This window comes from Saccharopolyspora sp. 6V (assembly GCF_020176785.1).
Taxonomy (GTDB): Bacteria; Actinomycetota; Actinomycetes; order Mycobacteriales; family Pseudonocardiaceae; genus Saccharopolyspora_C; species Saccharopolyspora_C gregorii.
Genome location: NZ_JAIUKB010000044.1, coordinates 1 through 57,671, shown reverse-complemented (window position 1 = coordinate 57,671; position 57,671 = coordinate 1). Strand labels below are relative to the sequence as shown.

At 73.2% G+C, this 57,671-nt stretch carries 46 protein-coding genes and 1 other RNA gene (1 of these 47 running past the window's edge); 25 read left to right on the top strand and 22 right to left on the bottom strand.

The annotated features are described in order from the left end of the window. The 3 genes from uxaC to LCD35_RS10315 form a co-directional block, all read left to right on the top strand. Nucleotides 1-480, top strand: partial view of a glucuronate isomerase gene (uxaC, locus tag LCD35_RS10325; RefSeq protein ID WP_225044096.1) — the final stretch only. 948 nt of this gene lie to the left of the window's left edge; only the last 480 of its 1,428 coding nucleotides appear in the window; the start codon falls outside the window, past its left edge; its stop codon occupies nt 478-480. Between the two features lie 2 nt (nt 481-482). Beyond that, entirely contained in the window at nt 483-1,748 is a 1,266-nt protein-coding gene (locus tag LCD35_RS10320; protein WP_225044095.1) for a mannitol dehydrogenase family protein, read from the top strand. A gap of 179 nt (nt 1,749-1,927) precedes the next feature. Continuing rightward, nucleotides 1,928-3,415, top strand: coding sequence for a sodium:solute symporter family protein (locus tag LCD35_RS10315; protein ID WP_225044094.1), 1,488 nt, complete (start codon nt 1,928-1,930; stop codon nt 3,413-3,415). A gap of 182 nt (nt 3,416-3,597) precedes the next feature. Here the strand turns inward: LCD35_RS10315 and LCD35_RS10310 are convergent, their stop codons facing one another. Together LCD35_RS10310 and LCD35_RS10305 are read right to left on the bottom strand one after the other, a co-directional pair. Continuing rightward, nucleotides 3,598-4,812: an alpha/beta hydrolase gene (locus LCD35_RS10310; protein ID WP_225044093.1), complete on the bottom strand. Its 1,215-nt coding sequence runs from the start codon at nt 4,810-4,812 to the stop codon at nt 3,598-3,600. Between the two features lie 447 nt (nt 4,813-5,259). After that, nucleotides 5,260-6,780 (bottom strand): peptide deformylase, encoded by a 1,521-nt coding sequence (locus LCD35_RS10305; RefSeq protein ID WP_225044098.1) that lies wholly within the window; start codon nt 6,778-6,780, stop codon nt 5,260-5,262. Nucleotides 6,781-7,021: 241 nt separating this feature from the next. On the opposite strand from LCD35_RS10305, the gene LCD35_RS10300 reads away from it, so the two are divergent. Then, nucleotides 7,022-8,278 (top strand): aminotransferase class I/II-fold pyridoxal phosphate-dependent enzyme, encoded by a 1,257-nt coding sequence (locus LCD35_RS10300; RefSeq protein WP_224977517.1) that lies wholly within the window; start codon nt 7,022-7,024, stop codon nt 8,276-8,278. A 122-nt stretch (nt 8,279-8,400) separates the two neighbouring features. Here the strand turns inward: LCD35_RS10300 and LCD35_RS10295 are convergent, their stop codons facing one another. The 4 genes from LCD35_RS10295 to LCD35_RS10280 are packed head-to-tail and all read right to left on the bottom strand — an operon-like array spanning nt 8,401 to nt 16,736. Then, complete coding sequence (locus LCD35_RS10295) at nt 8,401-9,678, bottom strand: DUF2399 domain-containing protein (protein WP_224956149.1); 1,278 nt, start codon at nt 9,676-9,678, stop codon at nt 8,401-8,403. Further along, nucleotides 9,671-13,852, bottom strand: coding sequence for a TIGR02680 family protein (locus LCD35_RS10290; RefSeq protein ID WP_225044092.1), 4,182 nt, complete (start codon nt 13,850-13,852; stop codon nt 9,671-9,673). The genes LCD35_RS10295 and LCD35_RS10290 overlap by 8 nt, the downstream gene beginning before the upstream one ends. Then, nucleotides 13,849-15,105 carry a TIGR02678 family protein gene (locus tag LCD35_RS10285; RefSeq protein WP_225044091.1) on the bottom strand — a complete coding sequence of 419 codons (1,257 nt, stop codon included), beginning with the start codon at nt 15,103-15,105 and terminating at the stop codon, nt 13,849-13,851. The genes LCD35_RS10290 and LCD35_RS10285 overlap by 4 nt, the downstream gene beginning before the upstream one ends. After that, the gene (locus tag LCD35_RS10280) at nt 15,102-16,736 is read right to left on the bottom strand and encodes a TIGR02677 family protein (protein WP_225044090.1); all 1,635 of its coding nucleotides are present in this window, start codon (nt 16,734-16,736) and stop codon (nt 15,102-15,104) included. The genes LCD35_RS10285 and LCD35_RS10280 overlap by 4 nt, the downstream gene beginning before the upstream one ends. Nucleotides 16,737-16,885: 149 nt before the next feature. Between LCD35_RS10280 and LCD35_RS10275 the strand changes: the two genes are divergently transcribed. Beyond that, on the top strand, nt 16,886-17,836 hold the full coding sequence (locus LCD35_RS10275) for a cobalamin biosynthesis protein (RefSeq protein WP_224956153.1): 951 nt from the start codon (nt 16,886-16,888) through the stop codon (nt 17,834-17,836). Here LCD35_RS10275 and LCD35_RS10270 read toward each other — a convergent pair whose 3' ends face one another. From LCD35_RS10270 to LCD35_RS10260, 3 genes are all read right to left on the bottom strand, one after another. Then, nucleotides 17,837-18,667, bottom strand: coding sequence for an SURF1 family protein (locus LCD35_RS10270; protein ID WP_224956154.1), 831 nt, complete (start codon nt 18,665-18,667; stop codon nt 17,837-17,839). A 98-nt stretch (nt 18,668-18,765) separates the two neighbouring features. Continuing rightward, the gene (locus tag LCD35_RS10265) at nt 18,766-19,632 is read right to left on the bottom strand and encodes a fructosamine kinase family protein (protein WP_224956155.1); all 867 of its coding nucleotides are present in this window, start codon (nt 19,630-19,632) and stop codon (nt 18,766-18,768) included. A gap of 113 nt (nt 19,633-19,745) precedes the next feature. Continuing rightward, nucleotides 19,746-20,201, bottom strand: a complete 456-nt coding sequence (locus LCD35_RS10260) for a low molecular weight protein-tyrosine-phosphatase (protein ID WP_225044089.1) — start codon at nt 20,199-20,201, stop codon at nt 19,746-19,748. A 118-nt stretch (nt 20,202-20,319) separates the two neighbouring features. On the opposite strand from LCD35_RS10260, the gene cobC reads away from it, so the two are divergent. The 4 genes from cobC to LCD35_RS10240 are packed head-to-tail and all read left to right on the top strand — an operon-like array spanning nt 20,320 to nt 24,101. After that, the gene (gene cobC, locus LCD35_RS10255) at nt 20,320-21,354 is read left to right on the top strand and encodes an Rv2231c family pyridoxal phosphate-dependent protein CobC (RefSeq protein ID WP_224956157.1); all 1,035 of its coding nucleotides are present in this window, start codon (nt 20,320-20,322) and stop codon (nt 21,352-21,354) included. Nucleotides 21,355-21,385: 31 nt separating this feature from the next. Continuing rightward, on the top strand, nt 21,386-22,246 hold the full coding sequence (locus LCD35_RS10250; protein ID WP_225044088.1) for a Nif3-like dinuclear metal center hexameric protein: 861 nt from the start codon (nt 21,386-21,388) through the stop codon (nt 22,244-22,246). Continuing rightward, nucleotides 22,243-22,971: a zinc ribbon domain-containing protein gene (locus tag LCD35_RS10245; RefSeq protein ID WP_224956159.1), complete on the top strand. Its 729-nt coding sequence runs from the start codon at nt 22,243-22,245 to the stop codon at nt 22,969-22,971. Before LCD35_RS10250 ends, LCD35_RS10245 begins: the two co-directional genes overlap by 4 nt. Then, a complete protein-coding gene (locus tag LCD35_RS10240; protein WP_225044087.1) occupies nt 22,971-24,101 on the top strand; it encodes a bifunctional RNase H/acid phosphatase in 1,131 nt (376 codons plus the stop codon). Before LCD35_RS10245 ends, LCD35_RS10240 begins: the two co-directional genes overlap by 1 nt. A 32-nt stretch (nt 24,102-24,133) precedes the next feature. Here LCD35_RS10240 and LCD35_RS10235 read toward each other — a convergent pair whose 3' ends face one another. Both LCD35_RS10235 and rnpB read right to left on the bottom strand, forming a co-directional pair. Next, nucleotides 24,134-24,670 carry an NAD(P)H-dependent oxidoreductase gene (locus LCD35_RS10235; protein WP_225044086.1) on the bottom strand — a complete coding sequence of 179 codons (537 nt, stop codon included), beginning with the start codon at nt 24,668-24,670 and terminating at the stop codon, nt 24,134-24,136. Nucleotides 24,671-24,869: 199 nt separating this feature from the next. Then, an RNA gene (gene rnpB / locus LCD35_RS10230) (RNase P RNA component class A) lies at nt 24,870-25,262 on the bottom strand. Nucleotides 25,263-25,810: 548 nt separating this feature from the next. Between rnpB and LCD35_RS10225 the strand changes: the two genes are divergently transcribed. The 11 genes from LCD35_RS10225 (at nt 25,811) to LCD35_RS10175 (ending at nt 37,194) form a co-directional block, all read left to right on the top strand. Further along, complete coding sequence (locus LCD35_RS10225) at nt 25,811-26,119, top strand: hypothetical protein (protein WP_224956162.1); 309 nt, start codon at nt 25,811-25,813, stop codon at nt 26,117-26,119. Between the two features lie 6 nt (nt 26,120-26,125). Next, nucleotides 26,126-26,716: a hypothetical protein gene (locus LCD35_RS10220; RefSeq protein ID WP_225044085.1), complete on the top strand. Its 591-nt coding sequence runs from the start codon at nt 26,126-26,128 to the stop codon at nt 26,714-26,716. Beyond that, nucleotides 26,691-29,594, top strand: a complete 2,904-nt coding sequence (locus LCD35_RS10215; protein ID WP_224956164.1) for an ATP-binding protein — start codon at nt 26,691-26,693, stop codon at nt 29,592-29,594. The genes LCD35_RS10220 and LCD35_RS10215 overlap by 26 nt, the downstream gene beginning before the upstream one ends. Continuing rightward, on the top strand, nt 29,591-31,570 hold the full coding sequence (locus LCD35_RS10210) for a hypothetical protein (protein ID WP_224956165.1): 1,980 nt from the start codon (nt 29,591-29,593) through the stop codon (nt 31,568-31,570). Before LCD35_RS10215 ends, LCD35_RS10210 begins: the two co-directional genes overlap by 4 nt. Nucleotides 31,571-31,650: 80 nt before the next feature. Beyond that, nucleotides 31,651-32,232 carry a hypothetical protein gene (locus LCD35_RS10205; RefSeq protein ID WP_224956166.1) on the top strand — a complete coding sequence of 194 codons (582 nt, stop codon included), beginning with the start codon at nt 31,651-31,653 and terminating at the stop codon, nt 32,230-32,232. A 1-nt stretch (nt 32,233) separates the two neighbouring features. Beyond that, nucleotides 32,234-33,319, top strand: coding sequence for a C40 family peptidase (locus LCD35_RS10200; protein ID WP_224966692.1), 1,086 nt, complete (start codon nt 32,234-32,236; stop codon nt 33,317-33,319). 237 nt (nt 33,320-33,556) lie between these two features. Then, nucleotides 33,557-34,030, top strand: coding sequence for a hypothetical protein (locus tag LCD35_RS10195; protein ID WP_224956168.1), 474 nt, complete (start codon nt 33,557-33,559; stop codon nt 34,028-34,030). Nucleotides 34,031-34,173: 143 nt separating this feature from the next. Then, entirely contained in the window at nt 34,174-34,359 is a 186-nt protein-coding gene (locus LCD35_RS10190; protein ID WP_224956169.1) for a hypothetical protein, read from the top strand. A 6-nt stretch (nt 34,360-34,365) separates the two neighbouring features. Continuing rightward, a complete protein-coding gene (locus tag LCD35_RS10185) occupies nt 34,366-35,847 on the top strand; it encodes an RNB domain-containing ribonuclease (RefSeq protein WP_224956170.1) in 1,482 nt (493 codons plus the stop codon). 232 nt (nt 35,848-36,079) lie between these two features. Next, on the top strand, nt 36,080-36,745 hold the full coding sequence (npdG, locus tag LCD35_RS10180; RefSeq protein WP_225044084.1) for an NADPH-dependent F420 reductase: 666 nt from the start codon (nt 36,080-36,082) through the stop codon (nt 36,743-36,745). Nucleotides 36,746-36,789: 44 nt separating this feature from the next. Then, on the top strand, nt 36,790-37,194 hold the full coding sequence (locus LCD35_RS10175; protein ID WP_225044083.1) for a DUF4326 domain-containing protein: 405 nt from the start codon (nt 36,790-36,792) through the stop codon (nt 37,192-37,194). A gap of 60 nt (nt 37,195-37,254) precedes the next feature. Here LCD35_RS10175 and panB read toward each other — a convergent pair whose 3' ends face one another. Beyond that, entirely contained in the window at nt 37,255-38,115 is an 861-nt protein-coding gene (panB, locus tag LCD35_RS10170) for a 3-methyl-2-oxobutanoate hydroxymethyltransferase (RefSeq protein ID WP_224956173.1), read from the bottom strand. Nucleotides 38,116-38,530: 415 nt separating this feature from the next. On the opposite strand from panB, the gene LCD35_RS10165 reads away from it, so the two are divergent. Next, complete coding sequence (locus LCD35_RS10165; RefSeq protein WP_224956174.1) at nt 38,531-39,745, top strand: cytochrome P450; 1,215 nt, start codon at nt 38,531-38,533, stop codon at nt 39,743-39,745. Nucleotides 39,746-40,048: 303 nt separating this feature from the next. On the opposite strand, the gene LCD35_RS10160 is transcribed toward LCD35_RS10165, so the two are convergent. The 9 genes from LCD35_RS10160 to LCD35_RS10120 form a co-directional block, all read right to left on the bottom strand. Next, nucleotides 40,049-41,311, bottom strand: a complete 1,263-nt coding sequence (locus tag LCD35_RS10160; RefSeq protein ID WP_374108064.1) for a cytochrome P450 — start codon at nt 41,309-41,311, stop codon at nt 40,049-40,051. A gap of 217 nt (nt 41,312-41,528) precedes the next feature. Then, nucleotides 41,529-42,785, bottom strand: coding sequence for a cytochrome P450 (locus tag LCD35_RS10155; RefSeq protein WP_224956175.1), 1,257 nt, complete (start codon nt 42,783-42,785; stop codon nt 41,529-41,531). Continuing rightward, the gene (locus tag LCD35_RS10150) at nt 42,782-43,390 is read right to left on the bottom strand and encodes an ATP/GTP-binding protein (protein ID WP_224956176.1); all 609 of its coding nucleotides are present in this window, start codon (nt 43,388-43,390) and stop codon (nt 42,782-42,784) included. Before LCD35_RS10150 ends, LCD35_RS10155 begins: the two co-directional genes overlap by 4 nt. Further along, nucleotides 43,371-43,739 carry a DUF742 domain-containing protein gene (locus LCD35_RS10145; RefSeq protein WP_224956177.1) on the bottom strand — a complete coding sequence of 123 codons (369 nt, stop codon included), beginning with the start codon at nt 43,737-43,739 and terminating at the stop codon, nt 43,371-43,373. Before LCD35_RS10145 ends, LCD35_RS10150 begins: the two co-directional genes overlap by 20 nt. After that, nucleotides 43,736-44,194 (bottom strand): roadblock/LC7 domain-containing protein, encoded by a 459-nt coding sequence (locus LCD35_RS10140; protein WP_373689972.1) that lies wholly within the window; start codon nt 44,192-44,194, stop codon nt 43,736-43,738. The genes LCD35_RS10145 and LCD35_RS10140 overlap by 4 nt, the downstream gene beginning before the upstream one ends. Nucleotides 44,195-44,217: 23 nt before the next feature. Further along, the gene (locus LCD35_RS10135) at nt 44,218-45,672 is read right to left on the bottom strand and encodes a sensor histidine kinase KdpD (protein WP_224967310.1); all 1,455 of its coding nucleotides are present in this window, start codon (nt 45,670-45,672) and stop codon (nt 44,218-44,220) included. 305 nt (nt 45,673-45,977) lie between these two features. Beyond that, nucleotides 45,978-46,802, bottom strand: a complete 825-nt coding sequence (locus LCD35_RS10130; protein WP_225044082.1) for a transporter substrate-binding domain-containing protein — start codon at nt 46,800-46,802, stop codon at nt 45,978-45,980. A gap of 143 nt (nt 46,803-46,945) precedes the next feature. Then, on the bottom strand, nt 46,946-47,134 hold the full coding sequence (locus LCD35_RS10125) for a DUF397 domain-containing protein (protein WP_225044081.1): 189 nt from the start codon (nt 47,132-47,134) through the stop codon (nt 46,946-46,948). Continuing rightward, on the bottom strand, nt 47,124-47,999 hold the full coding sequence (locus tag LCD35_RS10120) for a helix-turn-helix transcriptional regulator (protein ID WP_225044080.1): 876 nt from the start codon (nt 47,997-47,999) through the stop codon (nt 47,124-47,126). The genes LCD35_RS10125 and LCD35_RS10120 overlap by 11 nt, the downstream gene beginning before the upstream one ends. Before the next feature lie 135 nt (nt 48,000-48,134). Between LCD35_RS10120 and LCD35_RS10115 the strand changes: the two genes are divergently transcribed. Beyond that, a complete protein-coding gene (locus tag LCD35_RS10115) occupies nt 48,135-48,545 on the top strand; it encodes a hypothetical protein (protein ID WP_224956182.1) in 411 nt (136 codons plus the stop codon). Here the strand turns inward: LCD35_RS10115 and LCD35_RS10110 are convergent. Next, nucleotides 48,514-50,259, bottom strand: coding sequence for an NAD+ synthase (locus LCD35_RS10110; RefSeq protein WP_224956183.1), 1,746 nt, complete (start codon nt 50,257-50,259; stop codon nt 48,514-48,516). The genes LCD35_RS10115 and LCD35_RS10110 overlap by 32 nt on opposite strands. Nucleotides 50,260-50,342: 83 nt before the next feature. On the opposite strand from LCD35_RS10110, the gene LCD35_RS10105 reads away from it, so the two are divergent. The 3 genes from LCD35_RS10105 to LCD35_RS10095 all read left to right on the top strand — a co-directional run bounded on the left by LCD35_RS10105 (nt 50,343) and on the right by LCD35_RS10095 (nt 57,158). Continuing rightward, the gene (locus LCD35_RS10105; protein ID WP_224956184.1) at nt 50,343-51,917 is read left to right on the top strand and encodes an alpha/beta hydrolase; all 1,575 of its coding nucleotides are present in this window, start codon (nt 50,343-50,345) and stop codon (nt 51,915-51,917) included. A 93-nt stretch (nt 51,918-52,010) separates the two neighbouring features. After that, nucleotides 52,011-53,354: a type I glutamate--ammonia ligase gene (gene glnA, locus LCD35_RS10100; protein ID WP_224956185.1), complete on the top strand. Its 1,344-nt coding sequence runs from the start codon at nt 52,011-52,013 to the stop codon at nt 53,352-53,354. A gap of 90 nt (nt 53,355-53,444) precedes the next feature. Next, nucleotides 53,445-57,158 (top strand): glycosyltransferase, encoded by a 3,714-nt coding sequence (locus LCD35_RS10095; protein ID WP_225044079.1) that lies wholly within the window; start codon nt 53,445-53,447, stop codon nt 57,156-57,158. Nucleotides 57,159-57,671 lie beyond the last annotated feature (513 nt).

Sequence of the window (57,671 nt, the reverse complement as noted above, 5' to 3'; positions counted from 1 at the left end):
CGCAACCACCACCCGGAGACCTTCGCCCGCTACGGCCCCGACACCGGCCACGACATCCCCACCCGCGCGGAGTTCACCGAGTCGCTGCGCCCGATGCTGCGGCGGTTCGGCACCGATCCGCGGTTCCGGACCGTGCTGTGCACGCTCGACGAGACGGTGTTCTCCCGCGAGCTCGCGCCGATCGCCGGGTTCTACCCGTCGGTGTACCTGGGCGCGCCGTGGTGGTTCCTGGACGCGCCGCGCGCGATGCGGCGGTTCCGGGACGCCGTCACCGAGACGGCCGGTTTCCACCGCACCGCCGGATTCATCGACGACACCCGGGGTTTCTGCTCCATCCCCGCCCGGCACGACACCGCGCGCCGGGTGGACGCCGGGCACCTGGCCTCGCTCGTCGCGGAGCACGTGCTCGGCGAGGACGACGCCGCGCAGGTCCTGCGCGACCTCAACGACCGCCAGCCCCGAACCGCCTTCCGGTTGTGATCGTGCTGCTGAACCGGGACGCCGAGCCCGCCCCCGTCCGCGCCGTGCACCTGGGGCTCGGCGGGTTCCACCGCGCGCACCAGGCCGTCTACACCGCCGCCGATCCGGAGTGGGGCATCGCCGCCTACACGTTCCGCAGCACCGAGCTGCCCGCGGCGCTCACGGCGCAGGGCGGGATGTACTCGCTGCTGGTGCGCGGTGCGGACGAACCGGTGCGCACCGTCGGCTCGATCAGCCGCGCGCACGCGGGAGCGGAGGCGGACCAGTGGCTCGCCGACCTCGCCGCGCCCGAGGTGGCGGTGGTGACGCTCACCGTGACGGAGGCGGCCTACCGGGTGCCGCCGCCGGGTCAGGACTCCGCGATCTCCCGGCTGGTAGCGGGATTGCGGGCGCGGTTCCGCGCCTCCGCCGCACCGATCACTTTGGTGCCCTGCGACAACGTGCCGGACAACGGCGCGGTGCTGCGTTCGGTGCTGCGCGAGGCGGCGGCGGATGGCGACGCGGCGTTCGCGGCATGGCTGGAAGCCGGGGTGTCGGTCGTGAGCACCGTGGTGGACCGGATCACGCCCGCCACCACACCCGCCGACGTGCGGGCCGTGCACGAGCTGGGCGGGATCCGCGACGCGGTGCCGGTGGTGACCGAGCCGTACGCGGAATGGCTGCTGGCGGGCGACTTCCCCGGCGGGCGGCCGCGCGGGGGCGGGGGGGGCGCGCGGCCGCTCGACTCCGTCGACGACTACCAGCGGCGGAAGTTGTGGCTGCTCAACGGCGCGCACAGCCTGCTCGCCTACGCCGCGCCGGGCCGCGGCCGGGCCACGGTGCGGGAGGCGATGGACGATCCCGTGCTCGCGGGGCTGATCGAGTCGTGGTGGGACACCGCCGCGCGGCACCTGCCGCTGCCCGCCGCGGAACTCGACGAGTACCGGGCCGCGCTGCGGCGGCGCTTCGCGGCACCGGGCGTCGAGCACCGGTTGCGGCAGATCGCGGTGGACGGTTCGCAGAAGATCCCGGCGCGCGTCCTGCCGGTGCTGCACCGCGAACGCGGCGCCGGTCGGCTGCCGGAGGCCGCGGTGGTGGTGCTCGCCGCGTGGATCGCCCACCTCCGCGGCGGTGCCGTCCGCGATCCGAGGTCCGCGGACCTCGTACCGGCGGCGCGTTCCGGCGCCCGCGCGGTGCTCGCGGCCCTCGACGCGGACCTGGCCTCGGACGACGAGCTGATCGCGGCGATCGACGCCGAGGTCCCGGGCACCGCCGGCGACGAGCCCTAGCGGCGTGCGCGCCGGCGGACCGTTGCCCGCGACCCCGTGGCAAGTAGTGGCAACCGATTGCCGCGGATGTCCCGCCTCCCTAGCTTGAACGCACTCCGCACCGCCCGAGAGCCGCGCCGGCGGCGAACCCCCACAACGACGTGAGAGCGGGATTCCTCCGGCCAGGGAAGGGACACCACATGCACCCGTTGGACTGGGTGATCATCGCAGGGTATCTGCTGATCATGCTGGCGATCGGTGTCTGGGCGCATCGCCAGGTCGCCGACACCGCGGACTTCTTCACGGCGGGCGGCCGGATGCCGTGGTGGCTGGCCGGGATCTCGCACCACATGTCCGGCTACAGCGCCGTCGTGTTCGTCGCCTACGCCGGGGTCGCCTACGACCAGGGCATCGTGTCCTACGTCGTGTTCATGTTCCCGCTGGCCGTCGCGACCGGCATCGGGGCTTTCCTGTTCGCCCCCAAGTGGAACCGGCTGCGCACGCACTACCGCATCGCCTCCCCGCTGGAGTACCTCGCCCGGCGGTTCAACGTGCCCACCCAGCAGGTGCTGGCGTGGAGCGGTTCGCTGCTGAAGGTGTTCGACGTGGCGGCCAAGTGGTCGGCGATCGCGTTGCTGCTCAACAAGTTCGTCGGCATCCCGCTCGGCTGGGGCATCGTGATCACCGCGGCGGTGACGCTGGTGTACTGCACCGCGGGCGGGTTGTGGGCCGACGCGCTCACCGAGCTGGGGCAGTTCGTGATCCAGGGGGTCGCGGCGTTCGCGATGATCGGTGCGGTCGGCATCGCCTTGGCGGACCGGGGGTTCAGCTACGCGAACTTCTGGTCCGCGTTACCGGCGGGCCACACCTCGCCGACCACGAGCAGCTATCCGGCGTACTTCCTGCTGGTGTACGTGCTGGTGAAGACGTTCGAGTACAACGGCGGCATGTGGAACCTGGCGCAGCGCTACATCGCCACCCCCACCTCGGCGGCGGCGCGGCGCACGGCGCTGCTGTCCAGCGCGCTCTACCTGGTGTGGCCCGTCGTGCTGATGCTGCCGATGTTCGCGGCGCCGTTGCTGGTGCGGGTGGAGAACTCCGAGGACGTCTACGCCGAGATGGCCTTGCAGTTCCTGCCCGCCGGGCTGCTGGGGCTGGTGCTGGTCGGCGTCTTCTCGCACACGATGGCGATGGCCGCGTCCGACGCCACCGCGATCTCGGCGGTGATGACCCGCGACGTGCTGCCGCGGGTGTGGCGCCGTGCCGGGGAGTTCACCGACGAGCAGTTCCTGCGGGCGGGCCGGGTGCTCACGGTGGTGTTCGTGTTCCTCAGCGTGGTGCTCGCGCTGAACGCGGAGAACCTCGGCGGCGTGCTGGGCATCATCGTCGCCTGGGTGGGCGCGCTGATCGGGCCGATCTCGATCCCGATGATGCTGGGGATGCTGCGGCCGTTCCGGCACGTCGGGCCCACCGCCGCGCTGAGCTCCTGGGCGGGCGGACTGCTCACCTTCGCGCTCGCGAAGTACGCGTTGGGGCTGTCCGAGGCGATCACGGTGGTCTCGCCGGTGCTCGTGTCGTTGCTGCTGTTCGTGGCGGTCGGCGCCTGGTACCGGGATGCTCCGCCCGCGGCGGAGGAGATCGCCGAGGCGCTCACCCGCGATCCGGAGCCGGAGCCCGCCGCGACGTGAGCCCGCGGCGGCCGCGCGGGGTTCGGCGTTCGCGGCCGCTCGAACGCGGGTCACGGTTGCGATCGGGGCCGGGAGCGCGCGCCCCGGCCCGACACCGGTGCGAGCGCACCGATCGACAGCGACGCACCCACCCGGAGGAGCACCGGGCGACGGAGCCGTCCATCCGCGAGGCGGCCGGTGGCTCAGGCGGCGCCGGGGCCGGTCGCGCGGTGCGGGCGGCGGGTGCGGGCGCTGATCGTCTCGACGTGCCCGTCGGTGCCGGTGACGTGCGCGGGGCCGGTGACGGCGTCGCCGAGCGAGGTGCGCAGCGCCCGCGCGGCGAGCTGCCTGCGCACCGAGCGCGGCGAGAGCTCCGCCAGCAACCAGGCGATGGCGGGCGGCAGCACCCGCGGCAGCCGTTCCCGCGCGCAGTGCCCGGTGCCGGGCACCAGCCAGACCTCCGCCTCCGGCCGGTCGGCGAGCGCGATGGTGTCCCGCAGCGGCACGTACGGGTCGCCGGTGCCGTTGATCGCCAGCAGCGGGGCCGCGGACCGGGTGCTGAGCAGGCCCTGCCTGCGCAGCGAGAACTCCAGGGAGAACCGGTCGGCTTCGGCCCGCCCGGGCAGCTCGGCCAGGTGCAGCGCGTTGCCGACGGACCCGGCCATGCCGTGCGGCAGCCCGAGCACGTCGACGGCGGAGCCGCACGCCCCGATCGGCCCGCCGAGGTCGATGGCGGCGTCGACCCTGCCGGTGAGCGCGAGCTTCGCCGCCCAGTGCCCGCCGAAGCTCAGGCCGAGCACCGCGGTCTTCGCGCACCGGGTGCGGTCGGCGAGCTGCCGGGCGGTGCCCGCGAGCAGCAGGTCGGCGTCGGCGGCCAGCGGCACCCGGGACTCGCCGGTGCCGGGCATGTCGACGGCGGCGACGGTGAGCCCGCTGACCAGCGAGATGCGCAGCGCCATCCGGTGCAGCTCGACCTTCCAGGTGTCGACGCCGCCGCAGAGCAGCAGCAGCTGGTCGCTCACGCCGCGGCGCCGCCGGTAGACGTGCGCGGTGACGCGGGTGGACCGCTGCCGGTAGGGGACGTCGAGCTGGTAGCGCCGGAACGCGACGGGCAGGTTCGCGGTGGCGTGCCGGAAGCAGTCCAGCTGGCGGGCGTAGGCCTCCCGCCGGTCCGCGGTGGCGAGGCAGGGGAACCGGGCGGCGCCCCAGCAGGCGGCGGCGCGCGCCCAGTCCTGCTCGATCTCGGCGCGCCGGGCCTCCTCCGCCCAGACCGGGGCCCAGCCGGTGCGGCCGCGCCCCCACACGTCGTCGACGCGGTGCCGGACGCGGGCGATCACCGCCGTCGGCACGCCCCAGCTTCGGAAGTTCCGAGCACGCTCGGTGAACAGATCCGCTGGTTCCACGGGAAAGGTGAACATGGCCGCCTCCGTCGGCTCCGGGTGGGCTTGTCCGGTCCAGGAGGGTGGGTGGACCGGTGCCGCGAGCCTTGCTCCGATGGTCCCGCGCCAGGTGGGACCGTCCAAGCGCCGCGGCCGCACACTACCCGAAAGAACGTGCGCGAACGTGCGTCGATCTTGAAAACCCGCGCGTCCTCCCCCGTTCGAGAGCCCTTCCCGCCCCCACGAATCGATTACGCAACGTTACGTGAACACCGCAAAGCCGATCACCGCCCCCGGCATCTTCCTCCTGTCAGCGGCGAAGCCGCTGAGCGGCGACCCAGCAAGCAACCGGACCACCCGCGGGTTCTCAGCTGCCCTCTCGCGAGGACAGCTTTTCCCTCGTGGCGGAGCCACTTGGAAAAAGATCCCGCGAGCGAGAAGGCAGCTGAGGTTCCGCCACCCGCTCAGCGAGCAGCAGCAGGCAGATCAGCCCTCCGGGTAGTGCCAGTTCGAGCCGGTGCCGCGGTACTGCTCCACCGGGATCGGCGCCACGTCCGGCCGCAGGTGGTCGCTGCACAGCACCCCGTAGAGGTGGTCCACCTCGTGCGCCACCAGCCGCGCCACGCCCCGCTCGAAGATCGTGATCCGGCGTTCCCCGGTGATGTCCTGGTGCTCCACGTGCACCACCGCCGGGCGCGGCACGAGGCAGCGCACGTCGAAGAAGCTCAAGCACCCCTCGTACTGCTCGTCGCCCTGCTCGCCGGATTCGATGACGCGCGGGTTCAGCAACGTGATCAGGTCGTCGCTGCCGGGCGGGCGGACGATGGCCGCGGCCCGCTCGATGCCGATCTGCGGCGCCGCGATGCCCATGCCCTTGCCGAAGGTGTGCGCCTTCGAGATGCGCTGCGTCGCCGAGTGCAGCTCGTTGATCACGCGGCGGGCGTCCTCCGCCTCGGCAGGCAGCGTGAACGGCCGTGCCGAACGGCGCAGCATCGGATCGCCCTCCTGCACGATGCCGAGCGCGGTCATGGTCTCGCTGGGTTTCGGCGGCCCGGACGGCGCGGTGGGGGAGTCGTTGCGGAAGTGCCACTCCAGCCGGTACCGCGCGTGCAGCGGCGGATCTTCGGTGGACCACGCGTAGATCGTGCGGCCCTGCTCGTGGCGGGTTTCGATCGCGGTGTGGAACGGCATGGATTCCGCGGTCATCGAGGTGTGCAGGCCCCACACCGCGGGGTCCAGCTCGGTGGGGAAGTTCAACGTCACCGATAACCGCGTCGTGGGCAGCCGCACGGCCCGCCGGAACCAGTGGCCCCACTTGTCGTCGCTGACGGTGTAGGTGTACTCGATCCACGCGCTTTCCCCGGGATACAGGGGGAATCGGCCCGAGTCGTTCGCGAAGAGCAGCCACACCTCCTTGAACGCGTCCCGGTCGTGCTGCACGCTCCAGCGCATCGGTTCCTGGCGCTTCTCCCCGTGCCAGGCCTGGAGGTCGATCTCCTCCCACGTCAGCGGATTGTCCCGGTACAGCCGGTTGGAGCGTTCGGGGTCGCCGGGGAACCGGTCCACCGAGACGCGGATCAGGTAGCGGGTGATCGGCTCGGTGCCGTTGTTGACCAGATGTCGCCGCATGGTGGCGCGGTAGGAACCGTTGACGTAGAACAGTTCCGCGTGATCGTGCTCGACCACCAGCCCGCCCGCGGGTTCGATGGCCGGGGCGGCGTGCTGGGGCGGGCTGGGCTTGCGCGGAGCGGGAACCGCGTTCTGCTCCCGCCAGGCGCGCCGCAGCGAGCCGCCCGCGTTCAACGCGCCGTCGGCGGCCTGCGCGAACTCGCGGGAGGCGTGCTCCCCGCCGCTCTCGACCTTCGACACGTACGACCGGCTGTAGCCCATCTCCCGGGCCAGCGCGGATCTGGAGAGGCCGCGAACGTCGCGCCAGCGCCGGAATTCGGCGACGAACGCGTCTTGTTCGGCTGCGGCGTCCAGGTCCGCTTTCGCCTGGCCGGTCATGGTCACCATCCCCATCGTGTCCGGCGTGCGTGTGCGTGAGCTCACCGTGAGCGAGCGCTCAGCCTACGCACACTCCCGGGGCGTGCGATCCCCTTGAGTCGAGGTTCTCCGACGGCGACGGCACGTTTCACACAGATGGCGGGTAGCTGAGCGAAAAATGTCCCCAGAAGTCTTCGCACGCACAACTATTTCGCGCCTTCCGGCCCCGTTCCCGCGGCGCGGACCCGAAGGATCTGATCATGTGAGCAGCCCCTTGGCGATCCACGGCGGTCCCCCCGTGGTGCGGACCGCAGGCCCGCAGATCTCCTGGCCGCCGGTGGACATCAACACCGCGGTCGCGGTCACCGCGCAGCTCTACAGCGCGGTGTCGCTGCCCGGCCGCACCGGGATCATCGCCGAGCTGGAGGGGAAGCTGGCCGAGTTCTTCGGCGTGCGGCACGCGGTCGCCACCTCGTCCGGGACGGCCGCGCTGCACGCCGCGTACTCGGCGCTGGGGCTGGCCGAGGGCGACGAGGTGATCGTGCCCGCCTACACCGCGCACCCCACCGCGACGCCGCTGTTCCACCTGCGGGTCAAACCGGTGCTGGTCGACTGCGACGAGCTGGGCAACATCGATCCGCTGCAGGTGGAAGCGGCGATCACGCCGTTCACCAAGGCGATCGTGGCCACCCACCTGTGGGGCGTGCCCGCCCGGATCGAGGCGCTCGCGGAGATCGCCGAGCGGCGCGGGCTGCGGCTGGTGGAGGACGGCTCGCACGCGCACGGTGCCGCGGTCGGCGGGCGGCGCGTCGGCACCTTCGGGGACGTGGCGGCGTTCAGCATGGGCGGGTCGAAGCCGCTGTCGGCGGGGGAGGGCGGGTTCGTGCTCACCGACGTCGACGACCTGCACCACCGGGTGCTGCTGCACGGCCAGGACGGCGCCAGGTGCCGCGGCGAGATCCCCATCGACCACCCGCTGCGCCGCTACGTCGTCACCGGGACCGGGCTGGCGCAGCGGATCCACCCGCTGGCGGCGGCGCTCGCGCTGGGCCAGCTCGACGAGCTGGACCGCAGGCTCGGCGGGCGGCGGCAGCTGGCCGCGCACATGATCGCGGAGCTGCGCGGGTTGCCCGGCATCGGTGTGCCGGAGGTGCCGGCGCGGGTGGCGCCCGCCTGGTACGCGCTGGCGCTGGTCCACCGGCCGGAGGAGCTGGGCGGGCTGCCGGTGGACGCGCTCGTCGCCGCGCTGCGCGCCGAGGGCTGCCTGGAGGTGGACCACCCGCGGGCGCCGCGGCCGCTGAACGAGCACCCGCTGTTCGACGCGCCGAACCGGATGTTCCCGAACCTGCCGGAGGGGTGGCCGCGCTACCGCGCCGGGCAGTACCCGCGGGCCGAGCGCAGGCACCGCAACACCCTCACCGTCACCGTCCCGCACGACGACCCGGCCTTGGCGGAGGGCTACGTCCGCGCCTTCCGGAAGGTCGTCACCCACCACCGCACGCTGATCGAACCCACCTGATCGCCGGCGTCCGCTCCCGTGGCTCGGGCGCGGGCATTGCCCCGCCCCCACTTCCGCCGCGCAGCACCAGGTGGCGGAACCTCAGCGGTTCGCCCGCCCCGCGGCGGGACGGGACAGGCCGATCAGGGGAGCGTCCCGGTGCGGAGGTCGTCCAGGAGGGTGGACAGGAACGTCTCCTCCTCCACCGCGCGGGACGCGGTGGACATGAGCTCCGCCAGCTCCGGGTCCCACGGCGTCTCGACCGGGGTGCCGACGAGGTTCGGCAGGTCCAGCCGCTCCCGCGCGGCCCGGTCCACCGCGGCCCGGTAGTCGGCCGCCGACATGCGCCACAACCCCACCTGGCGCTCCGACCACAGCGAGCGGGCGACCGCGATGCCCGGCCAGTCGAAGTCCCCGTGGTGGCGCAGCAGCGCGCCGTCCGCCCGCAGCCGGTCCAGCAGCGCCAGCGCCACCGTCGACGGGGTGCCCGACACGCACACCAGCGGATGCCGGATCCCCGCCCGCACCGACGCCTCCACGAGCCGCGGCCGCTCGCACACCGCCACCACCGCGCCGGGTTCGACGAGCCGTTCCGGGGCGGCCGCCAGGTCGCGGTGGGTGAGGTGCGTGGGCAGGCCCAGCTCGGTGCGGCCGGTGATCGACCGGGACCAGGCGTCCGCGCCGCGCAGCGGCAGCGCCCAGCTCAGCACCGTGCCCGCCACGTCGTCCACGGTCACCCCGCAGCGCTCCCACAACGACCGGCGCTCCCGTTCGCCGGCGGGCGGGTCCACGTGGTGGGCGAGCGCGGCGGCGCGCAGCACGATGCGGCTCAGCGCGCCGCCGTCGTCGAGCTCGGTCGGCTCGTCCGGCGTGGCGAGGTCGGCGCGGGACACCCACACCGCCGGGGCCGCGCCCGGGTCCAGGGCGAGCGCGGCCAGCACCGACCCGGCCCGGTCGGTGAGCCGCGGCAGCTCGGCCTCGGCGACGCGGCCGTACTGGTGCAGCCAGCGCGCCCACGCCTCCGCCCACGGCGAGCGGTCCAGGCCGTGCGCGGCGAGGGCCGCGCGCGCCTGCGCGATCGCGGCGGATTCCGGTGCCGGCGCACCGGAACCGGCGGTGGCGACGGGCTCGCCGTGCAGCACCTCCAGCACCTGCGCCAGCCCGAGCCCGAACCGGCCGTCGGCGCGCAGCACCTGGTCCAGCTTCGCCACCATGATCCGGGAGTGCCCGAGGTACAGCTCCCGGCCGTAGATCTCGCTGACCGCGGCGCGGGTCGTCTCGTCGGGCAGCGCGACGGAGAACCGGTCCGGCCGCTTCGCCGATTCCAGCGCTTCCCGGGCCTGCGCCCAGAACTCGCGCAGCACCGCACCGCCCCACGCGGCGCGGACCTGCTCGCGGACCCGCGCGGACACCTCAGCCATCAGTGCGCTCCATGTCCCGACCGTCCCACGTCGTGTGGGTGCAGGCGATGCCGTGCCCGCTGCGCGGCCGCAGCACGTCGTAGATGTGCATCTTCGGGATCTTCGGCGACACGCCCCACCCGCTGGGCCAGGTGATCAGCCAGTCCATGTCCAGGTCCACCAGCAGCCCCAGCATCCGCGCGATCGTCGGATCGTCCAGCCGCTCGAACGCCTCGTCCAGCAGCACCAGCCGCAGCGGCCCGCGCCCGCCGGAGGACACGCTCACCGCGTCGTAGAACGCGGCGGCCGCGGCGAACAGCGTCACGTAGGAGATCAGCCGCGTCTCGCCGGAGGACAGCTGCCGCAACCGGCGCACCCGCGGCTTGCCCTCGGGGCCGGTGTCGCGGACGCGCACGGTGAACGCGAACCAGGAGCGGTAGTCCAGCGCCCGGGACAGGATCTCCGCGTAGCCGCCGGAGGCGCTGTCCCGCTCGGCCTCGATGAGGTCGGTGAACACCTTGCGCAGCAACGAGTCCTGGTCGTCGCTGCGGTCGGCGAACGGGGTGCGCACCAGGTCGACGGCCTGCTTGATGTCGTCGCCCAGCGACGGCGCCGGTTCCCACTCCAGCTGGACGTGCACGCCCTGGCTGGAGCGGGCGCCGTCGAGGACCTCGTTCATCCGCTTGCACAGGTCCTCGGCCACCGTCACCTGGCCGCGCAGGCGTTCGGCGAGGTCGCGGATCAGGTAGTCGGCGAAGATCGACCGGTAGCGCTCGTTGAGGAACCCGCGCTGCTCGGCGAGGCGTTCGGCGACGCGGCGGGCGGCGTCCGCGACCGGCTGCGGCCCCTCCTCGCCGGTGACGGTGACGGTGAGCAGGCCCTGCTGGTCGCCCGCGGTGATGTCGTAGCCGCCGCTGAGCGACTGCTGCAACGCCTGGAACCGGTTGAGCACGGCCGTTTCGCCCGCGGTCTTGCGGTCGCCGGCCGCGGCGAGCAGCTCGGCGGCCTCCGCCGGGTCGGCGGGCGGTTCCGCGTTCCGGTCCGCGTCGTCCTCGGCGGGCACCACCTCGGCCGCGGCCCACGCGCCCGGCACCCGCAGCGCGGCGGTGAACGCGGTGGACGCGGCCTCGGCGTCGGCTTCGCGGCCGGCGAGCTGGGCGTGCTTGGTCTCCTGCTGGGTCTCCAGCCGCACCACCTGCTCGCGGGCGGTGCTGATCCGCTCCCGCGCGGCGGGCAGGTCCTCGCGCAGCCGGGCGCGTTCCCGCTCCAGCTCGCCGACCTTCCCGGAGATCTCCTGCGCCTGCCCGCCGACGGCGTCGTTGAGCTCGGTGAGCCCGGCGGCCTGCTCGGTGTGCTCGGCGCAGCGCTGCTCGGCCTGCGATTCGGCTTCCATCCGGTCGGCGACCGCGGCGTCGTGGTGCAGCGCGATGTCGCGCAGGTCCGCCAGCGTCGCCAGGCAGCGCGATTCGAGCACCTCGTGCAGCGCGTCGATGGCAGTGCGGGCCTCGGTCGCGGCCCGGTTGGCCTGCTCCAGCGCCTGCGTCTCCGGCGGCAGGTCCGCTTCGCCCGCGGCGCGCACCAGTTCGGCGCGGGTCGCCTGCCAGCGCTGGTCGGTCTCGTCGAGTTCGCCGCGGGCCTGCTTGGCGTGCCGGTCGGCGTCCTCGGCGGCGTCGGTGGCGGTGGCGACCTGGGCGTGCGCGGTCACCAGGTCGGCGTCGTCGGGGAAGGATTCGAGGTGGCGTTCGAGCGCGTCGCCGTGCTCGGTGGCCTCGCGGTGCCGCTTCTCCACGTCACCGATCTGCTCGCGCAGCGCGGCCAGCTGCTCCTCCAGTTCGGCGATGCGCCGGGCCCGGGACCGCTCGCGGGCCCCCGCGCCGACGTACTCGGCGGATTCCTTGTGCCACGCACCCGAGAGCACCCCGGCGCGCCAGCGGCCCGAGGTGTCCACCGACAGCCCCGCCGCGTCCACTGTGGACACGGAGGCGAGCAGTGCGGCGACCTGCTCCGCGGGCACCGGGCAACCCGGCTCCGGCGCGGGCACCAGCAGCTCCGCCAGCGTCCCGGCCGAACCCGGCTCACCCGGCACCGCCAGCACGTCCTCGAAACCGGCGACGGTGCCCCGCGCGGACACCCACGCGTTGAGCAGGCCGGACGCCTGCAGCGCGGCCTCCAGCCCGGCGCGCTGCGCGTCGTCGAGGGACGGCTGGAAGTCCACCAGCCGGTAGAACGCGCGCCCGTCCTGCTCGGCGCGCTCCGCGGCCGCCCAGTCCGGGCGGGCCGGGGTGCGCTCGACCCCGGAGCGCAGTTCGGCGAGCTCCTGCTCCCCGGTGCGGACCTGGGCGCGCACCTCGCCGAGTTCCCGCTCCACCGCGGAGATCCGCTGCCGCGCCTCCTGCAGCCGCGGCCGCGCCCACTGCCGCGCGCGTTCCTGCGCGGCGCGCGCCGCGGACCGGTCCGCCAGCAGCCGTTCCTGCGCGGGCGGCTCCGGCACCGGATCGTCCACGATGGACTCCGGATGCTCGGATCCCCAGCGCTGCGCCCGGTTCCGCCAGTCCGCCGCCGCCTCCTGCAGCCGCTGCTGCGCCTGGTTGCGCCTGCCGACGGACTCGGTGGCGATCAGCTGCGCCTGCCGAGCCTGCTGCTGCAGCTTGCCGACCTGCTCGCGTTGCCGGTCCAGCTCCACCGCCTGCTGGTGCAAGGTCAACGTCCACGCGCCGCGGCGCTGCGCCTCCGCGCTCGCCTGCGCGGACCGGTCGGCGACGGTGCGGAACCGGCGCGCCAGGTCGTCGGTGTCCACCTCGGGTGCGCTGCGCCGGTCCACCTCCAGCGGCTCCGCGTCCGGTTCCGGCGCGGCCCGCACCCGTTCCGGCACGCTGATCGGCTCCGCCTTCGGCACCTCCGGCGGGCGCGGCACCAGGTTCCCGTCCAGACCGGCCGCGGCCAGCTGCCGGTTCGCGCGCTGCGCCGCCTGCTCCGCGGATTCCGCGTCGCCCACCAGCCTGCGCAGCGTGCCCAGCACCGACTCCGCCGACCGCTCCTCCTGCGCGCGGTGCCGGGCCGCGGTCTCCAGCGCCGCGACCGCCGCCGACCGCGCGCCCTCCACGACGCGTTCGCGGTCCCGCAGGTTCTGCAGCTCCGCGTACGCCGGGTGCGAGCGCAGCGCCTCGATGCTCGACTCCAGCGTGCCCTCGCGCTGCTCCAGCTCGGCGACGGTGCGCTGCGCGGTGTCCCGCTCCTCGCGGTGCGCGGTGACCTGGCGGTCCAGCTTCGCGAGCTCCTTGCGCAGCACCGCCAGCCGGTCCTGCGCCGAGCGCATCGACTCGGCCCGCTCCCGCAGCGCCCCCAGCGCATAACCCGAGTAGGTGGACAGGAACGCGCCGAGCGCCTTGTCAGCGCCGGTGAGCCGGACGATGTTCTCCCGGATCGACTCCAGGTCGTCGAACGAGCTCGCCAGCCGCTCGATCAGCGCCGGTTCCAGCGGCGGCAGCGCGTCGGAGAGGATCTGCTCCAGCTGCCCTTCCAGCACCTTCAGCCCCACGTCCGGGTTCCGCAGCGTGCGCTGCAGGTGCAGCAGGTCGCCGTAGCGCGCCGCGGGCACCCCGTAGACCTGCGCGGCGACCTTCGCGCGGAAGCCTTGGTCGTCGAGCACGCAGTCCGCGCCCAGCAGGTCCCGCAACTGCGCGGGACCCAGCGGCACCCGCTCCGGGCCCACCAGGTGCAGGTTGATCCCCACCCGCCGCGAGGTGACGAACCGCCACGAGTCGCTGACCGCCTGCGAGGTCTTCGAGGCCTTCACCCCGACGCCGCAGGTCAGGAACTCCTCGCCGCCGTCGGGGGATTCGCGGCGCAGCTCCACCCACGCGTAGCCGATCCGGTTCGGCCCGCCCGGGTACTCGTCCAGCATGAGGCGCCGGATGCTGACCGTGTCGAAGCCCTTCGAACCCAGCTGCCGCAGGTCCCCGTCCAGGCACAGCGGCAGCAGCAGCTCCAGCGTCCGGGACTTCCCGGAACCGTTGGTGCCCTGGAAGATCGCGCGCCCGCCGGAGAGGTCGAAGGTGTGCTCGGCGTACTGCCAGATGTTCACGATGCCGCCGCGGTGCAGCCGCCAGCGGTGCACCGGACCCGCGGAGAGCGTCGCGTCGCCCGGGCGGGGGGCGGTGGCGTCCACCGCTGCGGTCGCGTCGTCGGGGCTCACCGTGCACCGTCCTCTTCCAGGTCGTCGAACAGGGACAGGCCCGGCGGTTCCGGGGCCGGCGGGGGTTCCGGTTCCCGGCCGGGCGCGGGCGTCGCGTCGGGCTCCGGCAGCCACCGGTGCGCGGCCGGGCTCAGCCACCAGGTGAGCTCGCCATGATCCTCCCCGGTGGTGGCGGTGCCGTCGGCGGCCTCGCCGCGCAGCACGCCGAGGCGGCGCAGCAGGTCGGCGACCGAGCGGACCAGCTCCGCCGGTTCTTCGGTGGCCTGGCGGGACCACGCGGCCGGGTAGGACTCGACCAGGTCCGCGCACACCTCGGCGAGCTGGTCCCGGGTCACCGGGTGCCTGCCGTCGGACTCGCGGGGTTCGCCGAGCTCCAGCAGCCGCGGCAGCGCCAGCAGCGCCACCCGGGCGACCGTGCCGGTGCCGGGGAACGGGGTGTCGGTCAGGTAGTCCTCGGGGTCGCTGATCACGACGCCCTCGGAGCGGACCTCGGTGACCAGGCCGAAGAACCGCTCCAGCAGCCGGGATTCCACGCCGAAGTTCTTCAGCAGCCAGTCGCGCTGCTCGGCGGGCAGGTCGGCGTAGAGCACCACCGGGTCCTCCACCAGCCGCCGCCGCACCACGTGCTCGACGCTGCGCGGCCCGGCCTGCGCCGCGGCCGCCACCAGCTCGGCCGGGCCGTCCGCGGCCCCGATCGGGCCCGCGGGCAGCTGGCCCAGCAGGTCGGTGTCGATGGTGATCAGCGCTTCGGCCGTGGAGTCGGTCGCGGTCACGGTGCCCTCGGTCTCGCTGATCACGCCGAGCGCCACCAGGTGCCGCAGCGCCGCGGTCAGCGCCCGCCGGTCCGCCGGGTCGTCCACGACCGGCACGCCCGCCTCCACCGCGGCGGCCCGCACGTCGGTGACCAGCCGGGACAGCAGCACCTGCCGCCCGATGCCGGTGAGCGTGGCCAGCGTCAGCGCCAGGTAGGCGTAGCCGCGCGGCGTCAGCGAGGGTTCGCCGCGGGTGGCGTCCGCGCCCGGCCCGGACTTGTAGAGCCGCGCGAACCGGCGCTCCACCACCAGCCGGTAGCCCAGCAGCGCCGAGAACACCTCGTGCAGCGCCGCCCGCTGCCGGTAGATCATCGGCAGCAGGTCGCCGTCCGGGGTGCCCTCCCGCAGCAGCGGGCGGCGCAGCAGCGCCCGGGCGCAGCGCACCACGTTCGAGGCGTCGATGGACGACAGCTCGTCGAAGGACCTCGTCGCCGCCGTCATCGGGTCGCCTCCGCCGGGATCGCGCCGTCGCCGCGCACGTCGAGCACGGCGTCGTTGAGGGTCAGCGCGCCCGCGCTGCTGCGGATGCGGGTGTGCGTGCCCGGTTCGGGCCGCACCGTGACCCGCAGCCGGTGCACCGGGTCGAGCGCGGTGCCCGGGTCGTCGGCGCTGTCGCGCTGCGCCATCGCCAGCGTCAGCAGCTCGCACAGCACGTCCAGCGCCTCCCCGGACAGCCGCGTCTCGGCGAGCGACCCGCCCGCCGCGGCGAGTTCGGCGACGGCCCGGCCGCGCCGCGCGTCCTCCTCGCGGGCTTCCGCGAGCAGCGTCTCCTCGGTCATCGGGTCGTCCAGCACCCGCGAGGTGCGGCCGCGCGCTCCGCGATCACCGCGGCTGCGCACGCTCACCACCACGTCCTGCACCGGGCCGTCCCGCCACGGCACGTCGTGGTTGTCGCTGTCGTAGTCCGGGGCGGGCAGCAGGTGCCGCGCCGAGTGCAGCCCGAACGCGGCCGCGTACAGCCGGTGCGCCTCGTGCGGTTCGGCCTCGTCGAACCAGCGGGCCAGCTTCAGCAGCTCCCCGCGGCGGCCCGGCAGCAGCCCGCCGCCGGAGGTCGCGCGCTTCACGCTCGCCAGCAGCGAACCGATGGCGCGCGCCGTCGCCTCGCGCAGCGCCGCGACCTGGCTGGGGCGGCCGGGCGCGTCCACGAACCAGTCGGTGAGCTCCTGCCAGTCCGCGGCGGTCCGCCCGCGCGCCCGCTCCACGTCGGTGCCCAGCTGGTCGGCCGGGCCCAGCAGCCGCAGCAGCTCGCCGCGCGCCCCGGCCAGACCGGCCAGCGAGCCCGCGATCGTCTCGGTGTGCCGCAGCACGTCCTCCACGACCATCTGGATGTACTCGACCAGCAGGTTCCGGAACCCGGAGATCTCGTCCGGCGCCAGGTGGTGGCGGGTGACGATCTCGCCGAGGTAGGCGTAGAAGTCGCGGACCGTGGCGGCGAGCTCGGCGTGCTGCAGGAACACGGTGGTGACGTGCTCGGCGAGCCGTTCCCTGGTCTGCCGGGCGCGCTTCGAGCCCGGTTCGCGGTGCTCGGCGGTGAGCGCGGCGGACAGCGCCGACCCGATCTCGCCGAGGCCGCGCTCGATGGCGGGCAGCAGCTCGCGGGACACCTCGCGGGCGCCCTCGGGGACCCGCAGCAGCGCGTCGATGTCCCGCTGCACCCGGACGGCGAGCTTGCTGACCTGGTAGCGGACGCTGCCGTGCTGGAACTCGGCGATGCTGGCCGCGATCGTCTCCCGGCGGCCCAGCACCAGGTTCCCCCAGCTGCGCAGCTGCTTGAGCCGCTCCACCACGGTGTCCACATCGGACTCGCCAGGGTCGATGCGGCCTTCGCGCTCGGCGGCGGCCAGCGCGGCGGTCACCTCGCCGATCGACAGGTCGGCGAGCAGCGTCGAGGTGAACAACCGCATGATCGCCAGGTAGGTGCGGTGCTCGCGCGCGCTCAGGTAGGCGAACAGCCGCAACCGCTGCTGGTCCGCCCGAACGTCGTCCGGTGCCTGCGCGGGGGCGGCGGAGTCGGCTTCGGTGCCCGCCACCCCCGCGCGCAGCACGTCAGCTTCGTGATCCGGGGCCGTCACGGTCGGCCACGATAACCCGTGGTGCCGGTGCTCCCGGTCGACAGCCCGGCGAACGCTCACCCTGCGTGCGTGCCGCCCGCCGCGGTGCTCCGGGACAGCGGTAGCGTTCTGTGCTGCCCGGACGGGCGAACGAAGGGGGAGACTCGGCGGTGAGAGCGGGACGAGCGGTCGGATTGCTACTCGGAGTCGCGGCGGACGCTGCACTCGGTGACCCACGGCGGGGGCATCCCGTCGCCGGCTTCGGTCGCCTCGCCCAGACCGCGGAGCGGGTGCTGCACCGCGACGAACGCGCCGCGGGGGTGCTCTACAGCGGGCTGCTCGTCGGCGGGACCGCCGCGCTGGGCGTGCTCGCCGACCGCGCCGCGCGCCGCGGCGGCCCGGCCGCGGAGGCCGCGGTGACGGCGCTGGCGACCTGGGCGGTGCTCGGCGGCGCCTCGCTGGCCGACGAGGGCACCGCGATGGGCAGGCTGCTCGACGCGGGCGACCTGGACGGCGCGCGCGGGCGCCTCGCGCACCTGTGCGGGCGGGAAGCGGCGCACCTCGACGAGCAGGGGCTCGCCCGGGCCACCGTCGAATCGCTCGCGGAGAACACCTCCGATGCCGTGGTCGCCCCGCTGGTGTGGGGCGCGGTCTTCGGCGTCCCCGGCCTGCTCGGCTACCGGGCGGCGAACACCCTGGACGCGATGGTCGGGCACCGCAGCCCGCACTACCTGCGGTTCGGCTGGGCCTCGGCCCGCCTGGACGACGCGCTGAACCTGGGGCCCGCGCGGCTGGCCGCCGTGCTGACCGCGCTGTGCGCGCCCGTGGTCGGCGGTTCCGCGGGCGGTGCCTGGCGCACCTGGCGGCGGGACGCCTCCGCGCACCCGAGCCCGAACGCCGGGCAGATCGAGGCCGCGTTCGCCGGAGCGCTGCAGATCCGCCTCGGCGGGCGCACCGTCTACGGCCACACCACCGAGCAGCGGCCGATCATGGGGGAGGGGCGCACCGCCGACGCGGGCGACGTGCGGCGCAGCGTGGAGCTGTCCCGGGTGATCGGCTCGGTCACCGGCGCGCTGGCCGCGGTCGCGGTGGTCGCGCTCGGCGTGCGGCGCCGCGGCTGATCACTCGCCGGAACCGGCCTGCTCGCGTTCGCGGCGCTCGTCCTCGGCGACCGCCTCGGCGACGGACATCTTGCGCGGCTTCCGCGCCCCGCCCGTGGCGGCGTCCTCCGGCGGCCGCAGCTCCGCGTAGATCAGATACCCGATGGCGGCCAGCGCCATCACGCCGAACGAGATCCACTGCAGCGCGTACGAGAAGTACGGCCCGGACGACAGCTGCGGCAGCGGCAGCGCGCCGAGCGTGCCCGGCTGGTCCTCCACCAGCGCGAAGTAGCCGGGCCGCAGCGCGATCCCGGTGCCGGCCCCGACGACGTGCGAGTCCACCGAGTAGGTCCAGCGGTGCCCCTGGCGGTCGAAGACCGGCCGGTGCTCCTGGTCCCGCTCGTCCATCCGGACCCGCGCGGTGATCGTGACCTGCCCGGCGGGCGCCGGGTCGTAGTCCGGCGCGTCGGTGCCGACCGGGCGCAGGAAGCCGCGGTCGACCAGCAGCGTCTCGCCGGTGGTGGTGCGGAACGGGGTGAGCACCTCGATCGCGGGCTCGCCCTGCACGGACCGCAACCAGGCCAGCGTCTCGCCCTCCGGCAGGTACGAACCGGTGGCGGTGATCTTGGTCCACTCGGTGTCCGGCCCGGGGGCGGCGCCGCCGGGCAGCACCTCGGCCAGCGGTTGCGGGTCCGCCGTGAACGAGTGGGTGATGGCCGCGTTGCGCGCCTGGGTCTCGTCGTCGCGGCCGAACTGCCAGGGCGCGAGGAGCGTGAAGCACAACGTCGCGAACAGCACGACCAGCAGGATCAGTCCGATCCAGCCGGGCCGGAGCAGGAACTTCAGGCGCACCCCACCACGGTAGGCGGCGCGGACCGGGAGGTCCCCTCCACCCCCGGCGCAGTGCGGTGCAGCACACGATCCCGGCCCAGGTGAGCGGGCCGGCGGCCTCAGCCCAGGGCTTCGCGGGCGGCGGCGACGGCCTGCCGCGCGTAGCCGCCGCCGAAGAGCACCGCGTGCACCAGCAGCGGGAACAGCTGGTGGACGCCCACCCGAGCTCGCCAGCCCTCGGCCAGCGGCCGCACCTCCTCGTAGGCGGCCAGCACCCGGTCCAGGTGGGGGCAGCCGAACAGCGCCAGCATCGCCAGGTCGGTCTCCCGGTGCCCGCCGTGCCCCGCCGGGTCGATCAGCCAGGCGTCGCGCCCGTCCCAGTGCACGTTGCCCGCCCACAGGTCGCCGTGCAGCCGCGACGGCGGCTCGTCGGCGCCCTCCAGCTCGGGCAGCCGTTCGCAGACCCGGTCGACGAGCGCGGCGGCCTCCCCGCCGAGCAGTCCGGCGTCGACGGCGCGGCGCAGGTACGGGCGGACCCGCTGGTCGGCGTAGAACTCGGGCCAGTCCGGGCACGGCTCGTTGCGCATCGGCGCGAGCCCGATCCACGCGTCGGTGGGACCGCCGGGCGGCGGTGCGCCGTGCGCGGAGGCGCCGGTGGCGTGCAGCCGGGCCAGGCCGCGGCCGCGCTCCTCGGCCGCGGCGGCCGACGGCGGTCCGGAGCCGAGGTGCTCGGTGACCAGGTGCCGCTCGGTGCTGCCGAGCACCGCGGGCACCGGCACCACCTCGGGTTCGGCGAGCCACGCCAGCGAGGCGGCTTCGGCGGCGACCGCCCCGGGCATCCCGTCCGGGTTGGTCTTCACGAACACCTCGCGGCCGTCGGCGAGCCGCACCGACCGGGAGTCCCCGGCGTCCCCGCCGCCGAGCGCCCGCACCGACACGGCCGCGGATCCGGTGCAGCGCAGCACCACGTCCTCGATCTCACCCATGGGACCTGCCTCGTCCTCGAACTCGTGCCGGGCGGCACTCGGGTCGCGTGCCCGGTCGGCGGCCCCGCCGCCGGCGGGAGCGGCGACGACCGCGGGTCCGACGACCCGGCGGCTCACATGTTCTCGCGGGTCCAGTCGAGCAGCTCGGGCATCGCCGCTTCGATCATGGCGAGCACGTCCTCGAAGCCGCGGTCGCCGCCGAAGTACGGGTCGGGCACTTCGGCGCCGTCGTCGGCGGCCGGGTCGAAGGAGCGCAGCAGCCGGGCCCGCTCCGGGTCGTCCAGCGCGTCCCGCAGCACCCGCAGGTGCCCGGCGTCCATCGCCAGCAGCAGGTCGGCTTCCAGGTGCTCGTCGCCGAGCTGCGCGGCGACGTGCTCGGTGGGGTAGCCGTGGTCGGCGAGGACCTTCAGCGTCCGCGGGTCGGCGCCCTCGCCGACGTGCCACGGCCCGGTTCCGGCGCTGCTGACCTCGACCTCCGCCAGGCCCGCGCGGCGGGCGTGTTCGCGGAAGACCACCGCCGCCATCGGCGATCGGCAGATGTTCCCGGTGCAGATGAACGAGATGTGCACGTGCGGCTCCTTGCGCGGCTACCGGGCTCGACATGTCCGGCCAACGACCGTACGGGGCGCCGCTGCCGGTCCGGGAATCGGCGCCGGTGATCATCCGCCGGTCGTTAGACTGCCTCCGATGACGAGCGGGGACGAGCGGGCGCTGCTGCGCCACCACGGTGATGTCGACGCCGAACCGGGATTGCTCGACTTCGCGGTGAACGTCCGGTTGGAACGGCCGCCGCGCTGGCTGCGCGAGCACTTGGCGTCCGCGCTGGACGACCTGGGCCGCTACCCGTCGGCCGCCGACGACCTCGCGGCCCGCGCCGCCGTCGCCGAGCGGCACCGCCGGGACCCGGCCGAGGTGCTGCTGCTGTCCGGGGCGGCGGAGCTCTTCGCGCTGCTGCCCGGGCTGCGCCCGTCGCTGGCCGCGGTGGTGCACCCGTCGTTCACCGAGCCGGAGTTCGCGCTGCGCGCCGCGGACGTGCCGGTGCGGCGGGTGCTGCTGGACGAGCACCGGCTGGACCCGGCGCTGGTGCCGGACGAGGCGGACCTGGTGGTGCTGGGCAATCCCACGAACCCCACGTCGGTGCTGCACCCGGCCGCGACGATCCGGCGGCTGGCCCGCCCGGGGCGGCTGGTCGTGGTCGACGAGGCGTTCTCCGACGCGGTGCCGGGCGAGCCGGAATCCCTCGCGGCGCAGCGGATCCCGGGTGTGCTGGTGGTGCGCAGCCTCACCAAGACCTGGGCGCTGCCCGGCCTGCGCGCCGGGTACGCGCTGGGCGAACCGGAGCTGCTGGCGCGGCTGGCCGCGCCGCGCCCGCACTGGCCGCTGGGCACCCTCGCGCTGGCGGCGATCACCGCCTGCTGCGCCCCGCAGGCCGTCGCGGAGGCCGAGCGGGCGGCGGTGGAGATCGCCGAGGCCCGGGACCGGTTCGCCGCCGACCTGGCCGCGGTGCCGGGCGTCGCGGTCGCCGGACCGGCCCGCGGACCGTTCCTGCTGCTGGAAGTCCACAATGGCGAGAAGGTGCGCGCCGCGCTGCGCGAGCGCGGCATCGCGGTCCGCCGCGGCGACACCTTCCCCGGGCTGGGGCCGGACCACCTGCGGGTGGCGGTGCGCGATGCGGCGCGGAACGCGGTGCTGGTCCGGGCGCTGCGCGAACTTCTCGGATAGTGCGAAGACCGAACCAAGGGGTGCGATTCGGATGACCGTGCGGATTCAGGACGTCGTGGAGTCGCTGGAGGCCGCGTACCCGCCGGAGCTCGCCGAGAGCTGGGACGCGGTCGGGCTGGTGTGCGGGGACCCGCAGTCGGTGGTGCAGCGGGTGCTGTTCTGCGTCGACCCGGTCGAGTCCACTGTGGACGAAGCGGTGGACTTCGGGGCGCAGCTGCTCGTCTCGCACCACCCGCTGCTGCTGCGCGGCGTGCACGGCGTCCCCGCTGACGACCCGAAGGGGCGGCTGGTGCACCGGCTGATCCGCGCCGGCATCGGGCTGTACTGCGCGCACACCAACGCCGATACCGCCACTGTCGGCGTCTCCGACGCGCTGGCCGAGGCGATCGGTCTCACCGTCACCGGGCCCCTCGCGCCGCACGCCGAGGGCTCCGCCACCGGGCTCGGCCGCATCGGGACGCTGCCCGAGCCGGAACCGTTCGGCCGCTTCGTGCAGCGCGTCGCCGAGAACCTGCCCACCACTGCCTGGGGCGTGCGCGGCGCGGGCGACCCCGACCGGGAGATCCGCACCGTCGCCGTGTGCGGTGGCGCCGGGGACTCCCAGCTGGGCACCGCGCAGGCCGCGGGCGTCGACGCCTACGTCACCGCCGACCTGCGGCATCACCCCGCCGGGGAGCACATCGCGCGCGGCGACCTCCCGGGAGCTCAGGTGCCCGCCCTGGTGGACGTGGCGCACTGGGCGAGCGAGTGGCCGTGGTGCCAGCAGGCTGCCGACGTCGTCGGCGCGGCGCTACCGGATACTGTCGAGGTTCTCGTCTCCACATGCCGGACCGACCCGTGGACCGCTCACGCCGCCGGTACGGCCCCCGACTCTGGGAGGACTCCCGCGTGAAAGCCGACCCCGCCGTGCAGCGCAGGTTGCTCGACTTGGCGGAGGTGGACGCCGAGCTCAACCGCGTCAACCACCGCCGCCGCACGCTGCCCGAACTCGAGGAGATCGGCCAGCGCGAACGCGAGCTGCAAGCCCAGCGGGACTCGCTGGTGGCCGCGCAGACCTCGTTCGGCGACATCGACCGCGACGCGAAGCGGCTCGAAGGCGAAGTCGACCAGGTGCGCAAGCGCGAAGAGCGCGACCGCAAGCTGATGGAGTCCGGCGGCAGCGCCAAGCAGCTCGAAGACCTCCAGCACGAGCTCCAGACCCTCGCCCGCCGCCAGGGCAACCTGGAGGACGAGCTCCTCGACGTCATGGAGCAGCGCGAAGCGCTCGAATCCGACGTGGCCCGCGCCCGCGCCGGGGTCGAGGAGGCCGAGCAGCGCCTCGCCGACGTGCAGCACCGCCGCGACGAGGCCATGACCGACCTGGACACCGCCGAGGCCAAGCGCACCGTCGAACGCCAGTCGGTGGCCGGGACGCTGCCGGAACCGCTGCTGGCCCTCTACGACCGGATCCGCGAGTCCAAGGGCGTCGGCGTCGGCCCGCTGCAGGGCAACCGCTGCGGGGCCTGCCGCATCGAGCTCGACCGCTCCAAGCTCGCCGAGCTGCGCGACACCGCCGCCGACGACGTGGTCCGCTGCGAGGAGTGCGGCGCCATCCTGGTGCGCACCAAGGATTCCTGATGCGCGTCGTCGTCGAAGCCGACGGCGGTTCCCGGGGCAATCCGGGGCCCGCCGGGTGCGGAGCGGTGGTGCGCGACGCCGCCGGGGCGGTGCTCGCCGAGCGGTCGAAGTGGCTCGGCGTCGCGACCAACAACGTCGCCGAGTACCAGGGGCTGCTCGCCGGGCTCCGCGCCGCCGCCGAGCTCGGTGCCGACGACGTCGCCGTGCGGATGGACTCGAAGCTGGTCGTGGAGCAGCTCTCCGGCCGGTGGAAGATCAAGCACGAGGTGCTGCGGGCCCTCGCCGAGGAGGCGCGGGAGCTCGTCGCCGGGTTCACGTCCGTCACCTTCGACTGGATCCCGCGGGCGGAGAACGCGCACGCGGACCGGCTCGCCAACGCGGCGATGGACGACCGCGCGGACGGGGGCTCCGACGCGGCGCCCGCCGGTACCGCCGGGCCCGCCGGCACCGCTCCGGAGTCCGGTACCGCCGCGCAGGACCGCACCCGGCCGTCCGGCTGGAACGGGGCCGTCGGCTCGCCCACCAAGATCCTGCTGGTGCGGCACGGGCAGACCGCGATGTCGGTGGACCGCCGCTACTCCGGCCGCGGCGACGTGCCGCTGACCGAACTGGGGGAGCGGCAGGCCCGGGCCGCCGCCGCCCGGCTCGCCGAGATGGACGGCGTCCCCGGCGCCCCGGTGCTCGCGTCCCCGCTGGGCCGCACCCGGCAGACCGCCGAGGCGATCGCCGCCGCCACCGGCTCCGAGCTCACCTTCCACGACGGCCTGCTCGAAACGGACTTCGGCGGGTGGGAGGGCCTCACCTTCACCGAGGCCGCCGCGGAGTTCCCCCGGCTGCACCGCAGCTGGCTCGGCGACTCCACGGTGGAACCGCCGGACGGGGAGAGCCTCGAAGCGGTCTTCGAGCGGGTCACCGCGGTCCGCGACGAGATCGTCGACCGCTACGCCGGGCGCACCGTCGTCGTGGTCAGCCACGTCACCCCGATCAAGGCGATGCTGCGGCTCGGCCTCGACGTGGGACCGTCGCTGTACTACCGGCTGCACCTGGACCTGGCCTCGTTGTCGATCGTCGAGTTCTACCCCGACGACAACGCCTCGGTGCGCCTGGTCAACGACATCTCGCACCTCTGAGCCCGGCCCGGGGGGGCCCCCCCCCGCCCGGCTCAGGCCGCGGCGGGAGCGCCCGCGAGGTCGTCGGCGAAGGCGGTGAGGGCGCCGGTGAGGCGAGCCGTGGCGCGCTGGTCCCACTCCCAGCCGTCGTCGCCCGCGGTGAGCCACCTGTCGAACAGGAAGCACGCCGGGGCCACCCGCCGCGCCCCGCGGTCGGTGAGCAGCCGCCGCACCGCGTAGTCCGCCGCCCCCGACTGGGCCTGCGTGGACCCGAGGCACACCGGCTGCACCGGCCGCTCGCCCGCGGGCGGCACCACGTCCAGCCAGGCCCGCAGCAGCGGACTCCCGGACACCTCGTAGGTCGGGGTGATCAGCGCGATCCCGTCCGCGTGCTCCAGCAGCCGCCGCGACCAGCGCAGCGCCGGGGCGTCCGCGCGCCCGGCCAGCAGCGCCGATTCCGGCAGCAGTTCCAGCGGCAGCCGCCGCACCCGCAACCCGGCGCCGCGCAGCGCGTCGGCGGCGGCGCGGTCCAGTTCAGCCGCGCGCGAACGGGGGTGCGGGCTGGCGACGACGGTGACGACGGTGCGCATCGGGAGTTCTTCCTGCGTGCGGCCGGGATCCGGCCGGAACGGGCGTGGCGGCGATCGTTCAGCAGGCGGAACAGCGCGCGGTGCCGACGCGGGCGAAGTCCACGAAGCGGCAGCGGGTCAGCCGGGCACCGGTCATCCGGGAAGTAGAGCAACGCCCGCGAATCCGGTCAATCCGGTTCCACCGGACGGGAAGAGGGGGTGGAGGAGTCGGCCTGTAAGCCGGATCCTGTTCCCGGCGATCTCGCGATCGTCCGGTCGGCGACCATCCATCTCGGCCTGCCGTCGCCGGCAGGCTCCAGCGGCCTACCCGCAGGCTCGGGCGGGCAACCCTCGAACACCTGCGCAGACGCCGTGGCGTCCTCTTGGCCTTGCTCCGGGTGGGGTTTACCTAGCCGCCCCGGTCACCCGGGGCGCTGGTGGTCTCTTACACCACCGTTTCACCCTTGCCCGTCCGGCGAACCGGTCGGGCGGTCTGTTCTCTGTGGCACTGTCCCGCGGGTCTCCCCGGGTTGCCGTTAGCAACCACCCTGCCCTGTGGAGTCCGGACTTTCCTCGACGCGGTCTCCCGCGACGCGGCCGCCCGGCCGACTCATCCACCGGCTCCAGTCTAGCGATCGCGGGTGCACGCCCGACGCGGCCCGGCCTGCGCGGATCCGGTCATTTCCGACGACGCCGAACCGGGTCGCTGGTCACTGCCCGTGCAGCGACCTGATCGCGGCCGTGACCGGTGCGGCCGCTACGCTGGATGCAGTCAAGATCACGTCCGGGTGGCGGGCGACGGTCTCGTCGCGCGATGTCCGGTGATCGGGTTCCGGTGCGCCGCGGCGAGGTGTGCCGAATTCCACTGACCGGCCGATTCGTGCACGGTCCGTGAGGAAGGGGCTCGCAACAGGGTGAACGATTCGTGGTTCCCGATCCGGCGCGTGCCCGCCTTCCGCTCCGCCGCGCGCACTGCTCCATCCGAGTCAAGCCCGATCGGCCCATTCGGTGACTGAGCCGGTGTGCCGACGTCATCTGTGGTGCTCGATCGACCACTACTGCTGGTGACCATGACATGTTCTACTCGTACCGTCGCGCCGGGGAGATCCGGTCGGCCGACGTACCCGCCCGACGACCCTTCACGCATCCAGGGGTAACAAGATGACCGCCATGTCGCTGGAAACGTTGGCGCACGTGCACGTGCTGGCCGCGCTCGACCCGTTGGCGCAGCAGACTGGTCTCGGGACCGAAGGCATCCGCGGCTGGATCCTCAACAACCTGCTGCCACTGCTGCTGCTCGCGGTCGCGCTGCTGCTGCTGTGGCTCGGTGGTGGCAAGGGCGACAACGCCGGCGTCATGCGCCGCGTGATGGGCGTGTTCGTGGCGCTGGCGCTGATCGGGTTCGCGGTCACCGGTGCGGGCGTGGACATCGGCACGTTCATCGCCGGCCTGTTCAGCACCAACGGGTGATCAGCCGTGCGGATCCGCACCGATGACGAGGTGTACCGCGTCGACGCCGTGTGGCTCGGCCCGCCGAAGGCGACCTTCCCGTGGCGGGCGCGCTACGTGGCCTGGGGCGTGGGGACCGTCGTGTTCCTGCTGGTGCTGGCCATCGAACGGCGGATGAACATCGGCTTCGGCTTCTTCTCCACCGGTTGGGCGGTCGTCCTCACGATCCTGGTTACGCGGATCGTGTGTTCCCGGATCACCCACGAACGGCCGCTGGGAGCCGTGATGGTGATGTGGTTGCGTGAGCTCACCGCGCCGCGGGAGCGCACCACCGGCAGCGGTGGTGCGGCGGGCGCCGCCCGGCTCAAGGTGCGCGCCGAGCGGCCGCGGCCCAAGCAGAAGCAGTCCGGACGAGCCAAGAAGTCCGCCCGGCGAGGCCGGGCGACCCCCGCCCGGCAGACCCGGCGGACGAACCGGGTCCAGCAGGGGACCCAGCCCACCGGCGGCGCGACCCGGCAGGTCCGCCGCCCCAGGAAGTCCGCGGAACGGACCCGGTCCGCAGGCGGGCGTGCGCGTAGCAAGGAGGTTCGCGGTGTTCGGTCGCCGTCGAGGCGGTGAGCGCCAGGCCCCAGGGCCGGGCGCACCCCAGCGCGCCCCGCAGGGCAGGGGCGGGGCGCGGGGCAAGGCGAAGCGGCAGGACCGCAGGCTCCCCGACGAGCAGTCGTTGCCGAGCTACACGCCGTCCATCGCCGCCCGGTCCATCGACGGGCACCTGCTGCGCACCGGCCAGGACGTGTTCGCCTGGTACCGGCTGTCCCCGCAGCGCTGGTCGTTCCGCTCCGATTCGCAGCGCCAGGACCTGATCGCCGCCATCGCGGGCCAGTACGCCGAGCTGCAGGGCCGGTGGATGCACCTGCGCGTCACCAGCCGGCCCTACCCGATCCGGATGTGGGCGGAGGCGCACGTGCACAACGCGCGCGGCGCCCTGCCGGACGTGCCCGGCGCGCTGAGCTTCGACGACTACATGGTCGGCGAGCAGCAGCAGCTGATGGGCCGCTCGATGGCGGAGAAGGAGGTCTACCTCGGCGTCCAGGTGCAGACCCGGAACGTGGTGGACCGCGCCGTGGAGCGCGCCGCCCCGCTGCTGCGCCGGGTGTTCCCGGAAGCGGTGGACGCCGAGCTGGTCGCGCTGGACAGCGAGATCGAGCACCTGGACCAGGTGATCGGTTCCGCCGGTCTGGACGGCCGGCCGGTGACCGCGGAGGAGATCTCCTGGCTGATGCACCGGTCCTGCTCGCTGGGCCTGCCCGCGCCGCGGAACCTGCCCGCGGTGCCCGGCGCCGAGTGGGAGCCGGAGGACCTGGCGTCGTTCACCGACGCCGCCGACATGTACCAGGAGCCGTACTCGCCGACCGCCACCGTGCGCGGCCGCACCGGTTCCAACGCGGGCATCACCCGGCACGTCGCGGTGCTGACGGTGGGGCAGACGCACGGCCTGCAGATCCCGGAGATCGACGACCCGTGGATCCAGCACTCCGACCGGCTGCCCGCGCCGGTCGAGTGGTCCGCGCGGATCTACGTCCGCCGCCCGGAGGACGTGGGCGGCGAGCTGCAGCGCCAGATGAACAAGGTGCGCTCGCAGGTCCGGCACTACACCGAGGAGCACGGCCTGGAGCCGCCGACCTCGCTGGCCCGCCAGGCGGGCCGGGTGCTGGAGATCGACGACGAGATGAGCACCGGGTTCACCGCGCTCGCCACCCGGGTCCGCTCGTGGTGGCGGCTGGCGGTGTCCGGGCCGACGGAGCGGGACGCGCTGCGGCTCGCCCAGCAGATCCTGGACCTGTACAAGCCGAAGGTCGCCATCGAGCACCCCGAGGCGCAGTACGCGATGGCCCGCGAGTTCATCCCCGGTGAGCAGCTGGCCTCCGGCGCCTACATGCGGCGCGGCTCGGTGGTGTGGGCGGCGTCCTCGGTGCCGCAGGCGACCGCGGAGGTCGGCGACCGCCGCGGCATCCTGCTCGGCGAGACCTGCACGGCGACGCGGCGCCCGGTGGCCTGGGACCCGTGGATGGCGCAGGAGGTGCGGGACGCCTCGGGCCTGACCGCGATGGTCGCCGGACTCGGTGGCGGCAAGTCGTTCCTCGGCGGCGGCACCGTCTACAAGACGTTGCGGGCCGGGGCGCACTGGACGCTGCTGGACCCGTCGGGTCCGCTGGCGGAGCTGTGCAAGCTGCCGGAGCTGCGGCCCTACGCGCGCCCGATCAACCTGCTCAACGCCCAGCCCGGCATCCTCAACCCGTACCGGGTGGTGGCGGAGCCGCAGCTGGAGCACTTCGTCGACGAGGACGACCCGGAGCGCAGCTGGCGGCGCGAACGCGCCCTGTCGGCGGCGACCCGGCGACGGCTGGTGCTGGACGTGCTCACCGGCCTGCTGCCCTACGAGGTGGCGCGGCTGCCGCAGACCCGGATCGTGCTGCTGCGCGCGGTGCGCGCCGTCGGCGGACGTCCCGACGCGCACCCGGGGATGGTGTTCGAGGCGCTGCGCCGCGACGCGTCCGAGCACCACGAGCACGCGGTGGTCGTCGCCGACTTCCTCGACGAGATCCGGGAGCGCATGTCGCTGCTGATCCCCGAGGCCGACGCCGACCCGTACTCGGAGACCCGCGAGGACCGGCTGACGGTGCTCACCATGGCCGGGTTGACGCTGCCGAAGGACGGTGTCGGTCGCGAGCACTGGACCGACGCCGAAGCCCTCGGCGTGGAGATGCTGAACCTGGCCGCGTGGCTGACCCAGCGCTCCGTGTACGAGCGGCCGAAGAACGAGCGCAAGGGCGTCTGGATCGACGAGGCGTTCTTCCTGTCCGAGGTGCCGACGGGCCGGGTGCTGATGAACCGGTTCGCCCGCGACTCCCGGAAGTGGAACGTCCGCGTGCTGCTGTCCAGCCAGATCCCGGCGGACTTCCTGCGCATCCAGGGCTTCGTGTCGCTGCTGGACTCGGTGTTCGTCGGCAGGCTCGACGACGACCAGGCCCAGTCGGACGCGCTGCGGCTGCTGAAGGTCCCGGTGGGCGCCGGCTACGAGCAGGTCGTGTCCGCCCTCGGGCGCAAGCCCGGCCCGGCGCGCGGCAGCACCGAGCGGGACCGGGCGCCGCGGCAGTTCATCTTCGGCGACGGTGCGGGCGGCGTGGAGCGGATCCGGATCGACTTCGGCGGACCGCACCTGGAGCACCTGCGCGAGGCGCTGGACACCACCCCGGCGAGCTCGGAGTCCGAGCAGGACCTGCGGGCGCTGCCCGGGGCGGAGGGCGCGGCGAACTCCGACACCCCGCCGCTGCCCTCGCCACCGCACGTGCCCGAGGACGACTACGCCGACGACATCGAGGGCTTCGACGAGTTCGAGCTCGAATCCGTCGGCATCGGGCCGGGCGAGGAACGCACGGTCGGCACCGAGCGCGCGCAGCAGCGGCCCGGTCGAGGCGGAGACGAAGTGCGGTGAGCGCGCTGGTCGCGCCCACGATCATGGCGGCGGTGATCGTGGCGGTGGTGCGGGCCGCGAAACGAGTGCTGCCCCGGCGCGCCCGGCGGCTCCCGGCGCAGCGCGCCCGCGGCCGCCGCTCGGCGGTGCTGCTGGTGGGCGCGCTCGTCGCCATCCAGGCGCTGATCGGGGCTCCGGCCTCGGCGCAGAGCCTGGACTGCTCGGAGCCGCCGAGCCCGGAGCGCCCCGGTTCCGGCATGGTCGGCGCGATCGACCCGGCGCCGCTGGGTTCCGGTCAGCCGGGCACCGCCTACGACGAGGTGGGCTACGCCGGGCTGGTGTGGCACACCTACGGGCTCGGCTGCGGGCCGCAGGGCGTGATGAACCCGAACGCGCTGGTCGACACCTGGCTGGGCAACGAGCTGTTCAACGTCTCGAAGAACCTGGTGGGCGCGACCAACGGGCTGCACTACGCGCTGCTCAACGGCGAGCTGATGGGCCCGCTGGACGACCTGATCGCCACCGGCACGGTCGCGCTCTACGACAGCGTGTTCACCCCGTGGTTCGGGGTGGCGGCGCTGGTGCTGGCCGTGCTGCTGTTCCGCTACATCTGGCAGGGCGACCTGGCCTCGATCGGCAAGCGCACCATGTGGGCGCTGGCCGGGCTGTGGTTCGCCTCCGCCACCTACCTGACCCCGATGATCTACACGCACGCGCTGGACGAGGTGGTGATCACCGGGACATCGGCGGTCCAGGCCGGATTCCTCCAGCAGGTCGGGGTGGACGAGGCGAACACGCTGCCGACCGTGCTGCACCACCAGGTGGTCTACCGGAACTGGCTGCGCGGCGAGTTCGGTTCGCCGGACACCCCGCAGGCCGAGCAGTACGGCCGCGAGCTGCTGCGCGCCCAGGCGTGGACGAAGCAGGAGGTGGCGGCCGGGGCCGACGCGGGGCCGTCGACGCCGAAGGAGACGGCGTTCACCAACGTCGCCGGGCAGCTCAGCACGACCAGCGCCTACGGCTACTTCCAGGGCAAGGACGGCAGCCGCGTCGGCGCGGGGATGCTGTCGCTGGTGCAGAGCCTCGCGTTCGCCTCGTTCCAGCTGATGGCGAAGGCGGCGATCCTGCTGGCGCAGGTGCTGCTGCGGGTGCTGATCCTGGCCGGGCCGCTGATCGGCCTGGTGGCGCTGCTCAACCACCAGATCCTGCGGGCGGTGGGCCGCGTGGGCGGGGCGGCGATGCTCAACGTGCTGGTGATCGCGGCGATGGCCGGGCTGCACACCTGGGTGCTGGCGTGGATCTTCAACCCGCTGCGCGGTTTCCCGGTGCTGACGCAGATCCTGCTGGCCGGGCTGGTGACGATCGTGTTCATCATGGTCGGGAAACCGGTCCGCCGGATGGGGCAGATGGTGCAGCTCTCGATCGGTGGTTCCGGCGGGGTGGCGCAGGCCCGCGGCGTGCTCGGCCGGTTCCGCGGCCGCAGGTCCGCCGACGATCCGAGCGGCGACTTCTGGGAGCAGGTGCGCGAATCCGACCCGGACGCGCCGCCGCCGGACCCGGCCGGGCAGCGCGGCAGGCGCCACACCCGCCCGGAGGCCGACCACCAGACGATGTCGGTGACGGCGCAGCGCCTGGACCGGCAGGGCGGCCCGTGGGCGGCGCTGCCCGGCAGCGGTTCGCCGACCGGCGGCGGGGCGGGTTCGCCCGCGCTGCCCGCCTCCGGTCCCGCCGAGTCCCGGCGACCCGGTGGCCCGGCGGCGGCGCTGCCGGAGGGCAGGCCGAGCCGCGTCGTGGACACCGCGCCCGTCGCGGACGCCTCGTGGGACCGGCGGGAGGAGGAGCCGGTGCTGGTGCCGTCCCGCGCGGACAGCTCCCCGATCCCCTCCCCGGCGGAGCCGACCGCGCCGCGCCGCGCGGACATGGAAGTGGTCGCGGGCAAGCCGGTGTACGTGGTGTACCGGCCGTCCCGGGGCTTGGAGGTGGCCGATGGGGACTGATCGGCCGCGACCGGTGATTCGACAGCTGCAGCGGGCCGGGCGGGCGCGAACCCGACCGGCCGGGTGAAGGGGAACGGGCCATGCCGATCCGGACGCATCGGGGACGCGCCGCGGTCTACCGGAGGTTGTGGGGCTGGCCGCTGCGCTCGCCGAAGCACCTGGTGACCGCGGTGATCGTGCTGGCGGCCGCGGCCACCACCATCGGGATCATGCTGCCGGAGCCACCGCCCTCGCGGAACTACCGCGACCCGTCGGGCGGCACCGAGCAGCACCAGGCGGTTCCGGCGCCGGCGAGCCCGACTCCCGCGCCACCGACGATCTCGGTGCCGAACACGCCGCCCGCGCCGGCACCGGCCGACCCGGCCGGGTTGCACGTGGTGGAGGCGTGGGGCGCCAAGTGGGCCACCCACCCGCCGGGCACCCCCGCCGGGAAGTGGGTGGAGTCGCTGCGGCCCTACACGACCGACGAGTTCATCACGGTGATGACCTCGGTGGACCCGGCGAACGTGCCGTCCACCCGGATCACCGGGCCTGCGGTCCCGCTGAGCTCCACCGCCAATTCGATCGCGGCCCGGCTGCCCACCGACGCCGGGGACATCGAGGTCGACGTGATGAGAACCGAGCAGGGATGGCGCGTCTCCGGCTACAACAAGGTGAGCTGACATGCGGAAACTCTTGGTCGCGGTCGTGGTGTTGTCCGGCTTCGCCGGACTGGTCGGGCTGGGCGCGTTCGTGGTCGTGCTCTCCGGCATGCAGGGCGGGCAGAGCTGGTCGGAGTGCAGCTCGGGCCTCGGCCCGTCCGGGGACGGCGCGGGCCGCGGGGAGCGGGACGCGGGCAGCCTCGACCAGGAGTCGGTGCTGATCGCCAAGGAGATCATCAAGATCGGTCAGCAGCGGAAGTTGCCGCCGCGGGCGTGGCAGATCGCCATCCAGGCGGGCAAGACCGAGTCGAACCTGTCGAACCTGACCTACGGCGACCGGGACTCGCTGGGCATCTTCCAGATGCGGCCGTCGATGGGCTGGGGCAGCGTCGCGCAGGTCACCAACGTCGAGTACCAGATCAACAAGTTCTACGACGTGCTGCTGGACATCCCCGGCTGGGAGCAGCTGCAGCCGGGCACCGCCGCGCAGCGCGTGGAGCGCTCCGCCTATCCGCTGCGCTACCACGAGTGGGAGCCGCTGGCGGCGCACCTGGTCAGCGTCGAGGGCAACGTGTCCGGGTTCAGCGGCTGCGAGAACCTGCCCGCGGCCGGGGTGCTGGCCACGAAGGCCATCAGCTTCGCCGACCAGCAGATCGGCAAGCCGTACGTGTGGGGCGCGGCGGGGCCGGACTCGTTCGACTGCTCCGGGTTGACGCAGATGGCCTGGAAGGAGTCCGGGGTGACCATCCCGAAGTACTCCCGGTCGCAGTACGCCGAGGGCGGCGCGCACGTCCCGCTGAACCAGGCCCAGCCCGGCGACCTCGTGTTCTGGGGTGCGGGCCGGGAGCCGGGGGCGATCCACCACGTGGCGCTGTACCTCGGCGACAACGAGGTGCTGCACGCGCCGCAGCCCGGCGAGTCGGTGGAGCGCACCGAGCTGTGGGACGGCGGCGAGCTGCTGCCGATGGTGGTGCGCCCCGCCGCGGACGAGCCCGCCCCGGCCGCGCAGCCCACCGTGCAGCCCGCGCCGGGCGGCGAGCAGCCGGGCGTCCCGGAGATCGGACCCGGCGGACGCCCGGGGGAGACCCCGGTGCGGCAGCCGGTGTAGCCGGTCCGGGAGCATCCGGGCCGGCACGCGCGGTGACGGGAGGATCGCGCTGCGACACGATCTCCGGTGGGCCGTCGGACCGCTGATCGCGGCGGTCCGCTGTGGCAATCTTGGTCTCGGGCCGTTCGCCGGCCCGGCCTGGCGGCGCGCGGGTCCGCGGCCCGCCCCGCCGCGTGCGCGGGACGACCACCGCCGAGCGGTGCGAGTCCCGCGGTGTGTCCTACTCCGGGAGGAAGCATGTTCACCCCAGACCCCATTCCGAGGCGTTCGGCACCTCCGGCGTCGAGCACGCCGCTGGGCGACTACCTCTCCCGCGCCGGGCACGGGGTCGACGCCGGGTACGCGGTGCTGCCGCGCTCGCTGGCGGAATCGATGCCGCTGCCCTGGCAGCAGCACATGCGCCACCTGCTCGCCGAGTTCCACCAGGCCTTCGGGCACCTGCAGTGGCCGGTGTACCGGGTGGTGCCGTCCCGGTACGAGCGGCTGGTGGACCTCGACGACGACCAGCTCGCCGAGGTCGGCTGCACCGTGGAGGTCGGCGACAGCGGCGAGCTGGAGTACCGGATGCGCGACGGCCGCCGCATCGAGAACCCGGAGAGCCAGCAGGTGCTGGTGTCCTGCCTGGACCCGATACCGCAGCGCACGAATCCGGCCGGGCACCACCCGGGTCCCCCGCCCGCACCGGGCGCCCCGCCGCCTCCTGCGTGGTGACCGGGTCCGCCCGCCCCTCGTGGTGATCGGGCCGGGCGCGCCACCGCCGCCCGCGTGGTGACCGGGCCGGGTGCGTGGTGACCGGATCGGGTGCGCCGTCCGGAGGCGTGACACGGAGCGGTTCCGCGTGCGAGGCTCGACGCATGGCCCGGGATGGTTGGTACTTCTGCCTGAAGCATCAGCAGGTCGAGCCCGCCGCGGGATGCCGCGCCGCCGACCGGCTGGGGCCCTACGCGGATCGCGCCGCGGCCGAGCACGCGCTGGAGCTGGCGAAGGAGCGCACCGAGGCCGCCGACGAAGCCGATCGCCGCTGGTCCGAGGGGGACTGAGCTCCGATGACTACGGCGGCGCGGGCACCACGGGGTGGTACCGATGCCGTCGCAGCCCCCGATCTCGGGGCCGGCCGCACGCCGCGGCCGCGCCGCTCCGCCGACGGGTGCGATTTCGCCGCCGTCCGCGCCGACTTCGGGCTCCCCGCCGAGTTCCCCACCGCCGCGCTGGGCGAGGTGGAGCAGAACGTCGCGCAACCCGTGTTGGAGGCCGACCGGGTCGACGCCACCGAGCTCCCGCTGGTCACGGTGGACCCGGTGGGCGCGAAGGACCTGGACCAGGCGGTGCTGCTGGCCCGCCGCGGCACCGGGTTCCGCGTGCAGTACGCGATCGCCGACGTGGCCGCCTTCGTCCGTCCCGGCGGGGCGCTGGACGCGGAGGTGCGCCGCCGCGGCCAGACGCTGTACCTGCCGGACGGGAACGTGCCGCTGCACCCGACGCTGTTGTCGGAGGGCGCGGCGAGCCTGCTGCCGGACCAGGTGCGCCCGGCGGTGCTGTGGACGATCGACCTGGATTCCGACGGGGTGGCGACCTCGGTCCTGGTGCGGCGGGCGTGGGTGCGTTCCGCCGCGCAGCTGGACTACGAGGCGGTGCAGCGCTCGCTGCGGGCCGGGGTCGCGCACCCGGCGATCGAACTCCTGCCGGTGGTGGGCCGGTTGCGCCGCGAGCAGGCGGTGCGCCGCGGTGCCATCGAACTGGGCCTGCCGGAGCAGCAGGTGGAGTCGGACGGCGCGGGCGGCTGGCGGGTCGCGCTGCGGCCGCGGCTGGTGGTGGAGGAGTGGAACGCGGAGATCTCCCTGCTCACCGGCATGTGCGCGGCGGAGATGATGCTGGACGCCGGGGTCGGGATCCTGCGCACGGTGCCGGACCCGGAGCCGCCGACGGTGTCGGCGCTGCGCCGGTCCGCGGCCCGGCTGGGCGTGGAGTGGCCGGAGGACCTACCGCCCGCGGAGGCGCTGGCCGGGCTGGACCCGGTGCGGCCGGAGGCGCTGGCGGTGCACGTGGCGGCGACGCGGCTGCTGCGCGGCGCCGGCTACACGTCGTTCGATTCGGGTCCGCCGCCGAAGCCGCGGCACGCGGGGATCGGCGCGGCCTACGCGCACGTGACGGCGCCGCTGCGGCGCCTGGTGGACCGCTACGGCGCCGAGGTGTGCCTGGCGGTGAGCTCGGGTTCACCGGTACCGGAGTGGGTGCGGGAGGCGCTGCCCGCGCTGCCGTCCGCGATGGGCTCGTCGGACCGGGTGGCGACGCAGGTGGAGCGGGCGTGCCTCGCGCAGGCGCAGGCGTGGTCGCTGGCCGGCGAGGTGGGCTCGGTGTTCCCGGCGACGGTGCTGCGGACCGGTTCCGGCGACGGTGAGGTGTTCATCGCCGAGCCGCCGGTGATCGCGCGTTGCGCGGGGGACGACCTCACCGAGGGCCAGCGCATCCGGGTCCGCCTCACCCGGGCCGATCCGCACCGCCGCGAGGTCACCTTCACCACCGCCTGATCGGGGCCGCGCTCCGCCCGCCGAGTGCGGACCGCACCGCGCGGGTAGCCGCCGGGGGAGCGCGACCTGGACCTAGATCCACTTCCCGGGGGTAGTGCGAACGGGTGAGATCGGGTTCGAGAGGGTGGGCGCGTTCAGTGGGCATGAGCACAGCGGGCCCGTCTAGCGCCGGGTCCGCCGGATGCGGATCGTGGAAGGGCAGCGTCGCAAGGTGACAACGAGGAGGCCCGTCGTGGCTGAGGTGCGCGAGATGACCGTCGGTGTGCTCGGAGGCACCGGCGCGCAGGGCAGGGGGCTGGCGATCCGGTGGGCCGCGGCGGGCCTGCGCGTGGTGATCGGCTCGCGCAAGGCCGAGCGAGCCCAGGACGCGGCCCGCGAGATCGCCGAGATCTCCGGCGGGCAGGTCAGCGGCGAGGACAACGCGGCCTGCGCGGCCGCGGCCGACATCGTGCTGGCCGCGCTGCCGTGGGACGCGCACGCCGACACGTTGGCGGCGCTGCGCGAACCGCTCGCCGGCAAGATCGTCGTGGACTGCGTGAACCCGCTCGGCTTCGACAAGCAGGGGCCGTTCGCGCTGGACGTGCCGGAGGGCAGCGCCGCCCAGCAGGCCGCCGCGCTGCTGCCGGATTCGCGGGTGACCGCCGCGTTCCACCACGTCTCGGCGGTGACGCTGGCGGACCTGTCGGTGGACCACGTCGACCTCGACGTGCTGGTGCTCGGCGACGACCGCGAGGCCACCGACGTGGTGCGCGGTCTCGCCGACGTGATCCCCGGGGTCCGCGGTCTCTTCGGCGGCCGGTTGCGCAACGCCCACCAGGTGGAGGCGCTGACCGCGAACCTCATCGCGATCAACCGGCGCTACAAGGCGCACGCCGGGATCCGCATCACCGACGTGTGAGCGGCCGGCCGTGCGGAAACCCGAGCGCCAGGGGGTGAGCGGCGATGTCGAAACTGCCTGCCCAGCTGCCCCAGGAGGCGGCGAAGTGGACCGATGACGAGCGGGAGCGCGCGAGCCAGCTGCTCGACGGCCGCGCCACCGTGGTCAACGTCCGCAAGAACGGGCCGCACCGGCACCTGCTGCCGTGGCTGGAACGGGAGGGCCTGCTGACCTACGTGGGTCATTCCGGGCCGCGCCACTCGTGGCCCGCCTCGGACTTCGCGAGCCCGTTCGTCAAGGAGGCGAAGCAGGACCGGGCGGCGATGGTGCAGCACTACGAGCAGTGGCTCGACGAGCAGCCGGAACTGCTGCGGCGGTTGCGGCAGGGCGAGTTCAACGGGCGCGCGCTGGGGTGCTGGTGCGCACCGGAGCAGTGCCACGCGGACGTCCTGGCCCACCGCGCGCATTGAGTGAACGGACCGTCCGTCCGATAGAGCTGGACGAACGGTCCGTTCACTCCCACCGCGGGGTCAGTTGAAGGAGTGCTCCGCCGCCGGGAACGACCCGCCGCGGACCTCGTCGGCGAAGCGGCTCGCCGCGTCGGCGAGGGTGCCGCCGAGGTCGGCGTACCGCTTGACGAAGCGCGCGGTGCGCCCGGTGTTCATCCCGGCCATGTCGGTCCACACCAGCACTTGCGCATCGGTGTCCGGCCCGGCGCCGATGCCGATGGTGGGGATGTCGAGTTCGGCGGTGACCTGCTTGGCGGCGTCGGCGGACACCATTTCGAGGACGACGGCGAACGCGCCGGCCTCCTGCAGCGCGCGGGCATCGGCGAGCAGTTCGGCGGCTTGGTCGCCGCGTCCCTGCACCCGGTAGCCGCCGAGGCCGTGCTCGCTCTGCGGCGTGAAGCCGATGTGCCCCATGACGGGGATGCCCGCGGAGACGAGCGCCTCGACCTGGGCCGCGTAGCGCTTGCCGCCTTCGAGCTTGATGGCGTGGGCGCGGCCTTCCTTCATGAAGCGGGCCGCGGTGCCGAGCGCCTGCTCGGGCGAGGCCTGGTAGGAGCCGAACGGCAGGTCGGCGACGACGAGGGCGTGTTCGGCGGCGCCGGTGACGGCGCGGACCAGCGGCAGCAGTTCGTCGACGGTCACCGGTAGCGAGGACTCGTAGCCGTAGACGTTGTTGGCCGCCGAGTCGCCGACCAGGAGCACGGGGATCCCGGCCTGGTCGAAGATCCGCGCGGTGTACATGTCGTAGGAGGTGAGCATCGGCCAGTTCTCGCCGCGCTCCTTGAGCTGTTGCAGGTGGTGGATGCGGACGCGGCGCCGGGCCGGGGTGCTCCCGTACGGGGCGGCTGTCTCGCCTTGGGCAGGCTGCGGTGCAGCAGTCATCTTCGACCGTCCTTCTTCCTCAAGGCCCGTGCTGCGGGTCCCTGGGCGTTCTGCGACGTCTTGCGTTCGCCAGGGTCGCACGCGCGGGGGTGCGGGGAGGAGGGCCGGACGATGCACGTCACAGCCGCGGCCGGCGGCGATGAGCATCGTTGCAGCCGTTGGTTGCAACAGATCGCTCGTCTGGCGCGGAACCAGCGGTGCGGCCGGGATGGCGAACGGTTGTGTGCATCGATGCACTCGCGTTGCGCTCGGCGGATCAGGTGGTGGCAACCGAACGCAGCAGGCAGCGGGATTGACGCCCACCTTCGGCCCAGTGCGTTGCGCTCTCCGGGTCAAGTCAAGATCATCTACTGGACCTGTTCCGGTTCTGCTGCCTAGCCTGATCGGGTTTGCAATGCATCACAGAGGGAGCAGCATGACCGCGGCAGAAAAAGCTCCAGACATCCTGTCCCCGGATTTCGCCCGGGACCCCAACCCGTCGTACCAGGTGCTGCGAGATGACTTCCCGCTGCTGTGGCACGAACCGACCCAGAGCTACATCATCTCCCGCTACGCGGACGTGAAGCGGGCCTTCCGCGAGCCGGTGTTCACCACTCAGAACTACGACTGGCAGCTGGAACCGGTGCACGGGCGCACCATCCTGCAGCTGGACGGCCGGGAGCACGCGGTGCGCCGCGCACTGGTAGCGCCGGCGTTCCGGGGCAGCGAGCTGCAGGAGAAGTTCCTGCCGGTGATCCAGCGCAACTCGCGCGCGCTGATCGACGAGTTCCGCGGCACCGGCCGGGTCGACCTGGTCGCGGACTACGCGACGAAGTTCCCGATCAACGTGATCGCCGACATGCTGGGCCTGGCCGAGCAGGACCGGGGCCGCTTCCAGGGCTGGTACACGTCGATCATCGCGTTCCTGGGGAACCTGAGCCAGGACCCGGACGTGATCGAGTCGGGCATGCGGACCCGCGAGGAGTTCGCCGAGTACATGATCCCGGTGATCCAGGAACGCCGGGAGAACCTGGGCGACGACCTGCTCTCCACGCTGTGCACCGCCGAGATCGACGGCACGAAGATGAGCGACGAGGACATCAAGGCGTTCTGCAGCCTGCTGCTCGCCGCGGGCGGCGAGACCACGGACAAGGCGATCGCCGCGATGTTCCTGAACCTGCTGCGGCACCCGGAGCAGCTGGCGGCCGTGCGGGAGAACCGCGAGCTGGTCCCGCAGGCGTTCGCCGAGACGCTGCGCTACTCCCCGCCGGTGCACATGATCATGCGGCAGCCCGCGGAGGACGTGGAGCTCAGCGGCGGGGTGGTGCCGAAGGGCAGCACGCTCACCTGCTTGATCGGCGCGGCGAACCGGGACGAGGAGCACTACGCGAACCCGGAGCGCTTCGACGTGTTCCGCGAGGACCTGCCCGCCCGCACCGCGTTCACCGCCGCCGCCGACCACCTGTCCTTCGCCCTGGGCAGGCACTTCTGCGTGGGGGCGCTGCTGGCGAAGTCGGAGATCGAGATCGGCATCAACGACCTGCTGGACGCGATGCCGGACGCGCGGCTGGCCCCGGGTTTCGACCCGCCGGAGCAGGGCGTGTTCACCCGCGGCCCCGAGTCGGTCCCCGTCGTCTTCACGCCCGCCTGAGCCCGGCCCGCGGATCAGCCGAACGGCCCACCCACCCGAACCGCTCGGGCCGATGGGCCGTTCACCTGCCGGACGGGCACATCGAACCGGACACCGTCGTACCTGTTCCTAGTCCTCATCAGCGGCGAAGCCGCTGAACCGCCGACCACCAGAGCAACAGGACCACCCGCGGGTTCTCAGCGGGATTCTCGCGAGGACAGCTTCTTCCCTCGTGGCGGAGCCACTTGGGAAAAGGATTCCGCAGTGAGAATCCCGCTGAGGTTCCGCCACCTGCTTCACTCCGCAGAACGAGCGGAAGAGGTCTCAGGCGCTGACCGTGTAGCTGGGGCTGAACTGGACTGGCAGGGCCTGGAGCCCCCGCATCCACACCGACGGCAGCCACACCAGCGCGTCCGGGTTGGCGGCCAGCACCACGTCCGGCAGCCGGTCCAGCAGCACCTCGATGGCGATCCGCGAGATCACCGCGCCGATCTCCGGCCCCGGGTGCGGGCAGCCGTGCTCGCCGTGCCCGAAGGACATGTGCGCGTTGTTGCCGATGGAGTCGGAGTAGGCGTCCGGCCGCACCTGCGGGTCGGTGTTGGCGGCGGCGAAGCCGAGCACCAGCATGTCCCCGGTGTGGATGCGCTGGCCGCCGAGCTCGGTCTCCCGGGAGGCGAAGCGGCCGATGAAGTTCTGGGTGGGCGTGTCCTCCCAGAGCACTTCGTTGAGCGCCTGCCCGACCGACCGCCTGCCCCCGGAGAGGGTGACCGCGAACCGCTCGTCGGTGAGCATCAGCCGGATGGCGTTGCCGATCCAGTACGCGACGGGCTGCTGCGCGGCGGTGAGCACCACCAGCAGGTCCTGCAGGATCTCCTCCTCGGTCATGCCCGCCGGGTGCACCAGCAGCCGGGACGGCAGGTCGGCGCCGGGGTTCTCCTGCTTGCGCTTGACGAGCCGCTGCATCCGGTCCTGGATGCGCTGGTAGGCGCCGACGCCGTCGTCGCTGGCGACGGTGTCGGTGAGGTCCTGCATGAGCGCCCCGGCCTCGTCGTCGCCGAGGCCGAAGAGGCGGGCCATCACGCGCAGCGGCATCGGGTGCGCGAACTGCGCCATCAGGTCCGCTTCGCCACCGCCGGCGAAGCCGTCGATGAGCTCGTCGGCGATCTGCTCGCAGATGTTGCGCAGCTCGAACTGGTCGACGGCTTCGAGGCATTCGCCGATGGCGCCGGTGCGGCGGCGGTGCTCGTCGCCTTCGGTGAACATCAGCGAGGGCTGGTAGCCGACGAACGCCATCAGCCCCCAGTTCTCCGGCACCTTGTCCCAGGCGTTCCAGCGGCGGGTGTCGCGGGCGAACAGCTCGGGGTTGTTCTCCACCTGGTGGATCTCGCGGTAGCCGAGCACGAGCCAGGCGGGCACGTCCCCTTCGAGGCGCACCGGCGCGACGGGCCCGTAGTCGTTGCGCATCTGCCGGTACAGCTGCGACGGGTTCTGCTGGAACCGGGGTCCGTGCAGGGCGATGGGCTCCCGGCCGACCGGGCAGCCGCTCGGGCTCGGGTCGGTCGTGGGCCAGATGTCTGGGTCGGTCATGGGGATGAAGCTCCCGGGTTTCCGTTCGGACAGGGAGTGGCCTGATCTCCGGTGCACGACCGGGCCTGGTCCGGCCCGGTCGAGGTCGGATCACCGGATGTCGTCAGGTGACGTCGGCCCGGCTCGCGCGGCGAGCGGCCGTTGCCGACGACGGGTGACGGCATCCTCGGTCTTGCCGCGACCGGTGGACGTCGGCCGATCCACCGGGCGCGCCGGTTCAGGCGCCGACGACGTAGCTCGGGCTGAACCGCACGGGCAGCGCGGTGAGTCCCCGCATCCACACCGAGGGGATCCACCGGAGCTCGCCGGGCGGCACCGCGAGCCGGATGTCGGGCAGCCGGTCCAGCAGCACTTCGATGCCGGCGCGGGCGATCGTCTCGGCGACCTCCGGTGCCGGGTGGGGGCAGCCGCGGTCCCCGATGCCGAAGGACAGGAACGCGTTGTTGCCGACGGAGTCGGCGTAGGAGCCGGGCCGGATCCGCGGGTCGGTGTTGCCCGCGGCCAGCCCCAGCACCAGCATGTCCCCGGCCCGGATGAGCCTGCCGCCGAGCTGGACGTCCTGGGTGGCGTAGCGCCCGATGTAGTTCTGGGTGGGGGTCTCCTCCCAGAGCACTTCGTTGAGCGCCTGCCCGACCGACCGCCTGCCCCCGGCGAGGCCGATCGCGAACCGCTCGTCGGTGAGCATCAACCGCATCGTGTTGCCGATCCAGTGCGCCACCGTCAGGTGCCCGGCGGTCATCGTGATCAGCATGTCGTAGGCGATCTGCTCGTCGGTGACGCGGTCCTGGTGCCGCAGCATCCGGCTGGTGAGGTCGGGCCCGGGGTTCTCCCGCTTGGCCGCGACCATCGAGTGCATCCGCCGCACGATGCGGTCCAGCGCGGCGGTGCTGTCCCCGCCGCCGATGGAGCCGGTCATGTCGTGGACCAGGCCCTCGGTCTGCTCCGGCGCCACCCCGCACACCTGGGCCAGCACGTAGAGCGGCAGCGCGTCGGCGTACTGCGCGATCAGCTCGGCTTCGCCGCCGGTGGCGAAGGCGTCGATGAGCCGGTCGGCGTGCTGCTCGCAGTGCGCCTGCAGCTCGAACTGGTCGTACCCGCCCAGCACGTCGGCGAAGATCTCGACCCTGGTGCGGTACTCGTCGCCTTCGGTGAAGCCCATGGAGGGCTGGGCGGCGACGTACGGCAGCAGCGACCAGCCCTCCGGGACCCGGTCCCAGTGCCGCCAGCGGTGCGGCGCGCGGGCGAACACCCGCGGATCGCCGCACACCTCGTTGATCTCGCGGTAGTCGCCGACGAACCAGGCGGGCACCCCGCCTTCCAGTTCGATGGGCACGACCGGGCCGTGCTCGGCGCGCATGCGCCGGTACAGCCCGGCCGGGTCCTCGGTGAACTGCGGCCCGTGCAGCGCGACGGTGCCGTCGTGCCGCACGGGGCAGCCCGGCCGGTCGGCGGTACCGGGGTCGGCCGGTCTCATGGTCTCGCCCCCGCTGGCGCGGTGGCCAGCGCGTAGAGGTGGTTGACGAGTTCGATGAGCACGTTCTTGCTCGACGTCCGGTCCCGCGCGTCGCAGTCGATCAGCGGGATGTGCGCGGGCAGCGACAGCGCGTCGCGCACCGCTTCGAGGTCGTGGTCCTGCTCCCCGAAGTTGTTGCGCGCCACGATGAACGGCATGCCGTGGTGCTCCAGCCGGTCGATCGCGTACCAGGAGTCCTCCAGGCGCCGGGTGTCGACGAGCACGACCGCGCCGAGCGTCCCGGAGAACAACCGGTCCCAGAGGAACCAGAACCGCTGCTGCCCGGGGGCGCCGAACAGGTACAGCACCCGCTCGGCGTCCAGGCTGATGCGGCCGAAGTCGAACGCGACCGTGGTGGTGGTCTTGTCCCGCACCGCGGTCGAGTCGTCGATGCCCAGGCTCGCCTGGGTCATGGTCTCCTCGGTGCTCAGCGGACGGATCTCGCTGACCGAGCGGACCATGGTCGTCTTGCCGACCCCGAAGCCGCCGACGATGACGATCTTGAGCCCGTCGCTGGCGGTGCTGCGCAGCGGCCGGCTCGTGGGGTCAGAGCTTGTGGAGTCCAACGAGAACCTGCTTCAAGATGTCGGGGTCGGGGAGTTGCGCCTGCCTGCGGCCGGACGGCGCGGAGGTGGGGTGGCGGGCCGTGATCCGGTTCGTGTCGAGCAGGTCGCACAGCAGGATCTTCACCACCCCGACCGGCATGCCCAGGTGGGAGGAGATCTCCACGACCGCCATCGGCTGCTTGCACATGTGCAGGATCCGGATGTGCTCGGACTGCATGCCGGGGGCCGGGTCGCACTCGCTGACGATGAGCGTGACCAGGTCCAGGGACTCTTCGTTCGCGCTGCTGCGTCCCCCGGTCACGGTGTAGAGCCGGTCCGGATCTTCGTTGTGGAGGGGCCGCCAGGTCATGACAACCCGCTCGGCTGGGCCTGGCGCGGGGGAGCGCTGAGGTAGTCGCCGATCTGCTCGACGAGCTCGTTCATGTTGTGCCCGATGACGCCCACGTCGGCTTCCTCGTCGGCGAGCACGGCGAGGTGCGCGCCTTCACCGGCTTCGACGATGAACAGCAGGCCGCCGTGGAACTCGGTCATGGACTGCCGGACGCCGCCGCTGCCGTCGCCGAACTCGACGGAGGCGCCGTAGGACAGGCTCTGGATGCCGGAGGCGATCGCGGAGAGCTGGTCGGCCTGGTCGTTGCTGAGCCCGGGGGAGTGGCAGACCTTCAGGCCGTCCTTGGACAGCACGAGGGCGTGCTTGGCGCCTGGAGTGCGTCCCAGCAGGTTCTCCAGCAACCAGTCGAGGTTGTGGTCGTTGTTCATCGAGATGTCGGGGTTCCCGGCGTGGCCGGTCGCCCCTGCCTCCATTCCTTCTTTCGTCGGCAGGTCGATCAGCGCGCGTCGTCGGACTGCGAGCCGTCGCTGGGCCGGCTCGCCTGCCGGAACGCGCCGAAGCGGGCGCCCGCGTTCGGCCGCGGCCGGGACGGGGCGGGTTTCTTGGTGGTCTCGTCCTCGGGTCCGGCCGCCAGGGACGGTGCCGCGGCCGCGAGCGTTTCGCCGCGGCGGCGCTTGGGCAGGTTCTGCACGGTCGGCTCCCGTCGGTCGGCGGTGTCGGCGGTGCGGGTGTCGGTGGCGACGTCCTGCCGCGGCAGCGTTCCGGTGGCGGTGGTGGTGCCCCCGCTGGGGACGGAGCTCAGCTGCGCGGGCCGCGGGGTGACGCCGACGCTGCGGCTCGGCAGCGTGATCTCCTCCTGCTTGCGCGGCTGGGTGATCAGCTTGCGCGGGATCATCACGACGACGCCGGTGCCACCGCGCGAGGACGGGCGGAACGAGACGGTGAGCCCGTGCTTGCGGGCGAGGCAGCCGACGACGGCGAGGCCGAGCCGGGTGCCGTTGAGCTTGGTGAGGTCCAGCGGTTCGGAGCCGACGGCGTGCACGGCGCGCTTCATCGCCGCCTCGCTCATCACCAGGCCGCCGTCCTCGATGGTGACGACGACACCGGAGTGGACCTCTTCGACGTAGACGTGCGCGAGCTCGGACGGCGGGGAGAAGCTGGTGGCGTTGTCCATCAGCTCCGCCAGCGCGTGCATCACGCCTTCGGCGGCGTAGCCGACGATGGCGATGGTGCTGGTGGAGTGCAGCCGGACCCGCTTGTAGGCGGCGATGCGGCCGACCGAGCCGCGCAGGATGCTCTCCATCTTGATCGGCTTGGTCCAGCGGCGGCCGGAGCGGGCACCGGTGAGGACCGCGATGCTGTCCGCGAGGCGGCCGGCCTGCGCGGTGGTGTGGTCGAGTTCGAGCAGGTCGCCGAGCACGGATTCGTCGTGCCGCTCCTCCATCTCGCGGAGGCTGGCGAGCATGTTCGTCGACAGCGCCTGCATCCGGCCCGCGGCGTTCGCGCACGCCAGCATGGCGGCGGCGCGGGAGCGTTCCCCGTTGCCGATCTCCTGGCCGAGGGTGCGCAGGATGCGCTGGTGGGTCGGGTTGCGCGGGTGGTCGATCTCGCTGAGCGCGGTGTCCACCGAGGACCCGGACCGCAGCCGGGTGACCAGCGCGGGGAGCGTTTCGTCGGCGAGCTTCGCGGTGGCGCCGTCGGCCTTCTCCGCGCGCGTGCGGTAGAAGTTCGCGTTCTGCATCCCCCAGCTGGCCAGGGCTAACGCGATGCTGATCAGCGCGGCCGCGATGCCGGTGCTCCAGGCGATCACCAGCCGCGCGGGTTCGGGGCTCGCCAGCGCGGCCCAGGTGCTCAGCCCAGCGGTGACGACCCCGGAGATCAGCAGTACCAGCAGGGATCGGGCCAGGTGGCGGCGCTTGGCCGCGGATTGGGTGTAGGTGGGTGCTGACATCAATCAGGTCCTCGTCGCGGTCGGTGGCTCTGGCCTGCGCACCGCGGGCCCTCGGCGGTGCGGTGGGGGAGCGCAGCGCGGGTGGCGGGCCGGGTGCGCCCCCGGCAGCCCCTGGTCCGGCTTGCTCGGTGAAATCCCGCGGATCTCCCCTGGGCTCGCGATGCTACTCACTCTCCGGGGCGTGGAAACACCGGTAGGTGATCTCCGCTGGTGGAGTGCGTGTCCGCGCCGCGGTGCGCCTGGTCGGGGCGGGTTCGGGCCGCCACGATTCCTGCTGCGAGCCTTTTCGGTTCCGCTTCCGGGGTTCAGCCGATCCACGGTTCTGCTATCCGGTCGTACGTTCCGTCGTGCGTCCGCAGGTGCAGCCACTGGTTCACGAACTCCTGGAAGTCCACGTCGCCGCGGGGCAGCGCATAGGCCTTCTCGGCGAAGGTGAACGGCTGGTCGGGGTGCACGGCGCACAGTTCGGGGTGTTGCCTTGCCTGCCATTTGGTCTCGGAACCATCAGTGATCATGAGATCGGCTCGGCCGTTGCGGAGCTGGTCGAAAATCGTGTTGTTGTCGGGGTGCGGAACGATCTCCGCGCGGTGCAACTTCTCGCGGGCGAACTTTTCGTTGGTCCCGCCCGGGTTCACCACCACGCGAACTCCGGGCCGGTCGATCTGCTCCAGCGTCCGGAATCGCGCCGCGTTCTCGCAGCGGGTGATCGGAGTTTTGCCGTCGACCGCGTAGGGCTCGGTGAAGAACACCTCGCGGGCTCGCCCCAGGGTGATCGAGACGCCGCCGACCGCGATGTCGCACCGCTGCCGGAAGTCCTCGTTCAGCGTCGACCAGGTGGTGCCGACGAAGGTGGCGCGCACGTGCAGCGACACGGCCAGGTCGCGCGCCATGTCGACGTCGATGCCGCTCCAGGCCCCGGCCTCGTCGCGGTAGGTGAAGGGCCGGTAGTCCCCGGTGCTGCACACCCGCAGCTCGCCGCGCTCGGTGACCTCGTCCAACCTGGACCGGTCCGCAGTGGACTGATCGGTTCCCGCGCTTTCCGGTTCGCCGCCGGGAAAAGCGCAGCCGCCGCCGAGCACTCCCGTCAACGCGGCGAGCGCGGCGGCGGACGCCGTTGTTCTCCACCCCATGCAAGCCCTCCCGGCAGCTCAGCTGTGCGGCTCGGTGACGGGGAGACTATCGGAACGAGTGCGCCATTCGTCCACCATGATCGGTCCAGTGATCCGTTCACCGGTTGCTCCACTCCGCGCAACCGGTGCGTCCGGCCGCGTTCCTACCGCGGTAGCCGGGTCACGAAGTCCCGCCACACCCGGAAGTTGAAATGGAGACGACCACCGCCGGGATCCTTCGAATCCCGGATGTCGATGCCGTGCGCGGCAATTCGAGCTTCCAGGCAGTTGTTGTTGTGCGGGCCGCTGTAGCTGCTCGTGAACCAGTCGTTCGCAGCGCGGTCAGTGCGCATCGTCGAGTTCCTCTGCTCGTGCCCGGATGAACTTCTGCGAATCCGCAGGACCGAGGGCGACGGCTCGGAGCTGATCGAAAGCGCGGATGCAGAACCGGACGTCCTCGTCGTCGGTGATGTACACGCCGCCGCCCACCAAGGTTGGCTGTTGCACGATGTCCGCGGCAACCCCGCCGAAGCGCAACAGCTGCACCGGTCCGCCGAGCAGCGGGTGGTCCACAATGGACAAAGGGGCTACCTGGACGACCAGGTGGGGGAGCCGTTCCGCCAAGTCGATCATGTGCACGAGCTGGTCGTGCAGGATCTGCGCCGACCCGATGGGGCGGCGCAGTGCGGCTTCGCCGATCACGAACCACAGGTGCGGCGGGTTCTCGCGGGTCAGCAGCCGCTGCCGGTCCAGGCGGAAGGCGACCCGGGCATCGGCATCTTCCTGACTCGTTCCCAGCGCTTCGGCGCGGTTCGCCCGCATCATCGCCCGGATGTAGTCCTCCGTCTGGAGCAGTCCGGGGATGAGCTCGCTGTCGGAGTAGCAGATCTCGGCGGCGTCCTGCTCGTGATCGCTGAGCCGCCGGAACGCGCCGGGCAGGTTGTCGGAGTAGGTGCGGCGCGGCAAGCGCTGCCGGGCGGCCTTGGCGAGCTCGGTGATCTGCGCTCGCCGGTCGGCCGGGGCGCCGTAGTGCCGCAGCAGCGCGTCGAGCTCCATCATCTTGATCGAGCGCTGCCCGCGTTCGAGCCTGCTGATCAGGCTGGTGTCGCTTTCGATCACCTCGGCGGCGTCCTTCTGGCTGAGCCCGGCGGCGATCCGCAGATCGCGGAGTTCCGCGCCGAGCTGCCTGCGCCCGATCGTCGCGCGCGTCGATCCCATCGGTCCGTCCTTCCCGGCGAAAGCGAAAGATCACCCGTCAGAGACCTGGGTAAGTCACCTATGACACTTTACGATCGGTGATCTGATCGACACGGAGGGTGTCGATCGTTCGCAGCCTAGACCTCCCAGAAGGACGTGATCCCAGTGCGTGCCTGCTACTCGCTCATGCAGCTCACCAGCCCGGAAGAGGGACTGGACCTGCTCGTCGAGCACGACGTCGACCCGGCGTCCGGCGACGAGATCTCGCTGCTGGAAGGGCTCCAGGTGTGGGCGGTGCGCGAGCTGACCGCGCAGCGCTGCCGGTTCGGCCTCTACGTCGCCGAGTTCGGCACCTACGACGCCGACGGCGCGCAGCGCGCGTTCCTCCGCGAGCTCTTCCTGGTCTGGGGCGGCACCGAACTCCTCGCCGTGCACCTCAACCACGGCCCGACCCCGGAGCTGTCCCTCGCCGCCCTCAAGGGGAACGGCCCGCCCGCCCGGCGGGAGCGGTGGGCGAGCCGTCCGCCCGGAAGGATCAGGGCCGGCTCTCCCGCCAGCGGTTGGTGATCGGCAGGCGCCGGTCCCGGCCGAAGGCCTTCAGCGTGATCTTGGTGCCCGGCGGGTACTGGCGGCGCTTGTACTCCGCCCGGTCCACCATCCGGATCACCCGCTCCACCAGGTCCGCGTCGAACCCGTCCGACACCAGGTCCGAGTAGTCCCGGTCGCCCGCCACGTAGCCGTCCAGCACCGCGTCCAGCACGTCGTACGGCGGCAGCGAGTCCTGGTCGGTCTGGTCCGGGCGCAGCTCCGCCGACGGCTCCTTGGTGATCGAGCTCTCCGGGATCGGCGGCACCTCGCCGCGCTTCTCCGCCTCCGCGTTGCGCCACTTCGCCAGCTCCCACACCAGCGTCTTCGGCACGTCCTTGATCGGCGCGAAACCGCCCACCGCGTCGCCGTAGATCGTGGAGTAGCCGACCGCCAGCTCCGTCTTGTTCCCCGGCGCCAGCACCAGGTGCCCGTGCTGGTTCGACAGCGCCATCAACGTGACGCCCCGGCAACGGGCCTGCACGTTCTCCTCCGCCAGCCCGGTCAACCCCAGCGGGCCCACGAACGCCGAGACCATGTCCGCGACCGCGATCTCCTGGAAGTGGCAGCCCAACCGGCGCGCCAGCTCCGCCGCGTCCGACCGCGAGTGCTCCGAGGAGTACTCCGACGGCATCGCCACGCCGTGCAGCGCGTCCGGGCCCACCGCGTCCGCCGCCAGCGCCGCGCACAGCGCCGAGTCGATGCCGCCGGAGAAGCCGAACGCCACCGAACCGAACCCGTTCTTGTGCACGTAGTCCCGCAACCCGGTGACCAGCGCCGACCAGATCTCCGCCAGTTCCGGCAGCGGCTCGGCCGGGGGCGGCGCGGGCAGCGGCTCGTACGGCGCCAGCGGCTCCGGCTGCAGCACCGTGCGCGTCACGTCGAACGCCGGCAGCCGCAACCGGCCCTCCGGCTCCGGCACCGTCGTCGACGTGTGCCCGCCCGCGGGCAGGTCCACGTCCACCACCAGCAGGTGCTCGGTGAACTGCGGCGCGCGCGCCAGCACCTCGCCGCCGGTGCCCACCACCATCGAATCGCCGTCGAAGACCAGGTCGTCCTGCGCGCCCACCATGTTCACGTAGGCGATCGGCGCCCCCGCCTCCGCGGCCCGGCGGGCCACCAGCGGCATCCGCACGTCGTCCTTCGACCGCTCGTACGGCGAGGAGTTCACGCACACCACCAGGTCCACGCCCACCGCGCCCAGCGCCGCCACCGGGCCGCCGTTCTGCCAGATGTCCTCGCAGATCACCACGCCCACGTCCAGGCCGTGCAGCCTCACGATCGGCAGGTCGAAACCCGGGGCGAAGTAGCGCGCCTCGTCGAACACGCCGTAGTTCGGCAGGTGGTACTTGTCGTAGGTCGCCACCACCTCACCGCCGTGCAGCAGCGATGCCGAGTTCCGCAGGCCCTCGTCATCGCGGTCCAGGTGGCCCACCACGACCAGCGCGTCCCCGCACCCGGCCTCGCGCAGGTTCACCGCCAGCGCGTCCACCGCCGCCCGGTTCGCCGCCGCGAACGACTTGCGCAGCGCCAGGTCCTCCACCGGGTAACCGGCGAGCACCGTCTCCGGGAAGGACACCACGTGGGCGCCCTCCTGGACTGCCTTGCGCGTCCAGTCCAGGACCATCGCCTTGTTCCCGGCGATGTCCCCGACCGTCGCGTTGACCTGGGCTAGAGCGAGACGCAACTGCGGCATGAACGTCATCTTCGCGCACCCGCCGGAAGAAGACCCACCGCCCGTGACCAACCCGACTCCGAACGCGTGACACCATCGCCTAAATGAGTCGCCTGCTGACCGCCGCCTGCGCGCTGTTGCTGCTCAGCGGTGCCGCCGCCTGCTCCACCACGCCGAGCGCGCCGCTGCTGGAACCGCACTCCGAGCGCAGCGGTCCCGCCGGGCCCGTGCCCGCCGGGCTGGAGCGGTACTACGGCCAGCAGCTCGACTGGGGACCGTGCGCCGACTACGCCACCAGCAGCGCCGACCGCACGGCCTTCCAGGACCGCGCCCTCGAATGCGCCCGGCTGCAGGTGCCGCTCGACCACGCCCACCCGGAGGGCAGGCAGATCAGCATCGGAGTGCTGCGCAAACCGGCCACCGACCCCGATCAGCGGATCGGCTCGCTGCTGATGAACCCCGGCGGGCCCGGCGCCTCCGGGATGAGCGCCGCCGCGAGCCTCGGCCCCGCGCTGCAGAACACCCCGCTCGGCACCCGCTTCGACCAGGTCGGCTTCGACCCGCGCGGCATCGGCGCCAGCGAACCCGCCGTCCGCTGCCTCACCGACCAGGAGTGGGACGCCGACCGGCTCGACTCCGACGCCGACCCCTCGCCCGAGGGCACCGCCGAGACCGAGCGGGAAGTGCGCGAGTACTCCGGCAAGTGCGCGCAGCGCACCGGTACCGACGTGCTCGCCCACGTCGGCACCCGGGACGTCGTGCAGGACATGGACGTGCTGCGCTCCGCGCTCGGCGACCCGAAGCTCACCTACCTCGGCTACTCCTACGGCACCCGCATCGGCTCCGCGTACGCCGAGCAGTACCCGGGCAACGTGCGCGCCATGATCCTCGACGGCGCCATCGACCCGAGCCAGGACGCCATCGACGAGCAGGTGCTGCAGGGCGCCGGGTTCCAGCGCGCCTTCGACTCCTTCGCCCGCTGGTGCACCGAACGCCGCGATTGCGCCCTCGGCCCCGACCCCGCCCGGGCCACCGCCGCGTTCCAGCGGCTCGCGCGGCCGCTGCTGGCGGAACCGGTGCCCGCCGGGGACCGGAAGCTGTCCTACACCGACGCCACCACCGCCGTCATCCAGGCGCTCTACGCGCAGAACATGTGGCCCGCGCTCAACACCGGCCTCGAAGAGCTCGCCCGGGGGCGCGGGACCGTGCTGCTCACCCTCGCCGACTCCTACTACGGGCGCGACGCCGACGGCACCTACAGCAACATCACCGACGCGTTCAACGCCGTGCGCTGCGTCGACGACCCGCGCGTGACCGACCGGAACGTCTTGCGCGAAGCCGACCGCCGCTACCGCGAAGCAGCCCCGTTCCTCGACGACGGGCTGCCCGCCAACAGCGCCATGGACATGTGCTCGTTCTGGCCGGTGCCCGTCACCGGGGAAGCCGAGCAGCCCTCGGTCAGCGGGCTCCCGCCGCTGCTGGTCATCTCCACCACCGGCGACCCCGCCACGCCCTACGACGCGGGAGTGCACCTCGCCGAAGCGCTGCGCGCCCGGCTGCTCACCTTCGAGGGCACCCAGCACACCGCGTTCCTGCAGGGGGACAGCTGCGTCGACCAGGCCGGCATCGACTACCTCACCGAGCTCGAACTGCCCGCCGAAGGCACCCGCTGCACGTGATCACCACCACCGGCGTCCCGCGAACCGGACGGTAACCAGGACGCAACGGGCGCGGTCCCGCAACCCGCGCAGCGCAGGAATTAGGCTGCGGGCATGAACCGCCAGCAGGAGTTCGTGCTCCGCACCCTGGAGGAACGTGACATCCGCTTCGTGCGGCTGTGGTTCACCGACGTCCTCGGCATCCTCAAATCGGTGGCGATCTCGCCCGCCGAGCTCGAAGGTGCCTTCAGCGAGGGCATCGGGTTCGACGGCTCCGCCATCGAAGGGTTCTCGCGCATCTACGAGTCGGACATGATCGCCAAGCCCGACCCGGCGACCTTCCAGGTCCTGCCCTGGGAGACCCCGGACGGCGAGCACTACTCGGCCCGCATGTTCTGCGACATCGCCATGCCGGACGGTTCCCCGTGCTGGGCCGACCCGCGGCACGTGCTGCGCCGCACCCTGTCCAAGGCCACCGAGGCCGGGTTCACCTGCTACGTGCACCCCGAGATCGAGTTCTTCCTGCTGAAGAACCTGCCCACCACCGGCGTCGAACCCGAACCGGCCGACTCCGGCGGCTACTTCGACCAGGCCAGCCACGACGCCGCCCCGCACTTCCGGCGCAACGCCATCGAGACGCTCGAAGCGATGGGCATCTCCGTCGAGTTCAGCCACCACGAGGGCGCCCCCGGCCAGCAGGAGATCGACCTGCGCTACGCCGATGCGCTCACCATGGCCGACAACGTGATGACGTTCCGGTACACGGTCAAGGAGGTCGCGCTCATGCAGGGCGTGCACGCCTCCTTCATGCCGAAGCCGTTCACCGCGCAGCCCGGCTCCGGCATGCACACCCACTTCAGCCTGTTCGAGGGCGACCAGAACGCCTTCTACCACCCGGAGAACCCCTACGAGCTCTCCGACACCGGGCGCGCGTTCGTCGCGGGCATCCTCACCCACGCGCGCGAGATCAGCGCCGTCACCAACCAGTGGGTGAACTCGTACAAGCGGCTCATCGTCGGCGGCGAAGCGCCCACCGCGGTGTGCTGGGGGCACGCCAACCGCTCCGCGCTGGTGCGGGTGCCGATGTACTCGCCCGGCAAGTCCTCCTCGCGGCGCGTCGAGGTCCGCAGCCTCGACTCCGCCTGCAACCCGTACCTGGCCTACGCGGTGATCCTCGCCGCCGGCCTGCGCGGGGTCGAGAAGGGCTACGAGCTGCCGCCCGCCACCGAGGACGACGTGTGGTCGCTGACCGAGGGCGAGCGCAAGGCCGCCGGGTACGCGAGCCTCCCGCAGAACCTCAACGACGCGCTCACCGAGATGGAGACCTCCGAGCTGGTGGCGGAAACCCTCGGCGAGCACGTCTTCGACTTCTTCCTCCGCAACAAGCGCAACGAGTGGGACGGGTACCGCAGCCGCGTCACGCCCTACGAGCTGCAGAGCCTGATGCCGATGCTGTGACCGGCACCCGACCCCCTGTGACCGGGCTCAAGCCGATCTCCTGGGGTCAGGCCGTGGGCAGCCGGAGGGCGGGGCGATAGGTTCGCCCCCGTGACTGATTCGCAGGCGCAGCCCGAGCCCTCCGGCGCCCCCGACGCCGAAGCCACCGCCGACCTGTTGGAGCACCGGGCCGACGAACCGGAATGGCCCGCCGAGCACCACGACGGCCGGGACGACGAAGCCGCCGGAGCCGCCGGTGACGCGGACTTCGACGCCGAGCAGGCCACCCTGATCGGCTGCACCGTCGCCGGGCCCGGCCAGCTGCCCGCGGCCCGCGTGCTGCGCGAATCGTTCCTGCGCCACCACCCCGGAGCCCGCTTCGTCGTGCTGCCGGTCGGCGGCGCGGCCCCCGGCGGCGACGTGGTCACGCCAGGGCGGATCGGCGTCGACGACGACGAGTTCGCCTGCCTCGCCGTCGCCTGCACCGCCGACCAGCTCCGCGCCGTGCTGCGGCCCCGGCTGCTGCAGCACCTGCTGGCGACCGGGGCGACCGCGCTCTACCTCGAACCGTCGGTGCAGATCTTCAGCGAGTTCGACGACCTGCTGCGCGAACTCACCCCCGATCGGCCCGTGGCGCTGGTGCCGCGCGTGCTGCGCACCCTCTACGCCGACGGGTTCCGGCCCAGCGCCACCGACCTCGTCGAGTCCGGGCCGTTCGACCCGAGCGTGCTCGGCGTCCGGCCCGGCGCGGAGGACTTCCTCGCCGCCTGGGCCGAGCAGGTCCGCGCCGACCCCAGCGTCGGGATGCTCCTCGACGGCGCGCCCGCGCTCGTCGACCACCACGTGCTGCGCGATCCGGGCGTCGGGCTGTCGGTGTGGAACGCGGCGCAGCGCGAACTCATCCCCACCGGCGACGGCGGGCACGCGGTGGACGGCGCGCTGCTGCGCAGCATCCACTTCGACGGGTTCCAGCCGCAGCGGCCGTGGCTGCTGTCCACCCACTACGCCGACCGGCCGCGGGTGCTGCTGTCCGAGCACCCGGTGCTCGCCGGGTTGTGCGCCGCCTACCGCAACGCGCTCGTCGAAGCCGGCTACACCCGCGAACAGCCGCACCCGTACGACGCGCTGCCCGACGGCACCCCGCTGCCCGCCGCGCTGCGCCGCGACTACCTCGACGCGTGGCAGCGCGGGACGGCCCCGGCCAGCCCGTTCGCGCCCGGCGGCGGTCCCGCCGACTTCCTCGGCTGGGCCTGCGAACCCGCCGACGACAAGCAGCGCGCCGCGGGCGGATCCCGGTGGACCGCCGCGGTGTGGGCGGACGACCAGGTGCTGCGCGGCAGCTACCCGGAGCCGTTCGGCGCGGACGCCGCCGGGTTCGGCGAGTGGTGCGCGGGCGTCGGCGTCGCCAGCGGCCGGGTCCCCGCCGCCGCCATCGGCGACCGCGGCGACACCGAGCGCTCGACGCTGGTCGACCAGCTCGGCGTGGCCGTCCTCGGCACCGGGCGCACCGCGGAACTGGTCCGCGCCGCCGTGCGCGCCTCCGGGCTGCCGTCCGCGGACACCCCGTACTACCCGGTGGTGTTGCGCTGCGAACCCGGGCTCGCGGTGCCCGCCGGGCGGCTCGCGGTCGACGTGCAGCCCGACGGCACCGATCCGGACGGGGCCGTGGAGGCCTGGGTGCTCTCCGAAGCCGCCCGCCAGGCCACCCGCCGCGCGGGCGGACCCACCACCCGCGTCGTCGCGCTCCCGCTGCTCGACCCCGGTCCGGTGGACCTGCCCACCCGCAAGGCCGCCCGCGCCCGCCACGGGTTGTCGGAGGAGTTCGTCATCGGCGCCTTCGCCGACCACTCCGACGAACGCCGGGACAACGTGCTGGGCCTGGTCACCGCCTTCTTCGCCGCGTTCCCGGAACGGGAGGACGCGCACCTGCTGATCGCCGTCACCGGTGCCGCCGCGCACCCGGAAGCCGCCGAGCGGCTCCGGCTCGCGACCGCCTCCGACCCGCGCGTGCACCTGGTCGAGGACGAGATCGACACGGACGCGCTGCTCGCGACCGCCGACTGCGTCGCCTCGCTGCACCGCCCCGCCGGCGGCGACCGGTACGCGCTGCGGCTGCTGGAGGTCGCCGCGCACGGGGTGCCGGTGCTGGCCGCCGACCACGGCGCCGTCACCGAACTCCTCGGTTCCGCGGGTGCCACCCTGGTGCCCTGCCAGGGCCAGGGCGAACCGGACGTGGAGGCCGCCGCCGCCGCGCTCCGCGCCGCCGCCGACGATCCGGAGGCCATCGCGGCCGCCGGGCAGCGCGCCCGCGACCACCTGCTCGCCCAGCACAGCGTCAACCACGCCGCGGAGCGCCTGCGCGGGCACGTCGAGCACGCCTACCGGAACTGGCGCACCAAGTGGGCCAAGGACCGGCACGGCGACCTGGACGACCCGCTGCACCCGTTGCTGGTCGCGCGGCACGCGCTGCACCGGGCGCCCGACGTCGGCGCGGGCGGCCGGAACTCCGTCGCCCCCGCGCTGCGCAAGGCGGTGCTGCGGGTGCTCAGCCACTACGACGACCACATCCGCGACGTGCTGCGCTCGATGGTGGACGGCGTCGAGCAGACCGCGGCGGAGCTGCTGCGCCGCCAGTACGACGCCGACGGGGGCGGGGAGGAGATCGACCAGCTCCGCGCCGAGCTCGGCCGCGTCGACCAGCGCCACGACCAGCTCGACGAACGGCTCACCAGCATCGACGACGGCATGGTGCGCGCCCGGGCGGACCTCGCCGACCAGCACCGCAGGCTCCGCGCGCTGGAGGGCGGCTCCGCCGCGGAGCCCGGTGCGCAGGACGACCTGCTGGCGCAGCGCCTCGACAGCCTCACCACCGCGGTGGAACGGACCCTGGACCGGATCGACGCGCTGGAGCAGGAGCGCGAAGCGGCCCGGGAGCAGGAGCTGGAGACGACGCTGCGCTCCGCCACCAGCGACGCGGCCTACGCACTGCACCGGACCGACGTGCTGCAGCGCATCCTGCTGCGCGAGCACGAGCGCAACACCGGCGCGGGCGACGGCACCAGCACCCCGGTGCTCTGCGACGCCGGGCTGCTGCGGCTGCCCGCCGACGACGGCCTGATGCTGCCGTGGCTGTCCTCGCACGCCACCTGGGACGCGGAGACCTCGGCGCTGATCGATTCGCTGCTCGAACCGGACGGGGTGTTCCTCGACGTCGGCGCCTACGTGGGCTACCAGGCGGTCCGGGTGTTGAGCAGGCTCGGCAACAGCGGTGCCGTGATCGCGGTCGAGCCCAGCGCGGACGGCCGGGCCCTGCTGCAGCGCAACGTGGAGGTGAACGTGCCCGCGGCCTGGGGCCAGCGGCTCACCACCATCGAGGCCGCCGCGTGGGACGCCCCCGCCGACCTGGTCGCGGAGCGCTCGTTGGCCGGTGGGGTCTCGGTGCGTCCCGCCGAGGAGTCCGATCCGGCCGAGGGCCGGGTGTCCGGCGTCCGGTTGGACAAGGAGCTGGAGGGCACCGCGACGCTGCACGACATGACCCTGTCGGTGGTGCACGTCGACGTCGGTGCCCGCGTCCACCGGGTGCTCGGCGGCCTCGTCCGGCTGCTGCGGCGGGACCGTCCGTCGATCATCTGCTCGTTCACCCCGGCCGGCATCGCCGAACTCGGCGACGACCCGGCGACCGCGTTGCGCGAGTTCGGGACCTGGGGCTACGAGCTGGTCCCGGTCGGGCGCACGACGGCGGTTCCCGCGTCCGAGCTGTTGGAGGCCGTGGAAGCGGCGGGCACGAGCACGGTGAAGCTCTGGCTCCGGCCGAAGGGGAAGTGATCCTCCGCCGACGGTGGATGTCAAGGGTCTGACCAGGCGATTTGACATTCACGGAGAGTGTGCGTAACTTTCTCTTCGTCGCACGGCAAGCCGGACGGAACAGGACGCAAGAGCCTGGCGGGGACGGCGAAGGTGGCGGCGCCCGGGTTTCACCCGGAAGCGCGCACCGGACGGGACGAGCGGGTTTGACACCGCGAAGCGGACCGGGTAACGTACGGCAGTCGCTGAAAACGAGAGGCGCTCCTTCGCGGAGCGGGTCACGACTCAGCAGTGGACAACTCCAGAACAGGTCGACGATCGGGCCGGCCAGGGACGCGGGAAACCGCGGAAACGCGAAAGCGACCCCCCCTGAAACGGCCGGAAATCGGGCCTGCTAGAGTTTGAAACATCGCAAGAACGAAAGACGGAATGAACTGACTCCCCGGAGTTCGCGACCCTGAATGCAGGGGTTGTGGGTGATGGTGTGGGTGTGTTCTTTGAGAACTCAACAGCGTGCCGATGATGGTGAGTGGT

Bases quoted from the DNA above. Each gene is read 5' to 3' on its own strand.
- LCD35_RS10315 (WP_225044094.1), top strand. From the start codon at position 1,928: ATGCACCCGTTGGACTGGGTGATCATCGCAGGGTATCTGCTGATCATG.
- LCD35_RS10310 (WP_225044093.1), bottom strand. From the start codon at position 4,812: ATGTTCACCTTTCCCGTGGAACCAGCGGATCTGTTCACCGAGCGTGCT.
- LCD35_RS10305 (WP_225044098.1), bottom strand. From the start codon at position 6,780: ATGACCGGCCAGGCGAAAGCGGACCTGGACGCCGCAGCCGAACAAGAC.
- LCD35_RS10295 (WP_224956149.1), bottom strand. From the start codon at position 9,678: ATGGCTGAGGTGTCCGCGCGGGTCCGCGAGCAGGTCCGCGCCGCGTGG.
- LCD35_RS10285 (WP_225044091.1), bottom strand. From the start codon at position 15,105: ATGACGGCGGCGACGAGGTCCTTCGACGAGCTGTCGTCCATCGACGCC.
- LCD35_RS10265 (WP_224956155.1), bottom strand. From the start codon at position 19,632: ATGGGTGAGATCGAGGACGTGGTGCTGCGCTGCACCGGATCCGCGGCC.
- cobC (WP_224956157.1), top strand. From the start codon at position 20,320: ATGACGAGCGGGGACGAGCGGGCGCTGCTGCGCCACCACGGTGATGTC.
- LCD35_RS10250 (WP_225044088.1), top strand. From the start codon at position 21,386: ATGACCGTGCGGATTCAGGACGTCGTGGAGTCGCTGGAGGCCGCGTAC.
- LCD35_RS10240 (WP_225044087.1), top strand. From the start codon at position 22,971: ATGCGCGTCGTCGTCGAAGCCGACGGCGGTTCCCGGGGCAATCCGGGG.
- LCD35_RS10235 (WP_225044086.1), bottom strand. From the start codon at position 24,670: ATGCGCACCGTCGTCACCGTCGTCGCCAGCCCGCACCCCCGTTCGCGC.
- LCD35_RS10225 (WP_224956162.1), top strand. From the start codon at position 25,811: ATGACCGCCATGTCGCTGGAAACGTTGGCGCACGTGCACGTGCTGGCC.
- LCD35_RS10205 (WP_224956166.1), top strand. From the start codon at position 31,651: ATGCCGATCCGGACGCATCGGGGACGCGCCGCGGTCTACCGGAGGTTG.
- LCD35_RS10200 (WP_224966692.1), top strand. From the start codon at position 32,234: ATGCGGAAACTCTTGGTCGCGGTCGTGGTGTTGTCCGGCTTCGCCGGA.
- LCD35_RS10195 (WP_224956168.1), top strand. From the start codon at position 33,557: ATGTTCACCCCAGACCCCATTCCGAGGCGTTCGGCACCTCCGGCGTCG.
- LCD35_RS10190 (WP_224956169.1), top strand. From the start codon at position 34,174: ATGGCCCGGGATGGTTGGTACTTCTGCCTGAAGCATCAGCAGGTCGAG.
- LCD35_RS10185 (WP_224956170.1), top strand. From the start codon at position 34,366: ATGACTACGGCGGCGCGGGCACCACGGGGTGGTACCGATGCCGTCGCA.
- LCD35_RS10175 (WP_225044083.1), top strand. From the start codon at position 36,790: ATGTCGAAACTGCCTGCCCAGCTGCCCCAGGAGGCGGCGAAGTGGACC.
- panB (WP_224956173.1), bottom strand. From the start codon at position 38,115: ATGACTGCTGCACCGCAGCCTGCCCAAGGCGAGACAGCCGCCCCGTAC.
- LCD35_RS10165 (WP_224956174.1), top strand. From the start codon at position 38,531: ATGACCGCGGCAGAAAAAGCTCCAGACATCCTGTCCCCGGATTTCGCC.
- LCD35_RS10160 (WP_374108064.1), bottom strand. From the start codon at position 41,311: ATGACCGACCCAGACATCTGGCCCACGACCGACCCGAGCCCGAGCGGC.
- LCD35_RS10155 (WP_224956175.1), bottom strand. From the start codon at position 42,785: ATGAGACCGGCCGACCCCGGTACCGCCGACCGGCCGGGCTGCCCCGTG.
- LCD35_RS10145 (WP_224956177.1), bottom strand. From the start codon at position 43,739: ATGACCTGGCGGCCCCTCCACAACGAAGATCCGGACCGGCTCTACACC.
- LCD35_RS10140 (WP_373689972.1), bottom strand. From the start codon at position 44,194: ATGGAGGCAGGGGCGACCGGCCACGCCGGGAACCCCGACATCTCGATG.
- LCD35_RS10135 (WP_224967310.1), bottom strand. From the start codon at position 45,672: ATGTCAGCACCCACCTACACCCAATCCGCGGCCAAGCGCCGCCACCTG.
- LCD35_RS10130 (WP_225044082.1), bottom strand. From the start codon at position 46,802: ATGGGGTGGAGAACAACGGCGTCCGCCGCCGCGCTCGCCGCGTTGACG.
- LCD35_RS10125 (WP_225044081.1), bottom strand. From the start codon at position 47,134: ATGCGCACTGACCGCGCTGCGAACGACTGGTTCACGAGCAGCTACAGC.
- LCD35_RS10120 (WP_225044080.1), bottom strand. From the start codon at position 47,999: ATGGGATCGACGCGCGCGACGATCGGGCGCAGGCAGCTCGGCGCGGAA.
- LCD35_RS10110 (WP_224956183.1), bottom strand. From the start codon at position 50,259: ATGCCGCAGTTGCGTCTCGCTCTAGCCCAGGTCAACGCGACGGTCGGG.
- LCD35_RS10105 (WP_224956184.1), top strand. From the start codon at position 50,343: ATGAGTCGCCTGCTGACCGCCGCCTGCGCGCTGTTGCTGCTCAGCGGT.
- glnA (WP_224956185.1), top strand. From the start codon at position 52,011: ATGAACCGCCAGCAGGAGTTCGTGCTCCGCACCCTGGAGGAACGTGAC.